We start from the raw sequence: 56173 nt of genomic DNA, 5'->3' as shown, positions 1-56173 counted from the left end.
GCTCGCCATCGGGGCGGCCGTCATCGCACTCGGCTATGTCGTACGCATCGTCGACAGCCGTCACTTGTGGGTGATCATCCTGGGGGCGGCCGTGGTGTCGACCGGCACGACCTTCGCGTACTCGGCTCTGCCCACCCTCATCCTGCGGGCGGTGCCCCGCACGCAGACCGCGTCCGCGAGCGGTGTGAACGTCCTGATGCGCACCATCGGCCAGAGCGTGTGCAGCGCGGCCGTCGTCGCCGTGCTCGTCCGGCACACCTCCGCCGTCGACGGGGTACGGGTGCCGACCCTGCCCGCTTACCAACTAGCCTTCGCGATGGCCGGAACCATCGCCCTTGTGGCCTGTGCCACGGCCCTCGCCATACCCTCGGACCCGGGCCCCGACAGCCCGGACCCGGCTGCCGGGCACCCCGGCCCCGCGCGGGGGACGGCCCCTGGAAGCCCTGGAAGGGAGAAGCTGACGCCATGACCACGCCGGCTTCCAGCTCACCCCTCGGACCCGATGCACCCGCCCGCCGCGACGCCGAAGCGACGAAAGCCGTCATCATCCGCGCAGCCCGCTACCTCCTGGCCCGGCACGCGCACGCCGACATCACGCTCAAGGCGGTGGCCGAACGTGCCGGTGTGAGCGCACCGTTGATCGTCAAGTACTTCGGCAACAAGGACGCGCTCTTCGCCCGCATCATGTCGTTCGAGGCCGACGCCGACGCGCTCCTCGACGCGCCCCTCGCCGAACTCGGCCGCCACATGGTCCACCACCTCCTGACCAGCCAGGCCGAGCACGGCGCCGATCCCATCGTGCGCATCGTCCTCGCCCCGCTCCACCGCGGGCAGGGCGACATCCTGCGCGCCAACTTCCGTACGCAGGTGGCAGATCGCCTCGGCCGACGCCTCGAAGGACCGGACGCGGGCGTGCGCGCCGAGCTGGCGGTGGGCACGCTGCTCGGCCTTGGCGTGATGTACGGCATCGCCCGCGGCCCCCACTTGCGCGGCACGCCGATCGATGAGATCACGGAGCGGTACGCGCCCACCGTGCAGGCGTTCCTCACGCCTCGGCATCTGGACGGAGAGGTCACGCATGAACGAGAAGAGTGAACGCCCCGAACTGGCACGCCGGCTGGGCATGGAGCCGCACCCCGAGGGCGGCTGGTTCGTCGAGACCTGGACCGCAGGGCAGTCCTTCACGCCCGTCGGCTACCCCGGTGCGCGGGCGGCGGCCACCGCCATCTACTTCCTGCTCTGTCCGGGCGAGGAGTCCCGCTGGCACGTGGTGCGCTCCGACGAGCTCTGGCTGTGGCACCGTGGCGGCCCCCTTGATCTGCAACTGGGAGGCGAGGGCGCGCTCCCCAAGGAGGGCGATGCGCCGATGCGCGTCGGCCCCGGCGTAGAGCACGGCGAGCGCCCGCAGATCCTGGTGCCCGGCGGTTTCTGGCAGGCTGCGCGCCCCGCCGGTGACGAACCGGTCCTGGTGAGTTGTGTCGTGTCACCCGGCTTCGACTACGCGGACTTCCGCCTCGCGGACTGACCGGGCGGAGTAGCGGGTCTTCGCCGCCCTCTTCCCCCGGTGCACGACCGCCACCGCCGCGAGCCCGACCGCAAGGCCCAACGCCGTCTGTACGCCGAAGGGTTCACCGAACATCAGGGCGCCCCACAGGGCGGTCACCGGCGCCATCAGGAACATGAGCGTGTTGACCTGGGTGACTCCGGAGCGCCGCAGGATCAGCCAGTAGAGGCCGTACCCGCCGAAGGTGGAGAGCGTCACGAGCCAGCTGATCGCCACCCAGAACGACGCCTCGGCGGGCGGGGTCGCGGCGCCCGCGCCCACCGCGAGTGCCGTGAAGATGACGGCGCTCGTCATGCAGTGGACGGTCATCGAGACGGCCGGGGCGACCGCGTCGGGGGAGCGCCGGTCCAGGAAGGTCGCGGCGACCAGCGAGAACATCCCGAGGAACGGCACAAGGTAGGCCCACCAGGGCGCGTCGGTGCCGCCCGTGGCGTCCGCCGCGGTCACGATGACGACGCCGGCCACGCCGAGCCCGAGGCCGAGCCACTGGGTGCGCGAGACGTACTGGCCGAGCAGCGGCCCGGCGAGCGCGCCCGCGACCAGGGGCTGCGTGCCGTCGATCAGGGCGGTCGTGCCGCTGGAGACACCGAGCTGGATCGCGTAGTACACGGTGAGCAGATAACCGCTCTGCGAAAGCGCCCCGACCGCCGCTTGCCGTAGCGCGTCACGGGCCGTGAGCCCGCGCCAGGACGACCGTGCCACGGTGAGCGCGACGACGGCGAGCACGAGGGCCAGCGGCAGGAACCGCCACATCAGGACGGTCACCGCGGAGGCGCTGCCCGCGCCCATTTTGGCCCCGATGAAGCCGGAGCTCCAGGTCAGTACGAACGCGACCGAAAGCAGGAAGTTCATGGGATTCCTCCGACGGCGTCTGTGTTGGCGGCGGGTGCCCTGCCAGTCAGCGACGGGCGCGGCAGTAGACCGATCTGTCTACTCTAGGGTCGAGTATACAGATCGGTCTACTATGGAGGCATGGCTGAACTGGTGAGTGAGATCGCGAAGGGCTCCGGCGGCGCCGGGAGCGTGCCGCGCAGGATTGTCATGACGCCGGGCGCACGCCGCGCCCTCGACGCCGCGAGCGCGCTGTTCTACGAGCGCGGCATCCATGCCGTCGGCGTGGACCTCATCGCCGCCGAGGCCGGGGTCACCAAGAAGACGCTGTACGACCGGTTCGGCTCGAAGGAGCAGATCGTCGTCGAGTACCTGGCGGCGCGCGACGAGCGCTGGCAGGCCTTCCTGGCCCCCTACGTCGAGACCGCGACCACCCCGCGGGCCCGGATCCTGGCCGTCTTCGACGCCTCGCGCGACTGGGCGGAAGCGAACGGCGGCAAGGGGTGCAGCATGATCAACGCGCATGCCGAGATCAGCGACCCCGCGCACCCCGCGTATCAGGTCATCACCGGCCAGAAGGCCTGGATGCTCGCCCTCTTCACCGGCCTCGCGCGCGACATCGCACCGCGGCGGGCGACGAAGCTCGGCAGGGCGCTCATGCTGCTGCACGAGGGCGCCCTGGTCGCGCACGGCCTGCGGATCTTCCCCGACGCGATCGGCCACGCGCGCGGCGAGGCGGCGGCGCTGCTGCGTGCGGACCTCGGCTGAGTCGTCGCTGAGCCGTCGTTGAGTCGCCCATGGGCCCCTGTTGGGGAGCCCTTTGCCGATGGCCGGAATGCGTCGTTCCGCGTTACGCGCTCATTGACCGTACGCAGTCGTCGGACACACGCTTGCCATATAGCTGCCAACTACACCTAGTTCGTCGGGTGGTAGCTCACAGGCAGCGCGAAGCAGGAGGTAGCGCATGTGTGGCATCACTGGCTGGGTCTCCTTCGACCGTGATCTGCGGACCGCGGCAGGCGCCTTGGACGCGATGACGGAGACGATGTCCTGCCGCGGTCCCGACGACCGCGGCACCTGGATCGAGGGCCCCGCCGGACTCGGGCACCGCAGGCTCGCCATCATCGATCTGCCCGGCGGGCGCCAGCCCATGACCGTGCGGACACCGCGCGGCACGGTCGCCCTCGTCTACTCGGGCGAGACCTACAACTTCACCGAGCTGCGCCGCGAACTGACCGGGCGCGGCCACCGGTTCACCACCGAATCCGACACCGAAGTCGTCCTGCGCGGCTACCTGGAGTGGGGCGAGGCGGTCGCCGAACGGCTCAACGGCATGTACGCGTTCGCGGTGTGGGACGGCCGGCACGACAGGCTCGTCATGATCCGCGACCGCATGGGCATCAAGCCCTTCTATTACTACGAGACCCCGGACGGCGTCCTTTTCGGCTCCGAGCCCAAGGCGATCCTCGCCAACCCGCTGGCCCGCGCCCGGGTGACCCTCGACGGTCTGCGGGAGCTGTCCGCGCTCGTCAAGACGCCGGGTCACGCCGTGTGGGACGGAATGCGCGAGGTCGAGCCCGGCACGGTCGTCACCGTCGACCGGAGCGGTCTGCGCCGCCATGTCTACTGGCAGTTGGAGACCCGTCCGCATCCCGACGGCCGCGAGGAGTCCATCGCCAGGGTGCGCGAGCTCCTGGAGGACATCGTGCGCCGCCAGCTCGTCTCCGACGTGCCGCGCTGCACCCTGCTCTCCGGCGGCCTCGACTCATCGGCGATGACCGCGCTCGCCGCCCGCCAACTGGCCAAGGCGGGCGAGAGCGTACGCAGCTTCGCCGTCGACTTCGCGGGCCAGAGCGAGAACTTCGTCGCCGACGAACTGCGCGGCACCCCGGACACGCCCTACGTGCACGACGTCGCCGAGGCATCCGGCACCGAACACCGCGACATCGTCCTCGACTCGCAGGCCCTCGCCGACCCCGAGGTCCGGGCCAGGATGATCGGCGCCCGCGACCTGCCCATGGGCTTCGGCGACATGGACGCCTCCCTCTATCTCCTCTTCAAGGCGATTCGTGAGCACTCGACGGTGGCGCTCTCGGGGGAGTCGGCGGACGAAGTCTTCGGCGGCTACCTGCAGTTCTTCGACGAAGGAGCCAGGAACGCCGACACCTTCCCCTGGCTCGTGCGGTTCGCCGAGCACTTCGGCGACGATGCCGGGGTCCTGCGCCCCGACCTGACCGCCGCGCTCGACCTGCCCGCGTACATCCAGGACGGTTACGACACGGCGGTCGCCGGAATCCGGCGTCTCGACGGGGAGAGCGACTTCGAGTTCCGGATGCGGAAGATCAGCCATCTGCACCTGACCCGGTTCGTACGCATCCTGCTCGACCGCAAGGACCGCGCGAGCATGGCGGTCGGCCTCGAGGTGCGGGTGCCGTTCTGCGACCACCGTCTTGTCGAGTACGTCTACAACGCCCCCTGGTCCCTGAAGTCCTTCGACGGCAGGGAGAAGAGCCTCCTGAGGGAGGCGACGGCGGATGTCCTGCCGCGGTCCGTGTACGACCGGGTGAAGAGCCCTTATCCCTCCACGCAGGACCCTCAGTACGCCATCGCTCTCCAAGGGCACGTCAAGGACCTGCTCACCGAGCCCGCGCACCCCGTGTTCGACCTCGTCGACCGGGACCGGGTGGCGCGGGCGGCACGGAGCGAGGCGCCGCGGATCACCCAGGCCTCCCGGCGCGGGCTCGAGCGCACCCTGGACCTCGCGCTCTGGCTCGAGATGTACAAGCCGGAGATCTCGCTGTCCTGAGGGTCACTGCCCTGAGCAGTTCCGGACGGTCGGCTGCGGTGGAACCCGTTCCTCGGGGGCGGGCTCCACCGCATTCGCGATGGTGTCGAGGAAGCGCTGGAGCGCGGGCGCGCCACCGGGGCCCAGGCTCCTGCGGATGGGCGGCATGGCGGTGGGGGCGGCGGTTCCGCGCCGGGTCGCGGTGGCGGGGGAGGGGAGTTCCGTGGCGTCGGAGGTCACGGCCCTGCGTATGAACTCATCGACCGGCAGCCCGAGATGGTCCGCGTTCCGCAGGACCGCTTCGTACTCGTCGGGCGTGAACAAGACCTGCACAGGCTTGGCACCGTCCATGAACGCATGATGACGCCCGGAGGTGAGTCGTGCGGTGCGCTTGGCATATTCGCGCTCGAAGGCGTGAAACGGAACGGACTGGACACGAGTGGTCGGAAAGGAAGGTAGGCCCCGACCGGACGGGGGAATCGCGATCGGGACCTACACACTGTTTAACGGTGAATCAATCGCTTAGGTTCCCAGGTCGGACGCCCTGGCGCTGTGAGCTGCATTACGTCACGTCGGCAGCAGCCGGGCCGCTCGCATCTGGAGGTAGCGCGTCTCGGGGATGTTCAGTGTGCGCGTGGCCGCCAATTGGTAGGCGGCGCGAGCGGCCTCCCGCTCGCCCGCCCGCTCCAGGAGATGCGCGCGCACGGCGTCGAGGCGGTGGTGGCCCGCCAGCCGGTCCTCGAGCGCGGCGACCTGGGCGAGCCCGGCCCGTGGCCCGTGCACCATGGCGACGGCCACGGCGCGGCCCAGCTCGGCCATGGGCTCGGGAGCGCGGCGCACGAGGATGTCGTACAGGGCGAGGATCTGCGGCCAGTCGGTGTCGTCCGCGCGCGGCGCCTCGTCGTGCAGCGCGGCGATCGCCGCCTGTAGCTGGTAGGCGCCCGCGGGGCCCTGGGACAGGGCCTCCTCGACCAGCGCGCAGCCCTCCTCGATCGCCCGCTGGTCCCACAGCGAGCGGTCCTGCTCGTCGAGCGGGACAAGCTCCTCGTGGGGCCCGGTCCGCGCCGCACTGCGTGCCTCCGTGAGCAGCATCAGCGCGAGCAGTCCGGTCACCGCGCCCTCATCGGGCAGCAGCCCGCGCACGGACCGGGTGAGCCGGATCGCCTCGCGTGCCAGGTCCGCGCGGTGCAGGGCGCGGCCGGAGGTCGCCGTGTAGCCCTCGTTGAAGATCAGGTAGAGCACCTGGAGCACCACCGCGAGCCGCTGATCGCGGTCCTCCGGGCTCGGCTGCCGGAAAGGCACCCCCTTCACCTTGGCCTTGGCCCGGCTGATCCGCTGCGCCATCGTCGCCTCGGGCACCAGATGCGCGCGGGCGATCTCGGTCGTGGTCAGACCGCCGACGGCACGCAGCGTCAGCGCGATCTGCGCGGCGGGGCTGAGCCCGGGGTGGCAGCAGAGGAAGAGCAGCGTCAGGGTGTCGTCGTCGGACGGCGCACGGCTCTCGCCCGGCGCGGGCGTCGTGAAGGCGTCCCGGGGTGTCAGCTGGGCGGCCTCCTCCTCGCGCCTGCGCCGCGCCTCGTCACTGCGCAGCTGATCCGTGAGCCGCCGCGCCGCGACCCTGATCAGCCAGCCGCGCGGGTTCTCCGGAACGCCCTGCTCGGGCCACTGCCGCGCCGCGGCGATCAGCGCCTCCTGCACGGAGTCCTCGGCCTCGCCGAAGTGCCCGTACCGGCGCACGAGCGCACCGAGGACCTGCGGCGCGTGCAGGCGCAGCAGGTCCTCGGTCGCGCCAGTGCTGTTCAGCACGCTGCGTCGGGGCCGCCCATGATGGGACGGATCACCACGGGGTAGCACGGTGCGCCTTCGGGGACCGGGCACTGCTGGATCCGGTTGGCGATCTCGGTCACCCGGTCCAGGCTCTCGCAGTCGAGCACCCAGTACCCGGCGAGCAGTTCCTTCGTCTCGCTGTAGGGACCGTCCGTGATCACCGGGCGGCCTTCCTTGTCCACGTCGACCAGGCGGGTCTGTGAGGGCTCGGCCAGACCCTGGCCGTCGACCATCTCGCCGGACTCGGCCAGATCGTTGTTGAGTGCGCCCATGAAGGCGAACATCGCCTGAAGGTCCTTCTCGCTCCAGGCCGGGCTGTGCGCGTTGGCCTTGCCGCTCTGCGCCTCGTAGTCCGCCTGCGTGCCCTGAACCATCACCAGATACTTCATGATGTCGCTCCTCCGCTGTGCGGTGGTCACCCCTTGTGGGCAACTCTCACAGGGGACGTCGGAGCGGACGACCCGTTCTCGACACTACGTCGGAAGATTCTTTCGCGCGGTTTCGCCGACCGGGACATTTCGGCGGGCACCGAACCGACGCGCGGCTACGGTCCGCACATGACGTACGCACATCGAGCCGCCACGTTCCGCGCCCTGCACCGCACCGGCGACCCCCTGCTGCTGCCCAACGCCTGGGATCACGCCTCTGCCGCCGCGCTCGCCCACGGTGGCTTCCCCGCGATCGGCACCACCAGCCTGGGTGTGGCGGCTGCCGCCGGGAAGCGGGACGCGACCGGCGACGCGCGGGAGGAGACCCTGCGTCTGGCCCGCGGACTCGCGCGGCTGCCCGCGCTGATCACCGTGGACATCGAGGGCGGCTTCAGCGAGCGGCCCGAGGAGGTCGCGGCGCTCGCGGCGGAGCTCGCGAGGGCGGGCGTCGTGGGTGTGAACATCGAGGACGGGCGCCCCGACGGGACGCTGACCGACACGGCCCGGCAGTGCGAGCTGATCCATGCGGTCAAGGAGACGGTCCCTGAGCTGTTCGTCAACGCGCGCACGGACACGTACTGGATGGGCGGAGGGGGAGTGGCGGAGACCGAACGCAGGGCTGCCGCGTATCGGCTGGCGGGCGCCGATGGTCTTTTCGTCCCCGCCTTGCAGGACGAGAAGGTCATCTCCGGGCTCGTCGCCGCGTTCGACGTGCCGCTCAACGTCCTCTTCGCCCCCGGTGGCGTGACGTACCGGCGTCTCGCGGAGCTCGGCGTGCGCCGGGTGAGCAGCGGATCCCTCCTCTTCCGTGCGGCCCTGCACGGGGCCGTCGAGGCGGCACGGGCCATCGCGCGGGGCGGCGCGGTGCCGGAGGGGCTGCCCTCGTACGCCGACGCAGCGGACCTCTGCGCGGCGTATGACGCGGAGGGGGCGTAGGGGGGGCGGACGAGCGCGCTACGAACGCATCCCGTCCGCGTCCAAGTCCACGCCTACCTGCTCCTCGTCTGGCCGATCCGCTCCGTCGAGCCGCTTCCCGCCGCCCCCGTTCCGCTTCTCGTCCCCATGGCCCGGCCACCATGCCGTGTGGCCGATCAGGGCCGTCAGTGCGGGCGTGAAGATCATCGCCATGACGAAGGCGGCGATGAGGATGCCGAAGGAGAGGGAGAAACCCATCTGGGAGAGGGTCGAGTTCCCCGCGAGCATCAGCGTCGCGAAGGTGCCGGCCAGGATGACGCCCGCCGAACCGATCGTCGGGCCGGAGTGGCGTACCGCCGTGCCCGCAGCGTCGTGCGGGGTGCGTCCCTCGCGGGCCTCCTCGCGCAGGCGCGACACCATCAGGATGTTGTAGTCCGTGCCGAGTGCGACCACGAACAGATACATGATCACGGGCAGCATGAACATCAACCCCGGCTGGCTGCCGATCTGTTGGAAGAGCAGCGAGGTCGCGCCCAGAGTCGCGCCGAAGCCGAGCGCCACGGACAGCATCAGGTACCACGGCGCCACCAGGCTCCGCAGGAGCAGGCCGAGGATGACCATGATGGCAAGGGCGGCCACCGGGAAGACCACCGAGTAGTCGCGGTCCACGGCCTTGTTGATGTCGACGTACACCGCCGTCGTCCCGCCGACGAGTGCTTCGGTGCCGGTCGGGGCGTCCTCGTGGGCGATCGGGCGCAGCCGGTCCTTCACGGTCGCGAGGGCCTGATCGGAGGCGGGCGGATCCGAGAGGATTACCGAGTACGAGGCTGTCGTACGGTCCGTGCTCAGGCGGGGTGCCGAGACCTCGCCCACGCCCTCGACGCCGTCCAGTTGTCCCCGGAAGGCCGCTGTCCGTGCCGCGGGCAGCGGTGTGTCGTCCTTCGATGTGAGGTAGACGAAGGTCGGGTCGGTGGTGCCCGCGGGGAAGCCCTTCTGGAGGTCGTCCAGGGCGACCATCGACTCCTTGTCCTTGGGCAGCGAGGAGCCCGCCAGGTCGAAGTTGGCCTTGTAGCCGAGGGCGCCGAGCGTGAGCGCACCCATGAACAGCGCGGACACCAGGGCCCAGACGGCGGGCTTGCGGGCGATGGCGGCGCCAAGACGCGCGAACCCGGTGCCCTGCGGCTCCCGCTGCCACGACTTCGACGGCCAGAAGACCTTCGTACCGAGCAGCGAGACGACGGCGGGGACCAGCGTGAGCCCGGCGAGCAGGGTCACGAAGACGGCGATCGCGAGGGCGGGGCCCATCGACCGCAACATGCCGAGCGAGGACAGTGTCAGGGCGGCGAACGCGACGATGACGGCGCCCGCCGCCGAGGTGATCGCCTCGCCGACCCGTTCGACGGCATGGACCATGCCGCCCTTGGGATCCTCGCCCGCCCGCAGTGCCTCTCGATAGCGGAAGAGCAGGAAAAGGATGTAGTCCGTGCCGACGCCGAACAGGACGACGGTGAGCAGCTGTTGGATCGAGGAGTCGGCCTTCATGTCGAAGGCCTTGTTGGCGGAGGCGATCAGGCCCGTCGCCATGGGGGAGATCAGGCCGATGAGGACCACGGGAAGCAGCGCGATGATCGGGCTCCGGAAGATCACCAGGAGCAGCACGATGATGATCACGATCGTGCCGACGCCTACGAGCAGGCCCGCCCGCGCCGACGCGTCGCTCTCGTCGAGCGCCTGAGCCGCGGAGCCGGTGATCCCGGCGGACAGGTCCGTGCTCTTCAGCTGGGGCTTGAGATCGGACCGCAGGTCCTTGACCGCGTCCTGTTGTGCGGTGTCCTCGGGGTTGGTGATCTTCGGCATGGCGACGACCGACGTCTGCACGAGCTTGTTCGGCGAGACCGCGCCCGGGACCACCGCCTGCACCTCGGGGATCTTCTTGGCCCGCAGATCCTTGGAGATGCGGGCGACGTCCGCGGAGTCGGCCGCCGTCAGCTTCCCGCCGTCGGAGCGCCGGAAGACGATGATGGCGCCGACGTTCTGCTGCTTGGGGAAGTCCGCCTCCTGGACGTCCGCCGCGCGGATGGATTCGTAGTGATCCGGCAGGAAGCTCGCCTCGTCGCTGCTCGAGGTGAGTTTTGGCGCCAGGGAGATCACGGCACCGGCCGCCACCACCCAGGCCAGGATGATCCACCACGGGCGACGGACCACGAATCGGCCCAGGCCAGAGAACATCGGCTACTGCCTCTCGCTAGCCCCCGAGGCGTAACAGCGCGTTCTGACCAAGGATCTTCTGGACCGGGCGGCCCCGCCACTTGAGGCGAACGGCTGAAGCGACGGGGCCGGCCCGTGGTGGCGTGCGGGGTGCCCGCGTGCCGTCAGAAGTTGATCATGTGTCCGGCCAGGCCGTGCACCGCTTCCTTGACGGCCTCGCCGAGCGTCGGGTGCGCGTGCACATTGCGCGCGACCTCGTGCACGGTGAGGTCCCACTGCTGGGCGAGGGTCAGCTCGGGAAGGAGCTCGGTGACGTCCGGGCCGATCAGGTGGGCGCCGATGATCTCGCCGTACTTCGCGTCGCTGATGACCTTGACGAAGCCGACGGTGTCGCCGAGGCCGTGCGCCTTGCCGTTCGCCATGAACGGGAACTTGGCGACCTTGACGTCGAAGCCCTTCTCCCTGGCCTGCGCCTCCGTCCAGCCGAAGCTGGCGATCTGCGGCTGGGAGTAGGTGGCGCGCGGGATCATCGGGTAGTCGAGTTCCATCGTCTCGGCGCCGGAGAGGGTCTCGGCGGCCACGACGCCCATGGCTTCGGCGGTGTGCGCGAGCATCAGCTTCGCGGTGACGTCGCCGATGGCGTAGATGTGCGGCACGTTCGTACGGCTGCGGCCGTCGATGTCGATGGCGCCGCGCTCGGTCAGTGCGACGCCCGTCGCCTCCAGGCCGTAGCCGGTGACGTTCGGCGCGAAGCCGATGGCCTGGAGGACCTTGTCCGCTTCCAGGATCTGCTGCTTGCCGTCCTTGCCCGTGACGGTGACGCGGACCTGCTCGCCCGACTCGTCGATCGACTCGACGCGGGTCGAGGTCAGCACGTCGATGCCGAGCTTGCGGTACTGCTTGGCCAGCTCCGCCGAGACGTCCGCGTCCTCGAGCGGCGCGACGCGGTCGAGGAACTCGACGATCGTGACCTTCACGCCGTAGTTGTGCAGGACGTACGCGAACTCGATGCCGATGGCGCCCGCGCCCGCGATGACGATGGACCGCGGCACGCTGTCGGCGAGGATCTGCTCCTCGTACGTCACCACGCGCTCGGTGCGCTCCGTGCCGGGCAGCAGCTTCGGCGTGGCACCGGTGGCGATGATGCAGTTCTCGAACGTGAGCGTGTCCGTGGTGCCGTCCGGCTTGGCGACCTGGAGCGTGTTCGCGTCGAGGAACGTGCCCCGGCCGTCGAACTCCGTGATCTTGTTCTTCTTCATCAGGAAGTGGACGCCCTTGACGCGGCCGTCCGCGACCGTGCGGCTGCGGTTGAACGCCTCGCCGTAGTCGAAGGACACCTTCCCGTCGACCTTGATGCCGTACGTCTTCTGCTCGTGCGTGAACAGATGGGCGAGCTCGGCATTGCGCAGCAGCGCCTTGGTCGGGATACAGCCGACGTTCAGGCAGACACCTCCCCAGTACTTCTCCTCGACGACCGCTACCCGCTTGCCCAGCTGGGCCGCGCGGATGGCGGCCACATAGCCGCCGGGTCCTGCTCCGAGCACGACGACGTCGAAGCGGTCTTCCATGGGGAGGTCCTCTCTGGTGGTACGTATCTGGTGGTACGTGACTCGCGCACGTCCGATCATGCGCCATCCGGGCACCTCGCGGGCGGGCGGGTGTCCGATGTCATGCCGCCCGTGCCGGGCCATTTCCTCAACCGCCCCTGTGGGCACACCCGTTGATGATCGGTACCAGGTTCACCCGGCCGAGGGCCACGGGATAGTGTCGCCGCGACGGAGCAGATACCGATGTCCCTCTGGGAGAGGTGGAGAACGCACTGTGGCCGGTGGCAAGCAGTCAGACATGACGTCCATACCCTTCGACGTGCCGACATCGGCACGCGCCTATGGCTGGATGCTCGGCGGCAAGGACAACTACGCGGTCGACCGCGACTTCCTGCTGCGGACGCTGCCGGACTTCCCCGAGTGCGTGGACATCGCCCGCCAGAACCGCGAGTTCCTGTTCCGCGTGGTGCGCCATCTGACCGAGGCGGGCATCCGCCAGTTCATCGACATGGGCTGCGGTCTGCCGACCGACGACAACGTCCACCAGGTCGCACGGCGCTTCGCACCGGACACCCGTGTCGTCTACGTGGACATCGACCCGATCGTCCTCGCGCACGGCCGGGCGCTGCTCGCCGACGACTCCACCACCACCGTCATCAACGGCGACATGCGCGACCAGGACGCCGTACTCGGCCACTCCGACGTGACCCGCCTCATCGACTTCGACGAGCCGGTCGCAGTGCTCTTCCTGTCGGTGGTGCACCACCTCACCGACGCCGACGACCCCCGCCGTGTGCTGCGCACGGTCATCGACCGGGCGGCGCCGGGCAGCTACCTCGGTCTCTCGCAGGTCGTCGCCGACGACCCGGCCCGCGGTGCCGCGATGAGCGCGCACATCTCCGGCGGCGGCGTCCCCTGGCAGACCCGCACCCCGGCCGAACTCGACGCCCTTCTGGACGGTCTCGAGCCGGTCGAGCCCGGCCTGGTGAACCTGGTGGACTGGCGCCCCGACGCCGACCAGCCCCCGCTCGCCCCGGTCCACGAGGACCTGGCCCCCTACCTGGGCGCCACCGAGCAGAGCAAGGGGATCTACGAGTACGGGGGTTTGCTCCGCAAGGCGTAGCCGTACACAATGGCGTGCATGATCCAGCACCTGACCGCCGCCGCACGGACCTTCGGGGTCCCGTGGCGGCGCGGGTGCGAGCGATCGGGTCGCTAGCTGTCCGGGGACTCCCTCTCCGTACCGCCACCCGCTCGCTGACAACTGAAGGATCACCATGGCTGTGGTTTCCCCTGCCGTCTCTCCCACCTCTCCCACCCTCCGCGACGCCCGCGTGCCTGCCGACGGCATGTACGAAGGGCGCCGCACCCTGCGCCGCCTGCCCGAGGGCTGGGACGAGCGCCCGTACGAACTGATCGACGTCGTCCCCCAGGGCCGCCTCATCGGCGCCGAGATCCGAGGGGTCGATCTCGCCGCGCCGCTTGCCCCCGCACTGCGCGAAGAGCTCAACCGCGCCCTCCTGGAGTGGAAGGTGCTCTTCTTCCGTGGCGCCGGGATCACCTCCGAGCAGCAGCGTGCCTTCGCTCTCAACTGGGGCGAGCTCGAGACCAACCCGCTGCTCGCGCGCGGTTCGGCCGACGACGTCGTCCGGTTCGACAAGGGCGGCAGCGCGACACCGACGTACGAGAACGTCTGGCACGCCGACGTCACCTTCCGCGAACGCCCCGCGCTCGGCGCCGTCCTGCAACTGCGCGAGGTGCCTCCGGTGGGCGGCGATACGATGTGGGCGGACATGGCGGCGGCGTACGACAACCTCCCCGATGACGTGAAGGCGCGCATCGAGGGGGCCCAGGCGATGCACGACTTCATCCCCGGCTTCATCCGCTTCTACGGGCCCGAGAAGCTGATCCCCCTCCAGGAACAGTTCCCGCCGGTCACTCATCCCGTGGTGCGCAGGCACCCGGAGACCGGGCGGCGGATGCTCTTCGTGAACACCTCCTTCACCACGCACATCGTGGGCATGGAGCGGGCGGAGAGCGACCGGCTGCTGAGCTATCTGGTACGGCAGGCGCAGATTCCGGAGTACCAGGTGCGGTTCCACTGGGAGGCGGGCGACATCGCCTTCTGGGACAACCGTGCCACCCAGCACTACGCGGTCGACGACTACGCCCCGCACCGTCGCGTGGCCGAACGCGTCGCGATAGCGGGCGACCGCCCGTACTGACCCATGTCCTTGGAAGGAACCTGATGGCAGCCGCAGCGCGCTTCCCGTTGACGCCCGAGCCGATCCACGTCCCCGACGCCGTGCTCGACGATCTCAAGGCGCGGCTGCGGCTCACCAGGTGGCCCGACGACGTGGGCAACGACGACGGGTACTACGGCGTCCGCCGCGGCTACCTCCAGGAACTCGCCGACCACTGGCTGCACCACTACGACTGGCGCAAGGCGGAATCCGCCATCAACGCCTACGAGCACTACCGGGTGAGTGTCGACGGCGTGCCCGTGCACTTCATGCGCAGGCCCGGCGTCGGCCCCGCCCCGACACCGCTCATCCTCACGCACGGCTGGCCCTGGACGTTCTGGCACTGGTCCAAGGTCGTCGACCAGCTCGCCGACCCGGCGGCCTTCGGCGGTGACCCGGCCGACGCGTTCGACGTGATCGTCCCCTCCCTGCCGGGCTTCGGCTTCTCCACGCCGCTGCCGGACCATCCCGACATGAACTTCTGGAAGGTCGCCGACCTCTGGCACACCTTGATGACCGGAACACTCGGCCACGAGAAGTACGCCGCCGCGGGCTGCGACGTCGGCGCGCTCGTCACCGGCCAGCTCGGTCACAAGTACGCCGACGAACTGCACGGCATCCACATCGGCTCCGGGCTCAAGCTCGACTTCTTCACCGGCGACCGGGCCTGGGACCTCAGCGGCGGACGGCCCTTCCCCGAGGGCCTGCCCGAGCCCGCCCACCGTCAGCTCATCTCCCTGGAGCGGCGTTTCGCCGCCCACCTGGCCGTGCACGTCCTCGGCCCGAGCACCCTCTCCTACGGTCTCAGCGACTCACCGGTCGGCCTGCTCGCCTGGATCCTGGAGCGCTGGGACAAGTGGAGCGACAACAACGGCGATGTGGAGAGCGTTTTCTCCAAGGACGACCTCCTCACCCACGCCATGATCTTCTGGGTGAACAACGCCATCGGAACATCGGTCCGCTACTACGCCAACGCCAACCGCTACCCGTGGACTCCCTCCCACGACCGCCGACCGGTCATCGAGGCTCCCACCGGCATCACCTTCGTCGGCCACGAGAACCCGCCCGGCGTCACCACCACCGAGCAGCGGGTCCAGAGCTGGCTCGCCGGAGCTTCCGCCGACTGGTATCAGCACGTCAACCTCACCGCGCACGAGAGCGGCGGCCACTTCATTCCGTGGGAGATCCCCGGGGGCTGGGTGGACGACCTGCGGCGCACGTTCCGCGGCCGACGCTGAGGCTTCGTCGCCCTCGTCGCTCTCCTTCGCTCAACGCCCGAGCACCCGCTGCCACTTGACCTCGCCGTCCTGCCACTCGTCCGTGGGCGCGAGGCCCGCGGCGGTGGCGACGGCGGCCGATGCCCGGTGGTCCGGGTGGACATGGGCGATGACGCCGCGCACGGCCGGCTGCGCCGTCAGCCAGCCGACGAGGCCGCGGGCCGCCTCCACGGCGATGCCCCGCCCCTGCCAGGGAGTGCCCACCACCCAGGCGATCTCCGCGACCAGCAGGCCGCTGCCGTCGTCGGCGGGGCCGACGGTCGCCTGCACCGTCCCGGCCAGGCGGCCCTCTTCCCGGCCGCTCTCTTCCTGGCCGCTCTCTTCGCGCAGCCGCAGCACCCAGTTGCACCAGGAGACCGCCGGATCGGGGGACCCGGCGGTTATCCGACGGTAGCGGGCACGCAGGGCCTGCCGATCGTCGGGAGAGCCGCCGATGAATTCGTGCAGGTCCGGATCGGCGAGCACGTCCGCCATCTCGTCGGCATGTTCGACCCGCAGGGGTACGAGGATCAGCCGGGCGGTGCTGATCTCCTGGGCGTCGATCGTGGCCATGGACGGCTCCATCAATTCCTTCAATTTCATGGACTGCGCCTTGGACGACGCTCGGGGCGTCGTCCAAGGCGCAGTCGTGGATGTCGATGCCTCATCTGACCGCTCCGGGTGAGGCATCGTCCACCCATTTACCCCTCCCACAGGGGTGGTCAGAAGGAGAGGGCGGCGCCTTCCGAAAGGCTCGCTCGCATCTCACAGCTGTTGCCGAAGGTCGCGGACCACGCGACTCGTCTGCCCTGCCACACCCCGTCGGCGGTGACCACGACGGGCTTCCACTCCTTGGTGCACGCCATGTCGGACGCCGAGCCGACCAGCTGGGCGAACTCGCCGTCGACGGCGTTCAGTTCGCTGCACGCGGCCGCCGCCGACGGGTGGCTTCCCGACGCCTTGGGCATACAGGTCAAGGTCACGGCGCGTTCCATGGTCGCGGTGGCCGCCTCCGTGCCCTGCCCGACGGCGAGGACCAACGACGAGGGCGCGTAGAGAGCGGCAGGGGCGGCCGCGGGCTGCGCCTGCGCCGTGCCGGAGGTGCCGGACATCACGCAGGCGGCCACGACGGCGGTGGCGCCCACCGTCTTGAGGAAGAAGCGCACGTCAGTTCTCCTTTGATGCGGGGGGTGTTCCTGGTTGCGGACAGGAGTCTTGCCGGTGCGGAGAGTGAGCGCCACATTCATGGTCGATTTCCGGTTGTCTATGTTCGCTCAGTGGTCACCGAAAGGCTGTTCGGGCAGCTCAGGGCGGGCGGGGGAGCCGCGCGAAAGGCGTCCGGCATGTGGACCGGAGGCGTTGGTGCAAGTAAGAACAACCGCCTGACCTGCTGCGACAGTTGATTCTATTTTCTACCGGAATCCAGGGTCGACCGGAAAGCATCGGTGCTAAGCGTGATCGCCGGCTCCAGTGGTGACAGAGATCCTCTGTGTGGCCCCCTTCGTGCCGCTGAGATCGCCGAACGTCAGCTTCAGGGATGCCCCCGTGACCGCCGAGGTGACCGTGGCGGGCTTGGCCGTCACGGCGGAGACGGCGCGGTTCCAGGTGAGCGTCAGGGAAGTCTGCGCGCGCATCGGGTCACTGACGCAGATGACCGCGGTGCCGTCACTCTTCTCGCTGATCTGCACGGAACAGGGAGCACTCGCGGTGAGCTTGCCCACCGTGCCGCCGAACCAGAAGTTGGCGCCCGTGAAGCCGAGCGACGGTACGGAAACCCCTTGCTGGCTGTCGGAGTTGGCGAGGATCTGAAGCCATCCGGTGTCCGCCGACCGGGCCGCCGTCTGTGCCGCGCTCGCGCCCGGCATCAGGAGATAGGCGTACGTCCCGTTCGTCGGGGCGGTGCCATGGTCGACGTACATCGTGAGGTACTTGCGGGCGATGGCGGTCGTGGCGCCGCCCTTGTTGATGTCGCTCCACTTGCCGGTGCGCTCCTCGCGCAGTGCCTTCACCGTCGCGCCGCCGGGGAAGACATAGCCTCCGTGGCCCCCGATGTGCGCCCACTTGGCGTCGGGGAGCGTCGCCGACCAGGGTGCGGTGGTCGGTTTGGCGGCGCCGTCCACCTGGAAGGGGGATGTTCCCGTGGGGCCGAGATTGCGGTTCTCGACGGTCGACTCGACGGCCGTGCCGTCCGTGCAGACGATGCCCGCGCCCAGGCAGGCGATCGCGTCATCGAGGCAGAACCAGGACTTCTTCGCGCGCAGGGTGCTCTGCAACCCCTTCAAGTACTGCCCGATGGAGGCCCGTTGGCCGTCGCTCGCGCCGCCCACCCACTTCACATCCGGCTTGGACGCGCCCCAGTCACCGCCCGCGGCGTCCGCCAGCACCTTGCGCGAGGCCGTGATGCCGGGCAGCCGGTACGGATCGACCGTGGGCCAGAAGGCGTCGCTGTACTGCCCGTTGGCGTAGGTGTCGCCCCACCAGTAGAGCATTCCGGAGCCGGTGTGCCAGCCGCGCAGGTTCTCGCCGTTGCCCGTCTCGTAGTACGTGATGCGCGGGTCCGCCATGCTGATCGACGCCGCCCAGCCGGGGCGGCGGTGCGTGGCACGGGCCATGTTGGTGAAGAGCCGGTGGCCTGTCGGCTCGGCGATCCCGCCGACCGATGCATCGTCCTCGACGCCCTTCAAGCGGGCGAGACTTGTCAGGCCGAGAGAGGGGTCACTCAGTGGCGGGCTGTAGTAGTCACGGCGCATCCAGCCTTTTACCAGGCCGCGCCAGCGCGCGTTCTCCGCCGTGCTCGCGCCCTGGCCGAGCAGCACGATGGCGGACATGATCGGGTGGCCGCGCAGATGGTCGTCGGCCTGGATCTTCTTGGCGTCGGACGTGGACAGACCGCGGCTGATGGCGCGGCCCGCGACGCCGTCCATGGCGAGGCCGTTGTAGAGGAAGGGCGCCCACGACTTCTCCACGGCGTCGAAGATGATCTGCTTCTTGGTATCCGTGACCTCCCAACTCGAGCCGCGCAGCAGGGAGAAGAGCATACCGAGGCCGCCGAGCATCACCGATCCGTACGACCCCGTATAGGGCACGGTGGTGTGCTGGATGAACGAGCCGTCGGTGTAGAGCCCGTCGCCGGTCGTCACATACGGGAAGACGGGGGAGAGGGCGTCCCTGGCCAGCGCGATCTTCGCCGGGCTGCCGCCGACGACCCCGCGCAGCGCGAGCACGCGGCACAGGTCGACGCGGTTCGCGCCGGTGCTCGTCCCGGTGTAACTGCCCACGGCCGAGTCGGGCACGAAGTGGTCGACGGCCTTGCAGAAGCTGGCCACTTGGGTCGCCGACAGGTGGTCGTACATCAGGACGCAGACGTCGAGGAGGTTCTGCGGGGCGCCTATCTGCCAGCTGTACCAGTTGCCGAATCGTGCCTGGTTCTCGTTGTAGACCTGTGTGCAGAGGTGGTCGAGGCCGGTCAGGATGGCGGCTTTGAGCCCCGCGTCGCCGGTGAGTCCTGTGCCCTCCTGGCGGTAGGCCTGGGCAAGGGTGTTGAGCCTGCTGTAGCTGGTCACCACGTTCGCCGAGTATCCGTACGACTCCTGGTCGGTGTCCGGATCGGGGTCCGCGTACGAGATGTCGGGCCACAGGGAGCCCGTGGCGGGAGTCATGGTGCCGCGCAACTCCCGGGCCGTGGCACCGAGGTCGGCGAGGCGGCTCTTGAAGGGCTCGGTCGTGGGGGTGAAGCCCTCACCGAGGATCAGGGTGCGCCACTTGGTGCGCAGGGCGTCGTACTCGTCGGCGGCAGCTGCCGCCTCTGCCGTCTCGTCGGAGAGCAGCAGCCCCGAAGCGGTCAGGGCGAGCGCGGTGCCGCCTGTGGTGAGCAGGAAGGCGCGGCGGGACCAAGGAGAGTGCATGGGGTCTCCGATGGTGGGGGGAGGAGTGGCGGAAGGGGCACGCGGGGTTCGCGTGGAGGGCAAGCGCTTTCTAGCATGGGTCTAGGCCACTGCTCAATGGGTCCGGCACAGCGCTGTAGCGTCAGGGGTATGGACGATCACGCAGTGGTGGATGTGGGCGACGTACGCCTGGCCTATCGGACCTGGGGCGACTCGTACGGCGCGCCCGTCGTGCTGCTGCACGGGCTCGGCGGTTCCTCGGGGACCTGGGAGCAGGTAGGGGAGCTGCTCGGGCAGGAGTGGCGGGTGTACGCGCTCGATCTGCGCGGGCACGGCGAGAGCGACTGGCCGGACGAGTACTCGGTCGAGCTGATGAGGGATGACGTGCTCGGCTTCCTCGACGAGCTCGGCATCGACCGTGTCGGCATCGTGGGCCACTCCATGGGCGGAGTCGTGGCGTACCTGCTCGCCGAGGAGCACCCGGACCGCGTCGAGCGCCTCGTCCTGGAGGAGACCCCGCCGCCCTACCCGCGCGAGCTGGTCGAGGTTCCGCGTCCCGAAGGCGCCATCGACTTCGACTGGCCCGTGTCCCCCGCCGTACGTGCCCAGATCTTCGACCCCGATCCGGAGTGGGCCGAGCGGCTCGGCGAGATCGTCGCGCCGACCCTGATCATCGCGGGCGGCCAGGACAGCACCATGCCGCAGGAGCGCATTCCCGACATGGCCGACGCGATCCCTGACTCGCGGCAGATCACGATCCCGGTCGGGCACGACGTGCACGAGCGGAGTGCGCAGCAGTTCGCGGAACAGGTCAGCGAGTTCTTCACCAGCTGAGGGGATGGCGGCCGTCGGGCCGCGAAGGTGCGGGGCGTGGTCCGCGACCACGCCCCGCACTGCGTGTTTCGAGGGCTACGCCGGCCGGGGCCGTGACTGGTAGAGACGGGTGTAGTAGCGGCCGTCCGACTCCAGACCCGTGGGGTCGTCACCGGCCTTGACGACCAGTTCCACGGCGGTGCGCTGCTCGTCGAGGTCGCTGAAGAGCCGTTGCGGATAGGTTCGTTCGGGATCGGTCCCGGTGGCGAGACCATGAGCGTCCAGGCTGCCGAGGATGTCCTGGTAGGGCACCGTACGCAACACGAACGCGCTCACCCATACTGGGAGGTGCGTCGCGTCGAGGAGTGCTTTGAAGGTGTGGTGGGTGATGTAGCCGATGCCTCCGGTGACGGTGATCAGACCGACGCGCCCAACGGCCCGGCGCAGCTCGTTGCTGGGCGGGTGGCGCTCCAAGTTCTCCGCATAGGCCTCGTCGAGCAACCCCACCTCCAAGGCGTAGCGGGTGGCGTTCTCGGCCGTGTCGAGGCCGATGACCGGGACCGCGTCCGAGCGCCGCCGCGAGGCGTAGAACTCCTTGTCGTGCTCGATGAGTTCGCCCCTTGTCAGGGCGCCGGTCTCCTCGCTGGTGTAGTGCGCGTACAGATCGTCGAGCGTGAGGTCGTGGTTGAGCAGTGCCGCGTTGATCCCGTAGGAGCAGCAGAGGTCGAGAACCGTGACGGGGAGGTCGGTGCCACGTACCGCCGACCGTTGCGCGAGCGTATCCCGGAAGACGTCCTGAGCCTGATGCGGTATCTCGTAGCGCAGGGGCGAAAGCGTACGGAAGTAGCTGCGGGGGTCAGGCTGGTCGTAGATGTCGTCGAACCGGGTCTTGCCTGCTGCGGTGGTGGAACGGGCACCAGTCATGGGGCATGCCTCCTCGTGCTGAGTGGCGGCTCTGGGGTCGCGATACGTCTACCCGACCCTTGGCTCAACCCGATAGACCTCCTGGCGGATACCGGCCACGACGGCGCACGCGACTCCCTGGTGCGCCCCCGGTTCCCGCCCTGTGCACGCTGGTCAAAGCCCGATCATCCGCTGCTTGCCAAGGACGCCTCCGAAGCTGGTTCAGGCCCGAACGGCTGGGATCACGCCTATGCCGCGGCCGGTCGTCCGGGCTTCCGCTCCACCGCCGGAGTCGCTGGGGCGGACGGGGCGGGTGGAATGGCCTGTGCCTGCTGAGCCCGTTCCAGGAAGCGCAGTAGTTCCACGGGGAAGGGCAGGACGAGGGTGGAGTTCTTCTCGGCGGCGACCGCCACCACGGTCTGGAGCAGCCGCAGTTGGAGGGCGGCCGGTTCGTCCGCCATCTCGTGTGCCGCCTGGGCGAGCTTCTTGGAAGCCTGCAGCTCGGCGTCCGCGTTGATCACGCGGGCCCGCCGCTCACGGTCGGCCTCGGCCTGCCGGGCCATCGACCGTTTCATCGTCTCCGGCAGCGATACGTCCTTGATCTCGACGCGGTCGATCTGTACGCCCCAGCCCATCGCGGGGGAGTCGATCATCAGCTCAAGGCCCTGGTTGAGCTTCTCGCGATTGGAGAGCAGGTCGTCGAGATCACTCTTGCCGATGATCGAGCGCAGCGACGTCTGAGCCATCTGCGAGACCGCGAAACGGTAGTCCTCCACCTTGATCACGGCTTCGGCGGCATCGACCACCTTGAAGTAGATGACCGCGTCGACGCGGACCGTGACGTTGTCCCGGGTGATGCCGTCCTGCGCCGGGACCGGCATAGTCACGATCTGCATGTTCACCTTGTACAGCCGGTCCACACCGGGGACGACCATGGTGAACCCCGGCTCACGGACGTGCTCCCGCAGCCGGCCGAGGCGGAACACCACGCCCCGCTCGTACTGCTTGACCACTCTGGCCGCCGTCACCACGTACACAAATCCTGCGGACGCGACCGCGGCTCCTGCTGTGAGCAGCTCTACGACCATGACGACCCCCAATCTTCCGAGTCATCCCGTCACTACCAAGATATGCCCAGGTTTGTCCATGGTCGAGCCCTTGCCGTACCGCCGCTGACTAGGGTGGGGCCGGTGTTCACCTCCCAGGGACCCACGCTCCGCGAGCTGGCCGTGCAAGCCCTTTCCTCCATCGAGGACGGCTATGACCTCCTTGCCCCGAAGTTCGACCACACCCCTTTCCGTACGCCGCACCGGATGCTGCACGCCGTGGCGGACACGCTGAGTGACCTGGGGCCGTTCGATGCGGGCCTCGATGTCTGCTGCGGCACCGGGGCGGGCGTCGGGGCGCTCCTTCCGCTGTGCGGGGAGCGGGTCACCGGTGTCGACTTCAGCGCCGGAATGCTGGCCGAGGCCAAGGCGGCCGTGGTCGGTGAAGACGGCGGGCCCGCCGTGGAATGGGTGCGGGCCGACGCACTCGCCCTGCCCTTCACCGGGGCGTTCGACGTGGCGGTGAGCCTCGGCGCGTTCGGGCACTTCCTGCCCGCCGAGCGCCCACGGCTGTTCGCGGAGATCTACGAGGCACTGCGCCCCGGCGGGATCTTCGCCTTCCCCATCGGCGCGCCGCAGCCCCTGACCTCGCCGCTGTACTGGGCGCTGCTCGGCTTCGACGGGGTGATGCGGGTGCGGAACCTGCTCCGGCAGCCGTCGTTCGTCATGTACTACCGCACCTTCCCACTGGGTGACGTGCGGCGGGATCTGCTCCGGGCCGGGTTCACGATGCGGCTGCGCCCGCTGGAGGAGTTCGGCCGCCGGGCCGACGGCAGCCCCAACTGGTGCCTCGTCGAGGCCCGGAAGGTCTGAGCTCGGAGGCGGTGAACAACCGCGAGGGTTCCGCGAACTCGATGTCGGTGACCACGAGAACTTCATCCTCAACCTCGCGGGTGGATAGACCGCTGCCGGACCGCTGTTGACCACTGCGGATCGGAAGCCCTAGGTTCGGTGAACGTGCGTTCACCAGCGCTTTCCGTACCACGGGGGTATCAGGAATGGTCCGTGCACCACACTCTTGGCAGGACTCTGTCCGGGCTGACCTGCCCCAGGACGCGGGCCTGTACGTCGAGCTCGCGCTCGATACCGCGGAACAGGAGAGGATCCGTGCCGCCGCACCGGGACCGGTCTGGTTCGCGGAGCCCGGCTCCGGCTCCGAATCGGGGGACGAATCCAGCTCCGCGGACGACGCCCGCGCCTTCGCCGACTCGCACATCGCCCTGGGCAACCCCAAGGCGCAATGGCTGGAGAAGGCGCCGCACCTGCGCTGGCTGCAGCTCGCATCCGTCGGAATCGACAGCTACGTAGGCCTCGACTGGCCGGTCCTCGGGCAGCGCCTCACCGTCACCAACCTCGGCGGGCTCTTCGCCGACCCCGTGGCCGAGACCTGCCTCGCGGGCATCCTCGCGCTCTACCGAGGCGTCGACGTCCTTGCCGGGCTCCGCGTCGGGGAGACCTGGTCGAAACTCGACGTACGGCCCGGACTGCGGCTCCTCGGCGGCGCCGACGTACTCATCCTCGGCAGCGGCTCCATCGCCCGGCGCCTCGCCGAACTCCTCACGCCCTTCGGCTGCTCCGTCGCACACTTCTCCCGTGGCGGCGGCGACATCCGCACCCGAGAGGAACTCGACGCCAGGCTGCCCGAGTTCGACATCGTGGTGGGGCTGCTGCCGGGCACGGACGAGACCGACGACCTCTTCGACGAGCGGCGCATCGCCCTGCTGTGCCCCGGCGCGGTCTTCGTGAACGCCGGTCGCGGCACACTGGTGGACGAGGGCGCCCTGGTCGCCGCCCTCGCCTCCGGCCGGCTCGGCGGGGCGGTCCTCGATGTCACCCGCGAGGAGCCGCTGCCCGCCGGGCACCCCCTGTGGAACTGCCCGAACGTGATCCTCACCCAGCACACCGCGGGCGGGTCACGCGCCGAGAACGAACGGATCCTCGACCTGTTCACGGACAACTGGCGGCGGCTCGCCGACGGAGAGCCGCCGCGCAACGTGGTGCGGTGGTCCCAGGGGTACTGAAGCGTGTTGCAGAAGGCCGTGTTCGGGAGCGCCCCCATAGTGATCGCGGTGCCTTGCGCCATGGTCCACACCTTCCAGCGAGCAAGATCAGGAGCCCAGCCATGTCTTCCGCCGCCCACAAGGGCCGCTGCAGGCAGTGGCTTCCCCCGGCGGCGACTTGCCCTGGAGATCCTTCTCCGCTCCGCCGAGTTTGCAAAGGCGCGTATGGAGGCGCTCGGCGTGCGTACGCGCCCGCCGGAGACCCTCCACGGCTCCCGCAGGAGGCGCTCAAGACGCCCCGCGCAACGCAGCGCTCTCTCCTCACAGCCCACACGCTGGCTCGCCGGTCGCACTCTTGCCCCGACTGCAAGGCAGTCGACGTCCAGGTGCGGGTCATACCGGTGGGCGCCCTGAGGGCAAATGCACCGGCACTTCCTCGACGGCACGGTCACTGGCTCCAGCAGGAACGCCCCGACGAGATCAGCAGGCTGCTCGTCGACTGACTGGGCACACTGGACACCTGCCCGATCGCCACGCTGTACCCGTACCCGCGCTGCCCCGGACGGCCCGCCGCCTGCCCGAGCCAGCCCAACGCCAACGCCACGCCCACTCCAACAAGCTCCGACCGAAGGGACAACGGCCACCGGCCGCGCCATGACCCTCACCCGACCGAAGATCACGGACGAGCACCGCCGCGCCCTGCTCGTCACCCGCCACCTGCTGACCCCGGCCAGCCGCGCCACGTCCCCCGAACAGGTCGCGGACGCCCTTCTGGCCCTGCACGCCACCGACCCGGCCAGCGTCTACCTGTCGGTGGCCGCCCGAATGGCGACCCCCTCGACAGCGGACCTGGAGCGCGCCCTGTACGAGGACCACACACTGGTGCGAATGCTCTGTATGCGCCGCACGATGTTCGTCGTCCCCCGCGCTCTCGCGCCGGTCGTCGACGCTTCGACGGCCCGTACGGTGGCGGCCCGCGAGCGCAAGAACCTCTTCAAGGTCTTGAACGAACAACTCGGCTACGACGAACGCTGGTTCACCACCACCGAGCAGGACGTGCTCACCGCCCTGACCGATCTCGGCGAGGCAACCGCCGCTCAACTGGCCGACGCCGTCCCTGCCTTGAAGGCGCGTATCGTCATGGCAGCGGGCAAGCCCTATGAGGCGAAGCCCCGCATCACCAGCCGTTTCCTAGGCGTGATGGCAGCCGAGAGCCGCATCCGCCGCGGCCGCCCTCTCGGCACCTGGGCGTCCTCCCAGTACCGCTGGACGGTCGCCGAACCCCACCCCGAACTGCCCACCGACGAAGCCAAGGCCCAACTCGCCGCCCGCTACCTCACTGCCTTCGGCCCCGCGACCACCGAGGACGTGAAGTGGTGGACGGGCTGGACCCTCACCGACACCCGCAAGGCCCTGGCCCGCACCGTCACCGTCGAGGTCGACCTCGACGAAGGCCCTGGCCACGCCCTGCCCGAGCACCTGGATGCGCCCCCTGCCGCAGAGCCGTCGGCCGCCCTGCTGCCGGCCCTCGACCCGACCCCCATGGGCTGGCGCGGGCGCGACTGGTACCTCGCCCCCGCCCACGTACCCGAACTCTTCGACACGTACGGCAACATCGGCCCCACGATCTGGTGGGACGGCCGCATCATCGGCGGCTGGGCCCAGCGCCCCGACGGCGAGATCGTCACCGAGCTGCTGGCCGCCAAGAGCCTCGGTCGCGATGCCCACAAGGCCATCGCTTCGGAGGCGACCCGCCTGGCCGCCTTCTTCGGAAACATCCGCACCCGCCCCAGCTTCCGCACCCCGCTCGAACGGCGCCTCTCGGCATAGCGCCATTGGGAGACATCCTGGAGTGGTCTCGACCGTCGGCCGCTCCAGTCCCGAGCGGTGTCACCGCGGCGATGTGCGACTGCCTCGGGCGCTCAGTACGCGGATCGGCCCGATCAGCGCCCGGAACACGGGCCGCACCACCCGGCCGGGAAGCCGGCGGTGACGTTCCTCCTGCCAGACCCTCGCCCTGCGGTGCGCCGCGATGGGCGACCAGCGGTCGGGATCCGGGGGCGCCGACGTGTGGAATTCGATGCGGCAGAGGTGCTTCGTACTGATGAAGCCGTACTGGCTGGGGCTGACAAGACGTACCGGGGCGCCATGGTCGCTGTCGAGCGGTCGTCCGTCGAGTCGGTCGGCGATGAGAACGTCGTCGGCCAAGGCGTCCTCGAGCAGCACGATCGACCGGAAGCCGTCGAGGCCTTCGAAGACGACATGGCTGATCGACGCGTCCGGCGCAAGCCGCGGTTGGATCCGCAAACGGTAAAGGGTCTCGAACGCGACTCCTTCCCACCGCAGCCCGGTCGCCGACCATCCGGCGACACAGTGGAAGTCGGCTCCGAGCTCGTGGCGTGGCAGCTTCGCGAGGTCGGCCACGGAGAGGGCGACGCCCTCGATCAGAACACCACCGGCACCACCGACTCCACCGATCTCGATCACCGGGTCGGCGGGGACGGGCGGAGGCGGGTGATGGAGATGCGTGCCGAAGCGAGGGAATCCGTCGAGGGCACGTTGGCCTGGGGGAAGTGTCATGTAGATCCTCCATGGGATAGGGCCGTGCAGCCATCCGGCCCTTGCCTCGTGCAGCTGGGGCCGACGCTTCGTACGCTAGGACCTCCACCGCAGGGGAGATTCAAGGGGCTGGGATGCACGTCACTTGGTCGATCGGGGAACTTGCCGCGCGTACGGGGCTTTCGGTGAAGGCCATCCGCTACTACACCGACATCGGCCTGCTGCCGACGGCCCCGCGCAGCCGGGGCGGCCATCGCCGATACCCGACGCAGGCGCTGGAACAGCTGGAGCTGGTACGGCAGTTGCGTGCGCTGGACGTGCCGATCGCGGACATCACCGAGGTCGCGACCGGCGGGCACCGTCTCGGCGAACTGGTGGCCGAGCAGTTGGAGCGTACGCAGACGCGGTTGGCGGAACTGCGTTGGCGAGAGGCGGCGTTGCAGGCGCTGGAGGAGAGCTCAGGGACTGAGCGGCTGCGTCGGCTGCGCGTGCTGGCCAGGGTCAAGTGCCGAACGCGGGCCACCGCGGACTTCGCCCGGGTGTGGGAGCGCGCCCTCCCCGCGAGCCTGCCGGCCCGTCTGGTCGATGCCGTCACCGAACAGGCCGTCCCCGAGCCGCCGCGCGACCCCACACCCCGAGCCGTCCTGGCCTACGCCGAACTCCATTCCCTCGTAGCGGAGCCCGCGTTCTCGGCCTACTGGGCCGCGCGCCATATCCGGGACAAGGCATCGATGTACGCGGCGCTCATCGACGCCTCGACCGCCGCCGTACCCACCGTCGCCGCCGGGTACGCACCACACAGGTGCGAGGCGCTTGACGCACTCTGCCGCGCCTGCGCCCGTGCCTACGAGACGGATGACACCTCCGAATTCCGCGCGTTCATGGCCACGGACGTGCAGACGGTCGTTCCGCTGTTACGTCGCTACTGGCAGCATCTGGACGCCATCACCGCCGCCCCTGGGCCGCCGAGCCTGGGGAGGACGCACTGCTGGCTCGTGGAGGGGGTTGTCGCGGAGTACGGCGTGGTGCGCTGAACCGGCCACTCGCCCGCCTCCGGCTGGCGATGCCGAGGGTGGAAAACGGGGTTCGGTCCAGATAGGTCAAGCCGCCGGTCCCACAGGGGTAAGCCCTCGCGCCGACAGCTGCAGTGAGGTCGGCCAGCCGTTGGGATCGGCCGGGCCGCGCCGGCAAGCGGCTGGACCTGAGAACGGTGCCCTTCCAGCCTCGGCGGGTACCTCGCCGCACGGGCGGTCGCCTTCGAGCACCGCATCGCCGCATGTGTTCTGCACGACGGCGTGTACGACGTCCACACCATGTTCGAGGCGCTCGCGAGGACCGCGGCCGAAACGCCCGGCGGCCTGGACGCCATGATGGCGGAGAGCGTGTCGGTGCGCTGGGCGGCCCGCAACGGCCTGTGGACCTTCGGGGTTTCCGACGCCGACGGACTCTTCAAGGCGGTCGAGGACTACACCATGGAGGGACTCGCGGAGCGGATCACCTGCCCGATGCTCGTTCTGGAAGCGGAAAGCGACCAGTTCTTCGCCGGTCAGCCGCAGCGCATCTTCGACGCGCTGACCTGCCCGAAGGAACTGATCGCCTTCCCCGAGGCGGAGGGCGGCGGCGAACATTGCCACGAAGGCGCGGTCGCCCTGTGGCACCAGCGCACCTTCGACTGGCCGGGCACCACGTTCGCCATGTGAGCGATCCGGTGGTTGCCTAGCTGGCGAGGCTGTTGAGGATCTGGTCGGCGGTTTCGTGCCACACCTACGGGCGGGGGGCTGGTGATCCAGTCCTTGATCCAGGCGCGGATGTCGCGTTCGGGTGCCGGGACGGAGCGGTGGACGCTGCGTGGTTCCCGCGCGGAGGTAATCGTGCTGCGGTGCTCGGGCACCCCGGGCATCATCGGCAGCACGGGCTGGGACCGGTCCAGCGCCTGGATCTGCGACTTCTCGTCCACGCACAGCTGCTTCAACCGTCTCAAGCAGTGGCGCGGCATCGCGACCCGCTACGACAAGACCGCCGAGTCCTACCAGGCAGCAGTCACCCTCAGAGAAAGTGGAAGCCCGGCCTCGGGTGCATCAGGAAATCATGGTGCGAGATGTTCCACGCGTACGCACCCGCCATCGCGAACACCACCCGGTCGCCCGCCCGCAGCTCCGTCACCGGAACCCGCCGGGACAGGACGTCCTTCGGGGTGCACAACTGCCCCGCGAACGTCACCCGGTCCTGCCGCGCCTCGGACCGAGGCCAGGGGTGCGGCCAGGGCTCGCGTGCCGGGAGCACCGTGCAGGGTTGGTCGTGGCCCTTGGCGGCGGGGGTGCGCAGATGGTGGGTGCCGCCGCGGACCACCGCGAACTCCTCGCCGTGGCTCCGTTTCACGTCCAGGACCTCGGTGGCGTACCAGCCGCAGTAGGCGGTAAGGGCTCGACCCGGCTCGATGCGGAGCGTCAACTCGGGGTGCGCCGCGCAGAGTTGGGTGAGGCCGTCGCCGTACCCGGCCCAGTCGAAGCGTGTGCCGGGTTCGGCGTAGTCCACGCTCATTCCGCCGCCCACGTTGACCTCCGTGAAGCGGATGCCGTGCCGCCGGGCCAGCGCCTGCGACCAGGTCACGACGGACTCGGCCACCGCGAGCTGCGCGGGCGCGTCGAGCCCGCTCGCCAAATGGGCGTGCACGCCCAGGAGCCGAAGCTGCGGAAGGCTGCCGTCGGTGAACAGGGCTACGGCGGCGTCCGCGTCGGCAGGGTCGAGTCCGAAAGGAGTCGGACGTCCGCCCATCGTGAGTGAACTCCCGGCCAGGGAATCGGCGTTGAGGGGGAGATTGAACCGGAGCAGCACGCCGACGCGCGTGTACGGCACGATGCGGGCGGCGAGAGCGGCCAGCATCCGCAGCTCGTACGCGCTCTCCACATGGAAGCGCTCCACGCCGAGTTCGAGCGCCGCCGCGATCTCGTCCGGCGTCTTGCCGGGGCCGCCGAAGGCCAGCGGGCGCCCCGCCACCGCCTTGGCGACATGGGCGAGTTCACCGCCGGACGAGACTTCGTAGCCGTCGACGTGCGGGCCGAGCGCGGCCAGGATCTCCGGCTCGGGGTTGGCCTTGGCGGCGTAGTAGAGCTCGACCTGCCGGGGGAGCGCGTCCCGCACGGCGGCGGCATGCGCGTTCAGCGCCGAGAGGTCGTACAGATAGGCGGGCAACTCATCGGCGGTGAGGCCGAGGGCGCAGTCACGTACGGCGAAGGTGGGGTCGGTCATCCGGCGGCGCTCCATGGTGTGTCGGTGCGGGAGCCCAGGTCCCGGACATGCTCGGCGAGCGGAAAGGGGGAGGTGAGGCGGACATAGCCCGCGTCACGGTCGGCCTTGCGCTCCCAGCGGGTGAGCAGATTGGCCTTGGCGGGCAGCGGTACGCCGGCCAGGAGGGCGCTGAGCCGGGGCGGGCAGCCGTGGGTGTCGGCGAACTCCTGCACGGTGGCGCGGACCTGGGACCAGAGCGCGGGCTCCGTGTCCGGGTGCAGATCGGCGAGGGCGGCGAGCATCTCGGCGACGTGGTTGACCAGGAGGCAGTAGACGACGCGGTCCCAGCCGCGTTGCGCGTCGTACGTCATCGGGTCCGCGACCTCGGGCGGGAGCGCCGCCAGGGTCGCGGCGTGGAGTTCGGGGATGAGCTTCGTGCCCTCCAGGTCGCGGAAGAGCACCTGGGCGGGCATACCGTCGCCGTCGACGCAGACGAGGACGTTCTGCAGATGCGGTTCGAGCACCAGGCCGTGGTCGAAGTAGGCGGCGAGCACGGGCGGCAGCAGGAGCCGCAGATAGGTTCGCCACCACGAGAGTGTCCGCTGCGGTCCCGCGCCCTCAAGGAGCCGTGAGATGTGGCCGGGCCCTGTCGGATACTCGTCCGCTACGGCCGCGGCAAGGAGCGGTGTCGTGCCCGGGAGGAGCCGTCCGGCCAGGCCTTCGCGGACGATGACGCCGAAGCCCTCCAGGAGGGTGAGATCGGGGCGCCCGTCCGGGCCTTCGACGGCCAGGCTGCGGTAGGCGGGCTCGCGGAGTACGGCACTGCCGGGGAAGCGGGCGGCGAGGTCGTCCAGGGCGCCTTCGAGTACGCGGGTGAGCGCTACGGCCCCCGAAAGTTCGTAACTGGCGTTCTTGCGAAGGCAGTTGGTGATGCGGATGTTCAGGCTGAACTTCAGGAAAGTGTCACCGGCGTACAGCGTGCGTACGGATGCGGTGGCCGCGAAGGGGGAGCCGCCGGGGCCCAGGTCGATGATGTCCTCGCGGTCCAGGGCGGCGCGAAGCCCCGGATGCTCCCGCAGCAGGTCGTACTGCCAGGGGTGCACGGGAAGCAGCCGGTAGCCGTCCGGCACGGCTCCGAGGCGGTCGAGCGGGGCCGTGGCGCCGGGCCGCGCCGACTCTTCGGCGATGAGGTGATCCCGTACGGCGAGATGGCGAAGGGGGAAGACTGCCGCGGTCTCGGGGGCGTACGCGGACCAGTCGGCAAGATCGCCGCCGCGTGCCTTGGGCGTGGGGTGGAAACGGTGGCCGAACAGCAGGGACTGCTCGGAGGCGAGGTAGTCCGCCTGCCACTTCGGAGCGGTGGCGGTGGCGGCGGGCGCCGGGCGGTCGGCGGCGATCGCGGCGCTGACGCCTTCGTGGCTCGAGGCGATCTGCTCGAGGAACTCCTCATTGCTCACGCCCGTGCGCAAGGAGAGCTCGGCGCGGGTGTACTCGGCGAGGTGTGGCCAGTCGACCTCCACCCAGCCGCCGTCCCGCTGCTCGGTCACCGGGCCGGTGAAGCGGTGGGCGCCGAGCAGGGAGGTGCGGCGCAGTGCCACACGCAGCAGGACACCGCGCCGAGGCAGCCGCAGCAGCAGTTTGCCGTCGACGACGGCGGTCTGGTGCTCAGGGCCCGAGACCTCGCGAAGCAGGCAGTTGAGGAGGGTGTGCGTCACGGCCTGGTCGGCGCTCGGCAGGCCGGTGGGCGCGGTTCCGGCGACAGGAGCACCGGAGAAGGGGGTGGCGGGCGTCACGGACGGGGCGGGGAACGTGCCGGTCGGCAAGGACATCAACGGCTCCAGCGGATGCGGGGCGAGCGGCGGAACAAGGCGGGAAGAGCGGCGGCGGCCAGCGCGAACAGTGCGATCGCGGTGCCGGTCAGGAGGGGCGCGGGCGGGCCGAAGAGGGCGTTGCCCGCCGCCGCGGCGAGTCCGGCGGCGACCGCGCCCCCTTTGGACACGAGCTCCAGGGAGCCGAACATCCCGCCGGGTGAGCGGCCTCTGGCACAGTCGGCGGCCAGCACGGACAGGCTGACGAGGCCGAGGGTGAGGCCCGCGCCGAGCAGCAGTCGTACGCCGGTGAAGGCGGCGAGCGAATCGGCGGCGCCGTGCCCGGCGAGACCGAGCGCGACCAGTGCGAACCCGGCGGCGATCCCCGGCATGGGGCGACGCTCGACGACCCGGTGCACCCGCATGGCGAAGAGCAGATAGCAGAGGTGCGGCAGGGCGAACAGCGCGCCGGAGACGACCGGGGAGACGCCGGGTATTCGGTCCTCGATCAGCGAGATGAGGTAGGGGAAGGAGATGACGGTGGAGAAGACGAAGGCGAACTCGAAGGCGTAGAGAGCTTTGAGGGGGGTGAGCGGGAGCGGGACGGCGGTGTCCGGCGCGTGAGCTACGGAGCCCCTGGGAGGTGTCGGTGCCGGTTCCGGGAGCGCGGCGAGCATGGCGGCCGCGGCCAGCGGGAGTACGGCGAGCAGCGCGTACTGGCGGTGCGGCGAGATCCACGGCGTCAGCGAGCCGACGGCGATCGGCGCGAAGACGAGTGCCGCCCGCGCGGCGCCCTGCATCACGGTCAGAGCCCTGGAGAGGCCCGAGCCGGTGAGCGCGGCGGCGAGATAGCCGTTGGACGCGGCGAACGTGCCGCCGAGGATGCCTTGCAGGACAAGCGCCGCGGCGAAAGCGCCGAGGGAGTCGGCCCATCCGGCGAGCAAGAAGGAGACGGCGAGGCCGAGTTGGGCCCGCAGGAGCAGCCGTTTTCGGCCGAATCGGTCGGCGGCGCGGCCCCACAGGGGAGCGCCGAGCGCGCCGAAGACGGTCGGGACGACGTACAGGAGCCCCGCCCAGCGGGCGGTCGCGTCGCCGAGCCCCGGGAGGATCTCGGTGAGATACGGGGGCAGTCCGAGCGCGGCGAACGATGCCACGAAGTAGCAGGCGGCGACGGCATGGACCTGGCGCCGCCCGAATTCGGCACCCATGGCCGGGCCGCCCTCCGAGAGTGCCTGGGCCTGGGCCTGGGTCGATGATGCGGTGGTCATCAAGAAGTACCCGTCAGCCGAAGGTAGTTGGGCCCGGTCGTGTAGTGCTTGTTGATGTCGGCCGCCCCGGAGCGCTCCTTGGAGAGCAGGGTGCCCGCGGTGACCATCGCCTTGACGGGCAGCTCCGCCGCGTCCAGGACGTGCGCCTTCAGGAGAGCGCCCGGCTCGCCGGGGCCCGCGCCGATCCGTTCGACCGCTTCGGCGAGCCGCTCGCGTACCAGCCGGAGCAGCCGCTCCAGCGGGGCGCGGCCGTGCCGGGCGAGGCCGAAGGCGTAGGAACCGGCGCAGAGGTGGAGAGTGATGGTGGTGAACAGGTCGAGCACCGGCCGGTCACCGTCGGTGAAGATTCGCGCGTCGTCGAACTCGCCAGGATCCGGCGCCTGTTGACCCATGGCATCGCGCAGCCTGGCGTGGTTGACGCGGGGCCCGTCGTTGTCCTTGAACAGCAGCCGCAGACGGGTACGACGGCCGGCGACATCGTCGCCGTCCGGGCGGTCGTCAAGGACCAGCGAGATGTTCTGCTGGTGGGACTCCAGGGCGATCCCGTACGCGAAGAGGGTGGTCTGCCAGTCGAAGAGGAGGGTGAGCGTGGCGTCCAGCAGGTCGAGGGGGTCGCCGTCGTAGAAGCGGTCGGCGAGACGGTCGATGAGCAGCCGGTCACCACCGGGTGCCGGGCACAGGAGCGCGGCCATCGGTACGACGACGGCGCCGTCGAGGCCCGCCGGGTAGCGGCGGAGCAGCACGGCGAGGAGTTCGTGCCCGGCGTGGGCGAAGTGTGTCTCGTCCGCGTGCAGGACGACGCCCTGGAACCGGGGCTCGCGGGCGACGACTGCCTCGATCAGACGCTGGCCCGCGGCGCCGTCGACCAGGGTGCCCGGCTTGATGGTGCGCCGGTTCCGCAATCCCAAAGTGGCGGTGGCCAGGGGGAGTTTGAGGTGCCGCGCCGGGTCGGAGGAGAGGGCGACGGTGCGCATCGAGAGGGTGGGTACGACGTCGGGCCCCGGCTCGTCGAGGAGCTGGGCCCGCCCGTCGAGCCCGGCCTCGCGCAGGGCGCCTCGCAGGGGGTCACCCACGGTCAAGGGGTGTACGGGGAGGAGGAGATGGGTGCCTTCGAGCTCGGGCATACCCGCGGAGAGGGGGGAGAGCCAGGCGTCGGTGCTGCCGCCGACGGTGACGGCATCGCAGGGGAGGGCGAGCCGCCGCAGCGGGAATCGTGGGTGGAACTCGGGTGCGTAGTCCCGTAGTTGACGGACCGAGAGTCCGGAGCGTCCGCGCGATGTCGGGTAGACGGGGTGATCCGCCCGCGCGGCGAGCGTGTCGTAGGCGATCCCGCCCGCGAGGCCGGTCCAGGCGGCGGGGTCACTGCCGTACCGCAGGGAGAGCAGGGCGTTCATCTCGCCGCGCGTCTCGACGTGCAGCCGCAGGGCGGTGAGCGCCTGCCCGCACTCCTCGGCGAAGGCGTCGAACCCACCGCGGTCGACGGGGGCGGCGAGGTCGCGCAGAACGGCCAGGATGCCGCCCGCGTCGGTGAGTTCGGCTCCGCCGGGCTCTTGAAGGAGGAGAGGGAGCCGGGCGGCGTACATCCCTTGGTATCCGTCCTCGCGGACAGGCATCAGCAGGGCGCCTCCGCCAGGTCCACGCGGGGGCAACCGCAACCACAGCCCGTCGGGCCGCCGGACAGGCTCACTTCGGGTGCGCCACCCCACCACGTCCTCGCGCAGCAGTGCGCTCAGTACGCGCGACAGGAGCTCTGCCTCGGTTCCGGCGGGCGTCTCGGCAGGTGGCGGGGTCACGTTCGGGTACAGCGTCACGGCGTGATCTCCCAGCGCTCGGCGGCGAGGAAGCCGGTCACGGCCCGGTCGACCGCTGCCTGGTCCGTTCCGGTGGCGCGCACCACGCCGAGGAAGTCGCGGTTGGTGCCGTGCAGTTCGCGCCGCGTGCCGACCTCGCGAAGGGGGCGGTACGTCAATCGCACACCGTCCACCGTCGTCACGTCGGACGCGCTCGGTGCGGCCGTCAGCGTTCCCGCACTCCTCGCGTACGGGTAGTCGAGCAGGGCCCGGCCATCAGTGCGCGCGCCGAGATCCTCGGGCAGTGGCTCGCCCAGATGCGTACGGAGGATGTGCTCGAAGAGTGGGATGCCGAGCAGCTGCGCGAGGAGCAGGTCGCACTGGTCGCCTATGGCACGGTAGTTGACCTCTATGAGCCGTGCGCGGCCCTCGTGTACCACGAACTCCGTATGACAGGCCCCGAACCCGACGCCCAGCACGTCCAGTTGGGCGAGCACCTGCGTGACCACCGGCACGGGATGGGCCGGAACGAACGTCAGCCGCTCCTCGATGAAATGGGGCGGCGGCGACACCTCCGTACGGAAGCCGCCGAGGACGTGCCGGACCCGGCCGTCGCCGAGTGTCTCCACCGTGCACAACTCCCCGGCGAGATACTCCTCTACGACCAGCGCCGCCCCCGGATGCCGGGCCTGGATCTCCGCGCACCGCCGCACCAGCTGTCCCGGTCCTTCGACCAGCACCACGTCCTCGCTCGCCACCCCCTCACGCGGCTTGACCACGCACGGGAACGGCACGTCGAGGGAGGCGAGCCAGGCCGGATCCGTGCCCGCGGACAGCTCCGTCGACCAGACCGCGTCGGCCCCCGCAGCCGCGAGATGGCGCCGCATCTGCGCCTTGTCCTTGGTGCGCAGGGCTACCCGCCAGTCCTTGCCGGGCAGCCCGAAGTAGTCGGCGGCCAGGGCTGCCTGGGTCTGCAGATGGTCGCTGTTGGTGAAGATCCCGTCCGGGGAGTGATGGGTCGAGATGCGGCTGATGACAGCGCGGAAATCACGTACGTCGCATTCAAGGATCTCCGGGTCCGCTGAACCCTCTCCGCCTTCTCCGTCCGAACGGCCACGTCGATGAGAATCCGGCTGATCCGTGAGGAGGGTGACGTCGAGGCCGAGCCCGCGCGCGGCGGGCAGAAAGCCTTCGGTGACCGAGTCGGTGGGGTTGCGGGCAAGGACGTACAGCCGCATGGGCGAGTCCACTTCCGGGTGCGAACGGAGGTGCGGGTGGGGGGAGTCGAGGGAGCTGGGCGGGCCCCTGGCAGAAGAGGAGCCCGCCCCCGGGAAACGCCTACTTCGCCGGAAGCTCCACGTCCGTCGCCTTCGCCACGTCCTCGAGGACGTGCTCCGCGGCCTGGACGCCGATGCCCGACATCCACGTCTCGTCCGGCACGGTGAAGACCTTGTCCTTCTTGACGGCCGTCAGGTCCTTCCAGACCGGGTTGGACGTGACGTCCTTCTGCTGGGTCTTGTCCGGTGCGTCGGCGACGGTCACGAAGATCAGGTCGGCGTCGGCCTTGTCGATCTGCTCAGGGCTGACGTCCAGCATCGTCTTCTCGGGGTCGGACGAGTTCTGCGACGCCGGGCGCTTGAGGCCGATGTCGTCGAGGACGATGCCGCTGTAGGCGGACTTCTGGTAGAGCCGGGTCGGGCCCGCGATGAAGCGGACGACCGAGGCAGACGGCATCTTCCCGTCGTACTTCGCCTTGATGGAATCGCCGAGTGCCTTGGCTCGCGTCTCGTAGTTCTTGAGCGCGGTGTCGGCCTGGCTCTCCATGCCGAGGGCCTTGGCGTGGACCTTCAGGTTCTCCTTCCAGGGGGAACCCGTGGTCTCGGTGAAGACGGTCGGGGCGATGCCCTTGAGCTTGTCGTAGACCTTCTCGTGCCGGACCTTGGAGGACAGGATCAGATCGGGCTTGAGGGAGGCGATCAGCTCCAGGTTCGGCTCCTCCATCGGGCCGACGTCCTTCGCCCCGCCGATCTTGCCCTTGAGATACGAGGGGAAGCCGCCCGCGGTCTTGAAGTGCGGCGATACCGCGCCGACCGGTTTGATGCCGAGCAGCGTGACGTCGTCCAGCTCGCCGGTGTCGAGGACGACGACCTTCTGCGGCCTGTCGGGGATCTCGGTGCTGCCCATGGCGTGCTTGACCGTGCGCGGGAAACCGCTGTCGGATGCCGAGCCCGCGTTGCCCTTGTCGTCGCCCTCGGAGTCGCCGCACGCGGTGAGCGCGCCGGTGCCGAGCACGACGGTGAGCAGGACGGCACTGAGCCTGCGCGGGAGATTTCTGGTGGTCATGAGGGTCGGTTTCCCTTGCTGTGAGCGGAGGTTGGGGCGGGACAGACGTGGTGGGGGCAGGGGGGAGCGGAGCAATCAGGCGGGGACGGCCGGAGTGTCCTTGGTGGTGCGGGCGGTGCGGGCGGTCCGGCCCTTCGGTACGACCAGCGGGGTGCCCGTCTCCGGGTCGGGGATGACCCGGCAGTCGACGTCGAACACGTCCTTGACGAGTTCCGCGTCGAGGACGTCGGCGGGCGCCCCGGCCGCGGCGAGCTGCCCGTCCTTGAGGACGACCAGATGGTCGGCGTACCGCGCCGCCTGCCCGAGGTCGTGCAGCACCATCACCACGGTGCGGCCCGCGTCGGTGTGCAGATCGGCGACCAGATCGAGTACGTCGAGCTGGTGCCGCAGATCGAGGAAGGTGGTCGGCTCGTCGAGGAGCAGCAGTTCGGTGTCCTGGGCGAGGGCGAGGGCGATCCAGGCGCGCTGGCGCTGACCGCCGGAGAGCCGGTCCACGCTGTGCTCGCGCAGCTCGAACGTGCCGGTGCGCTCCAGTGCTTCGTCCACTGCCACCTGGTCCGCCTTGGACCAGGGGCTGAGGAAGGTCTGGTGGGGGTAGCGGCCCAGGCGTACGAGGGCTTCGACGGTGATGGCCTCGGGCGTCACCGGCTGCTGCGGCAGGAGGCCCATCCGCCGGGCGAGGGTCCGTGCCGACATCCGGTGAATGTCCGCGCCGTCCAGGGCGACACTGCCTCCGGCGGGTACGAGCAGTCGCGTCAGGCCGCGGAGCAGGGTGGACTTGCCGCAGGCGTTCGGGCCGACGATGGCGGTGACGGCGCCGCCCGGGAGCGTCACGTCGAGGCCGCCGACGACGACCTTGTCGCCGTACCGCAAGTCGAGCCCGTGTGTGGAGAGTTGGTTGCCGGGGGGTGTCTGTGTGGACGTCTGGGCAGGGCTCATACGGCGCTCCGGTTGACGGGACTGCTCTGTCGGATCATCAGCACGAGGAGCCAGGGGGCGCCGAGCGTCGCGGTGACCACCCCGACCGGAAGCCCCGGCACCGGAAGGATGTGCTGCACCACCAGGTCGGCGGCGAGCAGCAGCACCGCCCCGGCCAGGCCGGTGAGGGCGAGCGTGCCCGGCGTCGGCGGGCCCGTCACGAACCGCACCAGATGCGGTACGGCCAGCGCCACGAACGCGACGGGCCCGGTGAGTGCGGCCGCCAGCGACGCCAACACGACTGCGGTGACGAGGAGTTGGAGCCGCGCGGCCGACGCGTTCAGGCCGAGACCGCCCGCCGACTCGTCGCCCAGGTCGAGCACGGCGAGCCGCCGCTGCAACCCGAACGCGGCCACCAGGGCGAGCGCCACCGCTCCTCCCGCGGCCCCCACCTCCGTCCACGTCCGCCCGTACAGCGATCCGGTGGTCCACTGCAGCGCGGAGCCCGCGAGTTCGGCGGGGAAGCGTACGACCATGAGGTTCACGGCGGCGGCGAGCCCCGCCTGCACGGCGAGCCCCACCAGGACGAGCCGTGTCACGGTAAGACCCGAGCGCCAGCCGAACACCCCGAGCAGCAGCGCGGCCAGGAGGCCGCCGCCCAGGGCGGCCAGCGGAATCAGCGTCTGCGACGCGCCCGTGGCAAGGAGCACGACGGCACCGAAGGAGGCGCCGCCCGTCACGCCCATCACGTCGGGCGAGGCCAGCGGATTGCGGAACACCCGCTGCAGCAGCGAGCCCGCGACGCCGAGTCCGACTCCGGCGATGATCGCCGCGGTCATCCTGGGCGCCCGGAAGTCCTGCACCACCATCACGTCCCCCGGATCGCCGAGCCCGACAAGGCCGCGCAGTGCGACGGATGCGGAGAGCGGCAGCTGCCCGGTCGTCAGGGCGAGCGTGACGAGTACGAAGAGGACGGCGAGGCCGCAGCAGGCGAGCAGCGCCAGGCGCCGCAGCTGCCGGGCCCGCGCTCCGCTCGGCGTCGCCTTGAGTTCACGTACGGCGAAGACGGTCATCGCGCCACCTTCCGTGCGAGGACAGCGAGGAGCGGCGCGCCGAGGAAGGCGCTGACGATGCCGACCTCCAGTTCGGAGGGGCGGACGACGACACGGCCGAGCACATCGGCGGCCAGGAGCAGCAGCGGCCCGGCGATCAGGCAGCCCGGCACGAGCAGCCGGTGGTCGGAGCCGACGGCGAGCCGCACCAGGTGCGGGGCGGCGAGCCCGATGAAGGCGACGGGCCCGGCCACCGCGACCGCCGAGCCCGCGAGCAGCACCACGGCGATCCCGCCGACCACCCGGATCCTGGCCACCGGCACCCCGAGCGCCTGCGCCGAATCGTCGCCCAGCGCAAGGGCGTTGAGGGCCGGCGAGATCGCGATGGCGAGGACCAGGCCGATGACGAGCGTGGGCAGGACCGGCCAGAGTACGTCGAGCGTGCGCCCCGACAGTGACCCGGCCAGCCAGAACCTGGCCTCGTCCAGGGTGCGTTCGCTGGCCAGCATCACGGCCTGGGTCCAGGAGAGCAGCACCATCTGGAGCACGACGCCGCCGAGCGCGAGCCGCACCGGATCGAGGTCACCCGCGCGCCGGGCCAGCATCAGGGCCAGCATCCCGGCCGCCGCGGCCCCGAGGAAGGCGAACCACACGTACTCGACGGGCCGCGTGAGATGCAGTGCGTAGATGGCGACGACGACCGCGAACCCGGCGCCCGCGTTGATGCCGAGGGTGGTCGGCGAGGCGAGCGGGTTGCGGGTGATGCCCTGGGCGACGGCTCCGGCCACGCCGAGCGCGGCGCCCACGGCGAGCGCGACGAAAGTGCGCGGCAGACGCAGGCCGGTGACCACGATGGCATCCCGGCCATGGGCGTCGCCGAAGAGGGCGTCGGCCACTGTGGAGAGCGGCACCGGTCGTGACCCGAGGGCCAGGCTCAGCGCGGCGCACAGCACCAACGCGGCGAGTCCGGCGAGGAGCAGAGGGATCCGCCGTGCGGTGAGGCTGCCTGGTGAGGCGGCCCGATCGATCTTGGACACGAGGGCTGAGTTTAGGTTAGGTATACCTAAGGCTGTCAACTCGCTGTGAGGGGCGGATCACTCGCGATGGCGAGGTGTCGCGGCGCGCCGCGACCGATGAGGCAAGTTGAAGAGAAATAAGGTAAGCCTTACTTAGCTTGCGGTGGGCGGCTCCACGGAGACGGCTCCACGGAGACGGCTCCGCTGGTGAGCGCCCACCTGCCCTGCCCGCCCTGCCCTCCAAGGAGTATCGAGTGCCGTTGACCGTGGCCCCGGTGATGGCGTCCACCGCCACTGCCCTGAGCCCCGCCACCCTGCTCGCCGACACCTACGAGCGGCTCGTCGCGCACTGCGAGACGCTCGCCGTCACGGTCGCGAAACCCGACTCGACGGTCGGCCAAGGGTGGGTCACAGGCGCTGAACTGACGACACGTCCGGACGCTCTTGAGGCCTTCGTCGCCGCGGAGGCCGCACGCATCCGTGCCGGTCACGATCACACTCCGCGGCCGGACGTCGCGGCGTCCCGCGCGCTGCACGGCTACCTCTGGTCCGTCTCGCTGCTGATGAGCGGCGCCTGGTATCTGGAGCGGCGCGTGCCGCGGATCCGCCCCGAGGACGTGCGCGTCCAGCTCGCGACCGGACGCTTCGAGATCGTCCCCGGCTCCTTCGCCTGCTTCCCCGACGACCCGGCGGCCGGGCTGCCGGGCGCGCGGGTCCTTCCCGGCGAGGAGTCGCTCCGCGGCGAACTGCTCGCCGCCGTCGTCGCGCACATGCGGCCGCTGCTCACCGCGATCGGACCTCGACTCCGGCGGGGCCAACGGGCCTTGTGGGGCATGGCCGGTGACGATCTCGTCTCCGGGATCTGGTACCTGGGCCGCATGTTCGACCGGGAGGACGAGGCGCTGCGGTCGGTGGACGATCTGCTTCCGGGCCCCGTCGAGCCCTTCCCCGGCGGCGCCGCCTTCCGCCACCTGACGACCCGTGACGGCGAGCGGCACCCGACCCGCACCCGCCTCGGCTGCTGCCTCTACTACACGATCCGTCCCGCCGACGCGTGCGGCACCTGCCCCCGCGTCTGCGACGGGGAGCGGCTGCGCAGGCTTGAGGCGGACCTCACCACGAACACGTGACGCGACTGGGATCATCGGCGTGGGGGGTGCATTCAGCCCGCACGCCGACGACAGGAGACGCCCATGTCCTCCCGGTCCACGACTGAGCCCTTCGAGGTCCCCGTCATCGACATCACGCCGTACGTCGACGGTGGCACGGAGGCCCAACGTGCCCGCGTGGCACGCGAGATCGACGACGCCTGCACCCGCGTCGGCTTCGTTCAGATCCTCGGCCACGGCGTTCCCGAGGGGACGGTGGACAGCCTTACCGCCGCCGTGGACGGCTTCTTCGGACTGCCCCTGGAGGCGAAGAAGAGCTACCGAGTGACCGGGGCGAACCGCGGTTACAGTCCGCCCAAGAGTGAATCCCTCAGCCTGAGCCTCGGTGTGGAGTCCGCCGGTCGCATGAACGACTTCTTCGAAGCGTTCAACGTCGGCACCGAAGCCCGTACGTTCCCCGGACTCGGCCTCTCCGAGGACGACTACGGGCTCAACGTGTGGCCCGCACAGATCGACGGCTTCGAACCGGCCGTGCTGAGTTACTTCGCCGAGGCCGGCCGGGTGGCACGCACTCTGACCCGGATCTTCGCGGACGCCCTGGGGGAGCGGTCCGACTTCTTCGATCTGCTGACCGACCACTCCATCGACGTACTGCGCATGAACAACTATGCCCTGCCGGAGGGCACGGTCACCCTGGACGGCGACCTGAACGGGATGGGGGAGCACACCGACTTCGGCCTGGTCACCGTGTTGTGGGCGGACCAGGTCGCCGGTCTCCAAGTGCTCGGCACCGACGGACTCTGGCACGACGTCGCGCCCGTCGACGGCGCGCTCCTGGTCAACCTCGGCGACCTCACCGCCCGGCTCACCAACGACCGCTGGATGTCGACACTGCACCGGGTGAAGCCGCCGATCGTCGACGGCGGCATCGTCCGGCGCCGCTCCGTCGCCTACTTCCACGACGGCAACGTCGACGCGGTCATCTCCACGCTGCCGAGCCACCTCGACGCCGACGGTGAACTCGCCTACGAGCCCATCCTCGTCCGGGACCACATCAAGGCGAAGCTGGCGGGATCCCGGCAGGGCAAGGCGAACGTGGCGGCCGTCCGGGAGGCGGCGCGGGTGCGTGCGGCAGCGGGGCGTGAGGGCAGCGGCCCCGCTGCCGACTCCGTCACGCCTGGTCGCTGGAAGGGCGGATCGCCTCCAGGGCCTCGGTGATGTTCGCTTCGGCGGCCGCCTTGTCGATGCCGAGCCCGACGAGCGTGCCCGTACCGTTCTCCGCCTCCAGGAGTGAGAGCAGCATGTGCTCGGTCCCGATGTAGTTGTGACCGAGCCGGAGCGCTTCCCGGTAGGTGAGCTCCAGGACCTTCTTTGCCCCGGCGTCGTACGGGATGAGGTCGGGCACGTCGCCGACCGCGGGCGGCAGTGCTTCGGTGACGCTCTCGCGGATGGAATCCAGTGAACTCCCTTGCGCCACAAGGGCCGTAGCGGCGAGCGCGTCCGGCTCGGTCAGGAGGGCGAGCGTCAGATGGCCGGGGCCGATCTCGTCGTTGCCCGCCGCGCGGGCCTCCTCCTGCGCGGCCATGACCACGTTCTTCGCCCGGGGGGTGAAGCGGCTGAAGCCCTGCCGGGGATCGAGGTCCGACATCTCGCCGGGGTCCTTGGGCACGAACCGCTTCTGGGCCGCCTGCCGGGTGACCCCCATGCTCCTGCCGATGTCCGTCCAGGAGGCTCCCGAACGCCGGGCCTGGTCCACGAAGTGACCGATCAGATGGTCGGCGACATCGCCGAGGTGATCGGCGGCGATCACGGCGTCGGAGAGCTGGTCGAGGGCCTCGGGGTGGCCCTTCTTGATGGCGTCGATCAGGTCGTCGAGCCGGATGGGATGCGTGGGCTCTGTCATGTGTCAACGGTAGGTTGACAGTGGAGAGGGTGTCAACCCCGAGTTGACACATACCTGCGTGAGTACATGCAGGCAGGCAAGCGCGCACGCACGCACGTGCGCACGCACTCCGCTCCGCATCTACTCCGCCCAAGGGGAGTTCTGGATCACCTCGACGAAGTCGCCGCGCTCGTAACCGGGGATGAAGTGCTCGAGGACGTCCGCCTTCACGTTTCCAAAGGTGGTCTCCGGCTTGGCGGCGATGCCTTCGGTGAACGCCTCCAGGATGCGGCGCTTGAATTCGGGGCGGGGGTGCAGCGCCGTGACCTCGGCGCGGTCGGCTGCGGTCAGATCGTCGTAGCCGATGCCCAGGACGTCGTACTCCACACCGGCGGTGACCAGCGAGACCTCCGGCTCCATGAACTCTGGGATGCCCGGCGTGGTGTGCAGGGCGATCGCGGTCCACACCCGGCGCACGCTGTCCTCGGGGACGCCATGGCCGCGCAGGAAACCGCGTGCCTCGTCGGCACTGTCCACCTCGAAGCGGCGGCCGCTGTCCCGGAACCGTTCGCCCAGGCCCAGATCGTGGAACATCGCGCCGATGTAGAGCAGTTCCGGATCGAAGCTCAGCCCGCGCCGCCCGCCCTGAAGGCTGCCGAACCAGAAGACGCGGCGGGAGTGGTGGTAGATCAGCTCGCCGACGGTGTCCCGCACCAGCTCGGTGGCCGCGGTGGCCAGCTTGGTGTCCGGCACGGAGACTCCGGCGGCGGAGGCGGCGGAGGGGGCGGAGGAGGAGGCGTGTGTGGTCATGGCGTGACTCCTGTCATGGATGGTTATAGGTGGTCATAGGCGGGGTCATGGGTGGGGTCATGGGTGGGGCAGCTCCGGATCCGGGGCCCCTGCTGGCTCACTGGCTCACTGGCTCGCTGGGACCCAGCCTGCTCGACGTGACGTCTGCACGGCCATGTCCTTCTGGACAGGTACCCCACACATCTGGACACGCCGTGCCGCTACTGTGGCCCTGTGCCCGAGCAACCGGACGGACCCCGACCCCACCGCGTCCACGTCCTCGCCTTCGACGGAGTGCGCCTCCTCGACGTCGCGGCTCCCCTGGAGGTCTTCGCCACCGCGGCCCGCTACACCGGTGGCCGCTATACCGTGCGGGTCTGCACCCCGGACGGGCGGGACGCCACGACCTCCACCGGACTGCGGATCGCGGCCGATCTGCCGGCGGCCGATGTCATGGGGCACACGGACACCCTCGTCGTTCCCGGTCATGCCGAGCTCGTCACGTTCGCCGAGCGGCCCGACCTCGTCGAGCTGGTGGCCCAACTGGCAGGCGGGGCAGGGCGGGTGGCCGCGGTGTGTACCGGGGCCTTCGCCCTCGCCGCGGCCGGTCTGCTGCGCGGGCGCAGGGCGACGACGCACTGGGAACACGCGGCGAAGCTGGCCAGGCTCCACCCCGACACCACCGTCACGGCGGACGCCATCTACGTCCAGGACGGTCCCGTCCTCACCTCGGCCGGGGTCACCGCCGGCATCGACGTGTGCCTGGCCCTCGTGGAGCAGGACCACGGCCCTGACATCGCCCGGCGGGTCGCCCGCGACCTCGTGGTCTTCCTGCAGCGGCCCGGTGGGCAGTCCCAGTTCTCCGCGGCCTCGCGCACCCCGGCGACCGGTCACCCCGTCCTGCGCCCGCTCCTCGACGCCATCGTCGCCGACCCGGCGGCCGACCACCGTCTGGCGAACCTGGCAGGGCGGGCCGCCGTGAGCCCCCGGCATCTGACCCGGCTCTTCACGCGGCAGATCGGGGCCACCCCGGCCGCGTACGTGGAGACCATCAGGCTCGAAGCCGCCCGGATGCTCCTCGAACGCGGTGCGAGTGTCACCGACGCGGCCGAGCGCAGCGGCCTGGGCAGTGACGAGACGCTGCGCCGGGTCTTCGCCCGGCACCTGGGGACGACACCTTCCGCGTACGCCGCCCGCTTCCGTACGACACGGACCGAGGCGAACGACCTGGACCGGTCAGGTGTCTGACGGCTTATCAGAATCTGGAAGCGGGCCGGAGGGGACGGACCGGAGGTTCAGGAGACCGTCGATCTCCCGCTCCCCGTAACCGAGTTCGGCGAGTATGTCGCGGCTGTGCTGGCCGAGGGTGGGCGGCGCGGAGCGCACCAGGGGGCGCTCGCCGCGGAAGGTGACGGGGAACGCGACCTGTCGGAGCGGGCCCACGTCCGGGTGGTCGACCTTCTGGACCATGCCGAGTGCCTCGGTCTGCGGGCAGTCGTACACCTCGTCGAGCGTGCGGATGGCGGCGACGGGAACGCCGTGCGGTTTCAGCAGGTCGCACCAGTGGGAGACCGTCTCGTCGACGAGGACGGACTCCAGCTTGGCGTTGAGGGCCCTGCGGTGGGCGACGCGGTCGCGGTTGGTCGCGAAGCGCGGATCGTCGGCCCACTCGGGGTGCCCGAGCGCCTCGGCGAGACGGCGGAAGAGACCGTCGTTGCCGACCGCGATGACGAAGTGGCCGTCGGCGGCGGGGTACGCCTGGTAGGGGACGAGGCTGGGGTGGCCCGAGCCGAGCCGGGCGGGGCGCTCGCCGGTGGCGAAGTAGCCGGTCGCCCAGTTGATATGCAGGGCGAGCTGGGACTCGTACAGGGACGTCGTGACGTACTGGCCGCGCCCGGTGTGCTCCCGCTCCACGAGGGCGGAGGTGACGCCGATGAGACCGAAGAGGGCCGCGCCGAGGTCGCCCATCGCGTAACCCGCCTTGACCGGAGGGCCGTCGGCTTCGCCGGTCAGGGACATGAGACCTGCCGAGGCCTGGGCCACCATGTCGTAGCCCGGCTCGTCGCGCAGCGGACCCGAGTCGCCGAACGCGGATATGTGCAGGATGACCAGGCTCGGGTAGCGCTCACTCAGTTCCCGGTAGTCGAAGAGGCGGGCGAGCGAGCTGCCGGGGCGGAAGTTCTCGACCATGATGTCGGCGTCGGCCAGCATCCGGTGGACGGCCTCCTGGCCCGCCTCCGACTTGAGGTCGAGGGTCACCGATCGCTTGTTGCGGTTGGCGGCCAAGTAGTAGGTGGCGTCGGGGCCGTTGAAGGGCGGGCCCCAGGTGCGGGTGGGGTCGCCGCCATTGGGGTGTTCCACCTTGAGTACGTCGGCGCCGAGATCGGCGAGCGACATGGTGACGTAGGGACCCGCGAGGATCTTCGAGAGGTCGACGACCTTCATGCCCGCGAGAGGGGCGGGGGTCTGCTCAGGCACGGGCGTACTCCTGGATGTCGGCGAGCGGGACCTGTCGGAGAGGTGTCTCAGCTCCATGGCGGATGACCATGTCATGGAGTGGGGTCGCTGCCGCCGTCGGGTGGGCGTCGGCGATGGGGCCTGGTCAGGGTGCGGTCACTGACGCCGGTCGCGGTGCCGAGCTGCGCCAGGGTCCGATGCTCCGCCGGGTTGTCGCGGAGGATGGCGCACACCGCGACGAGCCGCGGGTCGCGGGCACGTGGACCGGCTGCTGCGTCGAGTGGCGCAGCCAGTCGAGCAGGACGGCTCAACGCGGGCCACCGCTACGGCACTTCGGGCATCGGATGCGCGAGGCTGAACTTCAGCTGCGCACCAAGGTCCTCTCCGTCGACCGGGCCCCCTCCGCCCACCGCACCGCAGGCCCCATCGCGAGCCCCGCCGCGAGGAAGATGCCGCCGAGGAGCAGCCATCCCGGCGCGCCCCACACCACGAGGAGAGAGGTGAGGAGGAGCGGGCCCAGCGTACGGGCGACGGGGACGCCGGTGCCGAAGAAGCCCTGGTACTGGCCCACTTGGTGCGCCGGAGCCAGGTCGAAGCTGATCTGCCACGAGCCGGCGGACTGCTGCATCTCCGCGATGACCTGGAGCACCGCCCCCACCACAAGGACCGCCACCGTCACCCACACCGGAAGCGCCGCGGCCGAGAAGGCGAAGACCGTGCACGAGGCGAGCATGATGAGGCTGGAGTGCCGTACCGCACGTGTGGCCGTGCGCGGGCTATCGACGTCACGGGCCATGCGTACCTGAAAGGCCATCACCGCCAGGGTGTTGAGCACGAACAGCGCGGAGACCAGCCAGCTCGGCGCGTTCGTCCGGTCCACCACCCACAGCGGAATCGCGAGGCTGAGCAGCGGCATCCGCAGCAGCAGAACCGCGTTGAGCGCGGAGACGACGGCGTACGGACGGTCGCGGAGCACCGCGAGGCGTGGCTCTCCCTTCCCGCGGGCCAGGGTCCGCGGCACCGAGGGCAGGCGCAGGAGCAGAAGGGCGCAGAGGAGGAAGCTGACCGCGTTCAGCGCGAAGACCGCGAGGTACGCCCCCCGTGTGTCGTACCGCAGGGCGAGACCGCCGAGCGCGGCGCCCACGGCGAGCCCGGCGTTGAGCGTCGACTGGAGGTGGGCCAGTACGCCCGTACGCGCCGATGGCGTCACCAGACCGGCGAGCAGTGCCTGGCGTGCCGCGGCGAGCCCGCACTGGGCGACGGCGTACAGGCAGGCGGCCAGGAGGAACGGAACGAAGGAGCGGATGAACAGGAAGGAGGCGACCGATGCGCTGGTGGCCAGGGCGAGCAGTACGGCCGTGCCGCGCGGCCCCTTCCGGTCGGCGAGCGCGCCCAGCGGAACGCCCGTCACGGAACCGATGGCCCAGGCGACCGTGAGCGCGAGCCCGATCTGCGTGGGGGAGAGGCCGACGACGCGCGTGAAGTAGAGAGCCGAGGTCACGTAGTAGGCGCCGTCGCCGAGCGAATTGCTCAGCTGGGCGACGGCGAGTACGCGCGGCGGTCCGGACGGCGGCAGGATCTGTATCGGCACAACGCTCCCGAGGTCAGTGGCCGTTGGGCCGATTCGTCGCTGATGAGACGACGCTAGCCAGTCAAGTGGACCGGCCTGTAGACCATTGGTGGCTCAGAAGCATGGGCCAATTCTGATGCGCGCGGAGCGGGGAGGGCGCCGCGTCAGCCGGGGCGCCGCACCATGAACACGTCGACCGGGTCCTCGTCCTCCACGGCGAACCCATGGCGCTCGTAAAGGCGTCGGGCCGCACTGCCTTGCAGGACGTTCAGTCGTACGAGGTCGCCCGCCGCGTCGGTCCGGTCGAGCAGCGTCCGCAGGACGGCGGAGCCAAGGCCGCGGCCCTGGAGGGCCGGGTCGAGGTAGAAGTGCTCGAGCCACACCCCGTCATCGGCAGGACGCAGGGCGACACAGCCCGCGAAGGCCCCGTCGGCGACGATGACCGAGGTGTCGCCCGGCGAGAAGGCGTCCCGCAGCCTCTGCCGTACCCGATGCTCGTCGAACCGGCCGAGCCGCTCCAGGTCCGGGCGCATCACCCTCGCGCGCAGCTCGACGATCACCTCGACATCGGCGGGCTCCGCGGCCCGCAGTGCCCAGAACAGCTCCCCATCAGGAGCGGGTGCCGCTTCGTGCGGCTGTTCTACCTGCGTGTTCATGACGGGATTATGCCTGGGCCCCGGTCAGGCGCCGACGTAGGCCGCCAGATGCTGACCGGTGAGGGTGGAGCGGTCGGCGACGAGATCGGCGGGTGTGCCCTCGAAGACGATCCGGCCGCCGTCGTGGCCTGCGCCAGGACCGAGGTCGATGATCCAGTCGGCATGCGCCATGACCGCCTGGTGGTGCTCGACGACGATGACCGACTTGCCGGAGTCGACGAGCCGGTCGAGCAGCCCGAGCAACTGCTCGACATCGGCGAGATGCAGTCCCGCGGTCGGTTCGTCGAGCACGAGGACGGGCTGGTCGCCGCCCTTCTCCGCCATGTGGGTGGCCAGTTTGAGCCGCTGCCGCTCGCCGCCGGACAGCGTGGTGAGCGGCTGCCCGAGACTGAGATAGCCGAGCCCGACGTCGTCGAGCCGGACGAGGATGCGGTGCGCGGCCGGGATGTGTGCATCGCCCGAGCCGAAGAACTCCTCGGCCTCGGCCACCGACATCGCGAGCACCTCGCTGATGTCGCGTCCGCCGAGGTGGTACTCGAGCACCGACGCGTCGAACCGCTTGCCCTCGCAGTCCTCGCAGGGAGTGGCGACGCCGGCCATCATCCCCAGGTCGGTGTAGATGACGCCCGCGCCGTTGCAAGTGGGGCAGGCACCCTCGGAGTTGGCGCTGAACAGCGCGGGCTTCACGCCGTTGACCTTCGCGAACGCCTTGCGGATCGGTTCGAGCAGTCCGGTGTACGTCGCCGGGTTGCTCCGCCGCGAGCCCTTGATCGCGCCTTGATCGACCGACACCACCTCCTCACCGGCGGGGACGGACCCGTGCACGAGCGAGCTCTTGCCGGAGCCCGCGACACCGGTGACGACGGTGAGCACCCCGAGCGGGATGTCGACGTCGACGTCACGCAGGTTGTGCGTCGTCGCGCCGCGGATCTCCAGTGTGCCGGTGGGCTTGCGCACCGTCTCCTTGACGGCGGCCCGGTCGTCGAAATGGCGGCCGGTGATGGTGTCGGCGGCCCGCAGTCCCTCGACGGTGCCCTCGAAGCAGACGGTGCCGCCCGCGGTGCCCGCACCGGGGCCGAGGTCGACGACGTGGTCGGCGATCACGATCGTCTCCGGCTTGTGCTCCACGACGAGCACCGTGTTGCCCTTGTCCCGCAGCCGGAGCAGCAGGTCGTTCATCCGCTGGATGTCATGGGGGTGCAGGCCGATGGTGGGCTCGTCGAAGACATAGGTGACGTCGGTGAGCGAGGAGCCGAGATGGCGGATCATCTTGACGCGTTGGGCCTCGCCGCCCGAGAGCGTGCCCGCGGGCCGGTCGAGCGAGAGATAGCCGAGGCCGATGTTCACGAACGAATCGAGGGTCTGCTGCAGCGCGGCGAGCAGCGGTGCGACCGACGGTTCCTTGAGGCCGCGGACCCATTCGGCCAGGTCCCTGATCTCCATCGCGCAGGCGTCGGCGATGCTGATCCGCTTGATCTTCGAGGACCTGGCGCCCTCGCTGAGCCGGGTGCCCTCGCACTCGGGGCACGCGGCGAAGGCGACCGCCCGCTCCACGAAGGCTCTGATGTGCGGCTGCAGCGCCTCCTTGTCCTTGGCGAGGAACGACTTCTGGATCTTGGGGATCAGCCCCTCATAGGTGAGGTTGACGCCGTTGACCTTGACCTTGACCGGCTCCCCGTAGAGGAAGTCCCGCAGTTCCTTCTTGGTGTACTTGCGGATCGGCTTGTCCGGGTCGACGAAGCCGGACTGGGCATAGACCTGCACGGTCCACTGGCTGTCCGACTTCCAGCCGGGGATGGTGAACGCGCCCTCCGCGAGCGACTTGGAGTCGTCGTAGAGCTGGGTCAGGTCGATGTCGGAGACCGAGCCCCGTCCCTCGCAGCGCGTACACATGCCGCCCGTGCGGTTGAAGGTCGCCTTCACGGTCTTGGTCTTCGCGGCACCGCGTTCGACGGTGATGCCACCGCTCGCCCGGACGGATGCGGTGTTGAAGGAGAACGCGCTGGGCGGGCCGATGTGCGGCGTGCCGAGCCGGCTGAAGAGGATGCGCAGCATCGCGTTGGCGTCGGTGGCGGTGCCGACCGTGGAGCGTGGGTCGCCGCCCATCCGCTGCTGGTCGACGGCGATCGCGGTCGTGAGGCCGTCGAGTACGTCGACTTCGGGCCGGGCCAGGGTCGGCATGAACCCCTGCACGAAGGCGCTGTACGTCTCGTTGATCAGCCGCTGCGACTCCGCGGCGATCGTGTCGAACACCAGTGAGCTCTTGCCCGAGCCCGAGACGCCGGTGAACACCGTGAGGCGGCGCTTCGGGATCTCGATGCTGACGTCCTTGAGGTTGTTCACGCGCGCGCCGTGCACGCGGATCAGATCATGGCTGTCCGCATCGTGCAGCGCGGGCGACTGCGAGTCCGTCGTCTTGGCCCTGCTCATCGCGTCTCCATCTGTCGGGCGTGACCGCCTGTGCGGCCAACCAAGTCCATGGCGGTCACGCTAGCCGCGGCCGTGTGCCCGCGCTTCTCGATTCCTGATCGATCTGATCACGTCGGAAGAGACCCGCGAGGCGGCCGGGCGATTGTCCCGCTTCTGTCACGGTGCGCCGCGGTCTGACGACCGGCTGCCCACCGTGTCCCTCCGCCTGCTAAAAATACGGGCGGCACAGGGGCCGGACCGACCTGTGTGAACGCATCGCATCATCGCGACAGGGCGGCCCACGAGGGTCGCAGGGGGAGAGGCATAACAAAATGAACCGCACGCGCACGACCGCCGCAGTCCTGGCCACGGCAGGGGCCATCACCGCCGCTCAGCTCGGCTTCGCCGGGTCCGCATCCGCGGTGGACGCGCCGAAGGCGCCCAAGGCGTCGGCCGCCGGAACGCAGAGCGCGGGCTGCCCGATCGACATCGTCTACACCTCGCGGTTCTACATCGGTGCGGGCGGCTGGGTGAAGGGGGACGGCCTTTACTTCGGTCTCAAGAACAAGAGCACCAAGAGCTTCAAGAAGGTCACCTTCACCGTCACCAACGTCAAGAACGTCCGCTTCGGCTCGGCGAAGGCGAAGGGCGGCAAGGTCAGCCACAAGACCACGAAGACCGTCTCCGTCTACGACAAGAGCCTCAAGGGCAAGGCCAGCCTCGGGGTCAGGGTCAAGACGCGCTTGCTGAACACCAGGTCGTACAAGGTGAAGTTCGCCGTGCACGGCTCCGGCTGGAACTGCGCGGTCAACCAGGGCACATGGGGCGCCTGATCGCAGGGCGGCCCATGCTTTCGGGGTCTTGATCTGGCAGGGCAGCCGGTCGACGACGGTACGTCGACCGGCTGCCCTGCCAGAATGCTGTTTGAATCTGAATCAGAAAGACCTCTGGAGCGGCGAAGTGGACGATGTGGCGCAGGCACGGCTCGGCGCGGGGAAGTACCTGCTCGTGACCAGCTACCGAAAGAACGGCACTCCCGTCCCGAGCCCCGTCTGGGTCGTCGAGGACGGTGCCGCGCTCGGCATCTGGACGGTCTCGGACTCCTGGAAGGTCAAGCGGATCCGCAATTGCGCCGACGTCCTGATCGGCCCCTGCGATGTCCGGGGCAACCCGACGGGCGACCAGATTCCCGCCACCGCCGAGATCTGCGACGCCGCGACGACCGCCCGCTACCGCACCCTCATCGCGCGCAAGTACGGTCTGGTCGGCCGCCTCACCCTGCTCGGCAGCAAGCTCCGGCGCGGCGCGAGCGGGACGGTCGGGATCCGGATCTCGCAGGATGGGTGACCACTGCGCATGACGCGGACCGAGTGACCGCCGCGCGTCACGTCATGCTCAGCTCCGTGGCGATCTCGTCCCGGAACGCGCCGACCATCTCCCGCGCCTGCGGCAGCCCGATGCGCGCGAAGTCCCCTTCGAGCTCGGCGAGTTCGGTCAGCGTCTCGTCCCTCTCACGCCCGAGCCGGGCGCGCGATTTGACCAGGCCGAGCCGGGAAAGCGCCACGCCACGCGGCTCCCGCATGGCGCTGAACTCCTCCAGGGAGATGGTGTACATCTCGCGGGCCGCGTCGTAACTCCCGTCCCGGTAGAGGACATTGCCGCGCATCTTGTGGTTGTACGCGAGCGCGCTCGCCAGATCCATGGCGCGGCAGATGACCTCCGCCTCCGAGAGCAGCGCGAGCGCCCGCTCCGCGTCGCCGCGCAGCGACAGGACATCGGCCACCCCACGCAGCGACCAGGCACGCCCCCGCGCGTCCTGGGCCTCGGCCGAGATCCGGACGCACTCGGTGAAGAGCTCGAGGGCCTCGGCGTAGTCGCCGGTGTTCCGCCGCATCTGGGCGATGCCGGACATCGCCCACACTATGTGCCGCGCCTCCCCGTGCGCCCGGCCTTGTTCCAGCAGCTGCTCGTGGAGGGCTGCCACCGCCGCGTAGTCCCCCTGGATGCGGCCCGTCTCCGCGAGCCCGGCCAGCGCGTAACCGTGTACGAGCCGCTCGCCGCTGCCGTCGGCGAGATCGACCCCCCAGGTGAGCAGCCGCCGGGCCAGCCGCAGCTCCCCGCACTGCCGGGCGAGTGTGCCGCCGCTCCACAGCGCCCACGCCATGGCGCCCGCGTCCCCCGCGGTGCGTGCGCTGCGGTAGCTCTGCCGCCAGGCGGCGCGTGCGTCGTCCACCTGGCCGAGCCGCCGGTTGGCCTCGGCCAGGGCGAGTGCGGCGCGCGCCCTCTCCAGGGCGGTGTCCGCCTGGGAGAGGGCGCTGCCCGCCGCCGTGAGCACCTCCTCGTAGGAGGAGTTCACCCCGAGTGCCGAGCCCAACTCGCCCTGGTATTCGGGCGCGAATGCCTTGCCGTGCATAGATCCATGACCTTTCGATCAACTCCGTACGCCGGTCTCCGTACGTTGATCAAAAAGCTACGAGCAAGGTGGGGTGCGGCGAGTCCCTCCGCGTATGGGTCCTGCCGTACGACTCCAGGGCTACGGGCGGGGCCATGGTCATCATCGGGACGTACGGGGAGGGTGGGGTAGCCCGGCGTCAGCTGCCGGGCCGCGCCGGAGGAGCGGTGGCCGTGGCCGCCTGGAGTGCCGTGATGCACGTGGCGATCGACTGCTGCAGCTCCTCGAGGCGCCGCAGCATGTCGTCCTCGTAGATGTCGTCGACGTCGGCGGCGTCGTCGAACGTCAGCTCCTCGAAGACCTTCGTCGCCTTCTGCAGGCTGCTGTAGAACTTCGCGCGGCGCTCCTGCACCCGCAGTTTCGGATCGCTCTGGACGGTCTGGGCGACCAGGTCCTTCACCGTGTCGTACGCCTCACGCGCCCACTCGCCGGAGTCCTCGCCGTCGTCGAGCTCGTCGATGAGGGACAGATGCCGCTCGGCCTCCTCCTTCAGCTCGGCGGGCGCGTCGATCAGCTGGCCCGCCGGAGTCTTGACCTGCCCCTTGTCGACGATCTGGCGTACGTAGTCGACGCGGTCGCCCGCCTTCGCCTCGGCCGCCACCGCCTTCTTGAGGTCGTCAGCCCGGACGATGTCGCGGACCAGCTCGGTGCGCAGCGCCGGGTCGTCGTCGAGCCGGTCCATCAGGGCGCGCCGCGCGGCCTCGGCGGTGCCGGGGTCGGCGAGGATCGCGGCCCGCAGCGCGGTGGGGTTCTCCGCGACCTCCAGGGCCTTGGTGGGGCGGATGCCCTCGGCCTCGGCGGCCTCCGTGATCGCGTTGCCGCGGGGCGAGAGGGCGCTGGAGCGCGCCGCGTAGTACGTCAACCAGGCATCGGAGTCCGGAAGTTCGATGTCCACGCCGGGCGTGAGCGCCTCGAAGTGGGGTACAAGGCCGTCGTCGGCAGCCTTGTCCCAAGCCTTGTAGTAGCGCATGACGCGCTCGGCCGAGCAGCCGGCAAGCTCACTGAACTCCTTCGCCGAGACCTTCGGCGTCTCGTCGGCGCCCTGCCCGCCGGGTCGCACGCTGCGCGCGACCTTCAGGGCGAAGGTCCAGCCGCCGGTCCGCGCGTAGACGCCGAACGCACGGGCGTCCTGGGCCACCGGGTCGGGCTTTTCCGACGACGGGACTGCTTCAGACGGCGCGATGGCAAGGGTCACGAAGGTTCTCCTGGATGGTGATGACAAGTATCTGAGGGCTGACTGGACACCTTATCTCTCCTATTGGGGTGTTATGAGGGCGAGTTGGTGTGGGGGGAACAGGTGTCCAGAACTGCGGAGGCAAAGCCTCCGGTGATCGGGGTCGCGATGTGGGGTCTACACACGCTCACCACATCTCCTACCCGAGGATGACCGAGCGTGCACGGCACTACAGCGTCCGTGGGCCGATAGTCCGGCTCTGAGTCTGACTTCCGGCGCGGTCAGAGCCTGGACTATTGAGAGGAAACCTGCTGACCGCCCTGACGTGCGCTGATCGTGCCGCGGGGGGTGTCACCCTGCCTGCCAAAACCGACAGGAGTCCCTTCGCCGTGGCTACGTTCCTCTACAAACTGGGCCGCCTCGCCTTCCGGCGACGCCGCTATGTGGCACTGATGTGGGTGGTGCTGCTGGCCGGCGTCGGCTTCGCGTCGTCGGCGGCACCCGCACCGCCCGAAGACTCCTTCTCCATGCCGGGGACGGAGTCGCAGAAGGCCTTCGACCTCCTCGACGAGAAGTTCCCCGCGGCCAGCGCCGAGGGCGCCACCGCCCGAGTCGTCATCCGCGCCCCTGAAGGCAAGAAGCTGACCGAGTCCGGCCCCAAGGCCGACGTCGAGAAGCTGGTCAAGACCCTGGGCACAGGCCCGCAGGTCTCCGAGGTCGCCGACCCCTTCAAGGCCGACGCCGTCAGCAAGGACGGCACCACGGCGTACGCGTCCGTCACGTACAAGGTCAACGCCCAAGAGCTCACCGACAAGGCGCGCGACGCGCTGACCAAGACCACGGACGACGCCCGTAAGACGGGCTACACCATCGAGACCGGCGGCGACGCCGTCATGGCCGAGCAGGAGATGGGCGGCTCCGCCGAACTCATCGGCATCGCGGTCTCCGCGGTCGTCCTGATCATCACCTTCGGCTCGATGGTCGCCGCGGGAATGCCGCTCCTCACCGCCATCATCGGTGTGGGCATCGGCGTCTCGGGCATCGCGGCACTCGGCAGCGTCCTCGACCTCTCCGCCACCACCTCGACGCTGGCGATGATGATCGGCCTGGCGGTCGGCATCGACTACGCCCTCTTCATCGTCTCCCGCTTCCGAGCGGAGATCGCCGACGGCCGCGAACCGGAGGACGCGGCGGGCCGCGCCACCGGCACCGCCGGATCCGCCGTGGTGTTCGCCGGACTCACCGTCATCGTCGCGCTCTCCGGCCTGGCGATCGTCAACATCCCGATCCTCACCAAGATGGGCCTCGCCGCGGCGGGCACCGTCGCGATCGCCGTACTGATCGCGCTGACCATGATCCCCGCGCTGCTCGGCTTCGCGGGCA

The 56173-nt window shown here is 70.0% G+C and carries 51 protein-coding genes and 1 pseudogene (2 of these 52 only partly in view); 21 read left to right on the top strand and 31 right to left on the bottom strand.

The window, feature by feature from the left end:
* The 3 genes in view from ACGFSB_RS32760 to ACGFSB_RS32750 are tightly spaced (each overlapping or abutting the next) and all read left to right on the top strand, a layout consistent with a single transcriptional unit that may run on beyond the window.
* Nucleotides 1-469: the final stretch of an MFS transporter gene (locus tag ACGFSB_RS32760; RefSeq protein WP_393406828.1), read on the top strand. It extends 1028 nt beyond the left edge of the window; the window shows 469 of its 1497 coding nt (coding positions 1029-1497); its start codon lies beyond the left edge, outside the window; the stop codon is at nucleotides 467-469.
* Complete coding sequence (locus ACGFSB_RS32755; RefSeq protein WP_393406826.1) at nucleotides 466-1095, top strand: TetR family transcriptional regulator; 630 nt, start codon at nucleotides 466-468, stop codon at nucleotides 1093-1095. Before ACGFSB_RS32760 ends, ACGFSB_RS32755 begins: the two co-directional genes overlap by 4 nt.
* Nucleotides 1079-1525, top strand: coding sequence for a cupin domain-containing protein (locus ACGFSB_RS32750; protein WP_393406823.1), 447 nt, complete (start codon nucleotides 1079-1081; stop codon nucleotides 1523-1525). The genes ACGFSB_RS32755 and ACGFSB_RS32750 overlap by 17 nt, the downstream gene beginning before the upstream one ends.
* Here the strand turns inward: ACGFSB_RS32750 and ACGFSB_RS32745 are convergent.
* Complete coding sequence (locus tag ACGFSB_RS32745) at nucleotides 1484-2416, bottom strand: DMT family transporter (RefSeq protein ID WP_393406821.1); 933 nt, start codon at nucleotides 2414-2416, stop codon at nucleotides 1484-1486. The two genes, ACGFSB_RS32750 and ACGFSB_RS32745, sit on opposite strands and share 42 nt — an antisense overlap.
* 189 nt (nucleotides 2417-2605) lie before the next feature.
* Here ACGFSB_RS32745 and ACGFSB_RS32740 point away from each other — a divergent pair, with 189 nt between their 5' ends.
* A complete protein-coding gene (locus tag ACGFSB_RS32740) occupies nucleotides 2606-3163 on the top strand; it encodes a TetR/AcrR family transcriptional regulator (protein WP_393407000.1) in 558 nt (185 codons plus the stop codon).
* A 196-nt stretch (nucleotides 3164-3359) separates the two neighbouring features.
* Nucleotides 3360-5201 carry an asparagine synthase (glutamine-hydrolyzing) gene (asnB, locus tag ACGFSB_RS32735; RefSeq protein WP_393406818.1) on the top strand — a complete coding sequence of 614 codons (1842 nt, stop codon included), beginning with the start codon at nucleotides 3360-3362 and terminating at the stop codon, nucleotides 5199-5201.
* A 3-nt stretch (nucleotides 5202-5204) separates the two neighbouring features.
* On the opposite strand, the gene ACGFSB_RS32730 is transcribed toward asnB, so the two are convergent.
* The 3 genes from ACGFSB_RS32730 to ACGFSB_RS32720 all read right to left on the bottom strand — a co-directional run bounded on the left by ACGFSB_RS32730 (nucleotide 5205) and on the right by ACGFSB_RS32720 (nucleotide 7396).
* Nucleotides 5205-5531, bottom strand: coding sequence for a hypothetical protein (locus ACGFSB_RS32730; RefSeq protein WP_393406816.1), 327 nt, complete (start codon nucleotides 5529-5531; stop codon nucleotides 5205-5207).
* A gap of 216 nt (nucleotides 5532-5747) precedes the next feature.
* Nucleotides 5748-6986, bottom strand: coding sequence for an RNA polymerase sigma factor (locus ACGFSB_RS32725; RefSeq protein WP_393406814.1), 1239 nt, complete (start codon nucleotides 6984-6986; stop codon nucleotides 5748-5750).
* Complete coding sequence (locus ACGFSB_RS32720; protein ID WP_393406812.1) at nucleotides 6980-7396, bottom strand: YciI family protein; 417 nt, start codon at nucleotides 7394-7396, stop codon at nucleotides 6980-6982. Before ACGFSB_RS32720 ends, ACGFSB_RS32725 begins: the two co-directional genes overlap by 7 nt.
* A gap of 168 nt (nucleotides 7397-7564) precedes the next feature.
* Between ACGFSB_RS32720 and ACGFSB_RS32715 the strand changes: the two genes are divergently transcribed.
* Complete coding sequence (locus ACGFSB_RS32715) at nucleotides 7565-8371, top strand: isocitrate lyase/phosphoenolpyruvate mutase family protein (protein WP_393406810.1); 807 nt, start codon at nucleotides 7565-7567, stop codon at nucleotides 8369-8371.
* An 18-nt stretch (nucleotides 8372-8389) separates the two neighbouring features.
* On the opposite strand, the gene ACGFSB_RS32710 is transcribed toward ACGFSB_RS32715, so the two are convergent.
* A complete protein-coding gene (locus ACGFSB_RS32710; RefSeq protein ID WP_393406807.1) occupies nucleotides 8390-10579 on the bottom strand; it encodes an MMPL family transporter in 2190 nt (729 codons plus the stop codon).
* Between the two features lie 143 nt (nucleotides 10580-10722).
* Nucleotides 10723-12126: a dihydrolipoyl dehydrogenase gene (gene lpdA, locus ACGFSB_RS32705; RefSeq protein WP_393406804.1), complete on the bottom strand. Its 1404-nt coding sequence runs from the start codon at nucleotides 12124-12126 to the stop codon at nucleotides 10723-10725.
* Between the two features lie 277 nt (nucleotides 12127-12403).
* Between lpdA and ACGFSB_RS32700 the strand changes: the two genes are divergently transcribed.
* The 3 genes from ACGFSB_RS32700 (at nucleotide 12404) to ACGFSB_RS32690 (ending at nucleotide 15586) form a co-directional block, all read left to right on the top strand.
* On the top strand, nucleotides 12404-13228 hold the full coding sequence (locus tag ACGFSB_RS32700) for an SAM-dependent methyltransferase (protein WP_393406802.1): 825 nt from the start codon (nucleotides 12404-12406) through the stop codon (nucleotides 13226-13228).
* Nucleotides 13229-13454: 226 nt separating this feature from the next.
* Nucleotides 13455-14330, top strand: coding sequence for a TauD/TfdA dioxygenase family protein (locus ACGFSB_RS32695; protein ID WP_393406998.1), 876 nt, complete (start codon nucleotides 13455-13457; stop codon nucleotides 14328-14330).
* A gap of 23 nt (nucleotides 14331-14353) precedes the next feature.
* Nucleotides 14354-15586, top strand: coding sequence for an epoxide hydrolase family protein (locus tag ACGFSB_RS32690; protein ID WP_393406799.1), 1233 nt, complete (start codon nucleotides 14354-14356; stop codon nucleotides 15584-15586).
* 30 nt (nucleotides 15587-15616) lie between these two features.
* Here the strand turns inward: ACGFSB_RS32690 and ACGFSB_RS32685 are convergent, their stop codons facing one another.
* From ACGFSB_RS32685 to ACGFSB_RS32675, 3 genes are all read right to left on the bottom strand, one after another.
* Complete coding sequence (locus ACGFSB_RS32685; RefSeq protein ID WP_393406796.1) at nucleotides 15617-16177, bottom strand: GNAT family N-acetyltransferase; 561 nt, start codon at nucleotides 16175-16177, stop codon at nucleotides 15617-15619.
* 149 nt (nucleotides 16178-16326) lie between these two features.
* On the bottom strand, nucleotides 16327-16770 hold the full coding sequence (locus tag ACGFSB_RS32680; RefSeq protein ID WP_393406794.1) for a subtilase-type protease inhibitor: 444 nt from the start codon (nucleotides 16768-16770) through the stop codon (nucleotides 16327-16329).
* 282 nt (nucleotides 16771-17052) lie between these two features.
* Nucleotides 17053-19509 (bottom strand): polysaccharide lyase 8 family protein, encoded by a 2457-nt coding sequence (locus tag ACGFSB_RS32675; RefSeq protein ID WP_393406792.1) that lies wholly within the window; start codon nucleotides 19507-19509, stop codon nucleotides 17053-17055.
* Nucleotides 19510-19638: 129 nt separating this feature from the next.
* On the opposite strand from ACGFSB_RS32675, the gene ACGFSB_RS32670 reads away from it, so the two are divergent.
* A complete protein-coding gene (locus ACGFSB_RS32670) occupies nucleotides 19639-20322 on the top strand; it encodes an alpha/beta fold hydrolase (protein WP_393406790.1) in 684 nt (227 codons plus the stop codon).
* Between the two features lie 75 nt (nucleotides 20323-20397).
* Here ACGFSB_RS32670 and ACGFSB_RS32665 read toward each other — a convergent pair whose 3' ends face one another.
* Together ACGFSB_RS32665 and ACGFSB_RS32660 are read right to left on the bottom strand one after the other, a co-directional pair.
* Nucleotides 20398-21225 carry a hypothetical protein gene (locus ACGFSB_RS32665; protein WP_393406787.1) on the bottom strand — a complete coding sequence of 276 codons (828 nt, stop codon included), beginning with the start codon at nucleotides 21223-21225 and terminating at the stop codon, nucleotides 20398-20400.
* Nucleotides 21226-21452: 227 nt separating this feature from the next.
* Nucleotides 21453-22292 carry a slipin family protein gene (locus ACGFSB_RS32660; protein WP_393406784.1) on the bottom strand — a complete coding sequence of 280 codons (840 nt, stop codon included), beginning with the start codon at nucleotides 22290-22292 and terminating at the stop codon, nucleotides 21453-21455.
* A 102-nt stretch (nucleotides 22293-22394) separates the two neighbouring features.
* Here ACGFSB_RS32660 and ACGFSB_RS32655 point away from each other — a divergent pair, with 102 nt between their 5' ends.
* Together ACGFSB_RS32655 and ACGFSB_RS32650 are read left to right on the top strand one after the other, a co-directional pair.
* A complete protein-coding gene (locus ACGFSB_RS32655; RefSeq protein WP_393406782.1) occupies nucleotides 22395-23123 on the top strand; it encodes a class I SAM-dependent methyltransferase in 729 nt (242 codons plus the stop codon).
* A 185-nt stretch (nucleotides 23124-23308) separates the two neighbouring features.
* Nucleotides 23309-24331, top strand: coding sequence for a D-2-hydroxyacid dehydrogenase (locus ACGFSB_RS32650; protein WP_393406780.1), 1023 nt, complete (start codon nucleotides 23309-23311; stop codon nucleotides 24329-24331).
* Between the two features lie 427 nt (nucleotides 24332-24758).
* On the opposite strand, the gene ACGFSB_RS32645 is transcribed toward ACGFSB_RS32650, so the two are convergent.
* Nucleotides 24759-24914, bottom strand: coding sequence for a hypothetical protein (locus tag ACGFSB_RS32645; protein ID WP_393406777.1), 156 nt, complete (start codon nucleotides 24912-24914; stop codon nucleotides 24759-24761).
* 50 nt (nucleotides 24915-24964) lie between these two features.
* Between ACGFSB_RS32645 and ACGFSB_RS32640 the strand changes: the two genes are divergently transcribed.
* Nucleotides 24965-26140 (top strand): winged helix DNA-binding domain-containing protein, encoded by a 1176-nt coding sequence (locus ACGFSB_RS32640; RefSeq protein WP_393406774.1) that lies wholly within the window; start codon nucleotides 24965-24967, stop codon nucleotides 26138-26140.
* Nucleotides 26141-26200: 60 nt separating this feature from the next.
* On the opposite strand, the gene ACGFSB_RS32635 is transcribed toward ACGFSB_RS32640, so the two are convergent.
* Nucleotides 26201-26890, bottom strand: a complete 690-nt coding sequence (locus ACGFSB_RS32635) for a molybdopterin-dependent oxidoreductase (protein ID WP_393406772.1) — start codon at nucleotides 26888-26890, stop codon at nucleotides 26201-26203.
* A 113-nt stretch (nucleotides 26891-27003) separates the two neighbouring features.
* Between ACGFSB_RS32635 and ACGFSB_RS32630 the strand changes: the two genes are divergently transcribed.
* A complete protein-coding gene (locus ACGFSB_RS32630) occupies nucleotides 27004-27903 on the top strand; it encodes a MerR family DNA-binding transcriptional regulator (RefSeq protein ID WP_393406768.1) in 900 nt (299 codons plus the stop codon).
* 261 nt (nucleotides 27904-28164) lie between these two features.
* On the top strand, nucleotides 28165-28569 hold the full coding sequence (locus ACGFSB_RS32625; protein ID WP_393407004.1) for a hypothetical protein: 405 nt from the start codon (nucleotides 28165-28167) through the stop codon (nucleotides 28567-28569).
* Nucleotides 28570-28716: 147 nt separating this feature from the next.
* Here the strand turns inward: ACGFSB_RS32625 and ACGFSB_RS32620 are convergent.
* The 10 genes and pseudogenes from ACGFSB_RS32620 to ACGFSB_RS32575 all read right to left on the bottom strand — a co-directional run.
* Nucleotides 28717-28832, bottom strand: a pseudogene (locus ACGFSB_RS32620) (IS630 family transposase); the annotation flags it as partial.
* 83 nt (nucleotides 28833-28915) lie between these two features.
* Nucleotides 28916-30118: a type III PLP-dependent enzyme gene (locus ACGFSB_RS32615; RefSeq protein ID WP_393406766.1), complete on the bottom strand. Its 1203-nt coding sequence runs from the start codon at nucleotides 30116-30118 to the stop codon at nucleotides 28916-28918.
* The gene (locus ACGFSB_RS32610; protein WP_393406764.1) at nucleotides 30115-31926 is read right to left on the bottom strand and encodes an IucA/IucC family protein; all 1812 of its coding nucleotides are present in this window, start codon (nucleotides 31924-31926) and stop codon (nucleotides 30115-30117) included. The genes ACGFSB_RS32615 and ACGFSB_RS32610 overlap by 4 nt, the downstream gene beginning before the upstream one ends.
* A complete protein-coding gene (locus ACGFSB_RS32605) occupies nucleotides 31926-33113 on the bottom strand; it encodes an MFS transporter (RefSeq protein ID WP_393406996.1) in 1188 nt (395 codons plus the stop codon). The genes ACGFSB_RS32610 and ACGFSB_RS32605 overlap by 1 nt, the downstream gene beginning before the upstream one ends.
* Nucleotides 33114-33172: 59 nt before the next feature.
* Nucleotides 33173-34984, bottom strand: a complete 1812-nt coding sequence (locus tag ACGFSB_RS32600; protein ID WP_393406761.1) for an IucA/IucC family protein — start codon at nucleotides 34982-34984, stop codon at nucleotides 33173-33175.
* A complete protein-coding gene (locus ACGFSB_RS32595) occupies nucleotides 34981-36201 on the bottom strand; it encodes an acetyl-CoA carboxylase biotin carboxylase subunit family protein (protein WP_393406759.1) in 1221 nt (406 codons plus the stop codon). The genes ACGFSB_RS32600 and ACGFSB_RS32595 overlap by 4 nt, the downstream gene beginning before the upstream one ends.
* 100 nt (nucleotides 36202-36301) lie before the next feature.
* Nucleotides 36302-37306 (bottom strand): ABC transporter substrate-binding protein, encoded by a 1005-nt coding sequence (locus ACGFSB_RS32590; RefSeq protein ID WP_393406757.1) that lies wholly within the window; start codon nucleotides 37304-37306, stop codon nucleotides 36302-36304.
* A 75-nt stretch (nucleotides 37307-37381) separates the two neighbouring features.
* A complete protein-coding gene (locus ACGFSB_RS32585; protein ID WP_393406755.1) occupies nucleotides 37382-38245 on the bottom strand; it encodes an ABC transporter ATP-binding protein in 864 nt (287 codons plus the stop codon).
* Nucleotides 38242-39297: a FecCD family ABC transporter permease gene (locus ACGFSB_RS32580; RefSeq protein WP_393406753.1), complete on the bottom strand. Its 1056-nt coding sequence runs from the start codon at nucleotides 39295-39297 to the stop codon at nucleotides 38242-38244. The genes ACGFSB_RS32585 and ACGFSB_RS32580 overlap by 4 nt, the downstream gene beginning before the upstream one ends.
* Nucleotides 39294-40313 carry a FecCD family ABC transporter permease gene (locus ACGFSB_RS32575; RefSeq protein WP_393406750.1) on the bottom strand — a complete coding sequence of 340 codons (1020 nt, stop codon included), beginning with the start codon at nucleotides 40311-40313 and terminating at the stop codon, nucleotides 39294-39296. The genes ACGFSB_RS32580 and ACGFSB_RS32575 overlap by 4 nt, the downstream gene beginning before the upstream one ends.
* A gap of 239 nt (nucleotides 40314-40552) precedes the next feature.
* Between ACGFSB_RS32575 and ACGFSB_RS32570 the strand changes: the two genes are divergently transcribed.
* Entirely contained in the window at nucleotides 40553-41422 is an 870-nt protein-coding gene (locus ACGFSB_RS32570) for a (2Fe-2S)-binding protein (RefSeq protein WP_393406993.1), read from the top strand.
* Between the two features lie 63 nt (nucleotides 41423-41485).
* The gene (locus ACGFSB_RS32565; RefSeq protein WP_393406748.1) at nucleotides 41486-42619 is read left to right on the top strand and encodes an isopenicillin N synthase family dioxygenase; all 1134 of its coding nucleotides are present in this window, start codon (nucleotides 41486-41488) and stop codon (nucleotides 42617-42619) included.
* Here the strand turns inward: ACGFSB_RS32565 and ACGFSB_RS32560 are convergent.
* Both ACGFSB_RS32560 and ACGFSB_RS32555 read right to left on the bottom strand, forming a co-directional pair.
* On the bottom strand, nucleotides 42573-43304 hold the full coding sequence (locus ACGFSB_RS32560) for a Clp protease N-terminal domain-containing protein (protein ID WP_393406746.1): 732 nt from the start codon (nucleotides 43302-43304) through the stop codon (nucleotides 42573-42575). The genes ACGFSB_RS32565 and ACGFSB_RS32560 overlap by 47 nt on opposite strands.
* Before the next feature lie 120 nt (nucleotides 43305-43424).
* Nucleotides 43425-44093 (bottom strand): HD domain-containing protein, encoded by a 669-nt coding sequence (locus ACGFSB_RS32555; protein ID WP_393406744.1) that lies wholly within the window; start codon nucleotides 44091-44093, stop codon nucleotides 43425-43427.
* A 213-nt stretch (nucleotides 44094-44306) separates the two neighbouring features.
* Here ACGFSB_RS32555 and ACGFSB_RS32550 point away from each other — a divergent pair, with 213 nt between their 5' ends.
* A complete protein-coding gene (locus tag ACGFSB_RS32550; RefSeq protein ID WP_393406742.1) occupies nucleotides 44307-45320 on the top strand; it encodes a GlxA family transcriptional regulator in 1014 nt (337 codons plus the stop codon).
* Here ACGFSB_RS32550 and ACGFSB_RS32545 read toward each other — a convergent pair.
* From ACGFSB_RS32545 to ACGFSB_RS32530, 4 genes are all read right to left on the bottom strand, one after another.
* Nucleotides 45309-46550: a CaiB/BaiF CoA transferase family protein gene (locus ACGFSB_RS32545; protein WP_393406739.1), complete on the bottom strand. Its 1242-nt coding sequence runs from the start codon at nucleotides 46548-46550 to the stop codon at nucleotides 45309-45311. The two genes, ACGFSB_RS32550 and ACGFSB_RS32545, sit on opposite strands and share 12 nt — an antisense overlap.
* Before the next feature lie 340 nt (nucleotides 46551-46890).
* Entirely contained in the window at nucleotides 46891-48120 is a 1230-nt protein-coding gene (locus tag ACGFSB_RS32540) for an MFS transporter (RefSeq protein WP_393406736.1), read from the bottom strand.
* Between the two features lie 143 nt (nucleotides 48121-48263).
* Nucleotides 48264-48755 carry a GNAT family N-acetyltransferase gene (locus tag ACGFSB_RS32535; protein ID WP_393406733.1) on the bottom strand — a complete coding sequence of 164 codons (492 nt, stop codon included), beginning with the start codon at nucleotides 48753-48755 and terminating at the stop codon, nucleotides 48264-48266.
* Between the two features lie 24 nt (nucleotides 48756-48779).
* Nucleotides 48780-51185, bottom strand: a complete 2406-nt coding sequence (locus tag ACGFSB_RS32530; RefSeq protein WP_393406730.1) for an excinuclease ABC subunit UvrA — start codon at nucleotides 51183-51185, stop codon at nucleotides 48780-48782.
* Between the two features lie 311 nt (nucleotides 51186-51496).
* On the opposite strand from ACGFSB_RS32530, the gene ACGFSB_RS32525 reads away from it, so the two are divergent.
* Together ACGFSB_RS32525 and ACGFSB_RS32520 are read left to right on the top strand one after the other, a co-directional pair.
* Nucleotides 51497-51997 carry a hypothetical protein gene (locus ACGFSB_RS32525; protein ID WP_393406726.1) on the top strand — a complete coding sequence of 167 codons (501 nt, stop codon included), beginning with the start codon at nucleotides 51497-51499 and terminating at the stop codon, nucleotides 51995-51997.
* A gap of 127 nt (nucleotides 51998-52124) precedes the next feature.
* Nucleotides 52125-52511 carry a PPOX class F420-dependent oxidoreductase gene (locus ACGFSB_RS32520; protein WP_393406724.1) on the top strand — a complete coding sequence of 129 codons (387 nt, stop codon included), beginning with the start codon at nucleotides 52125-52127 and terminating at the stop codon, nucleotides 52509-52511.
* 37 nt (nucleotides 52512-52548) lie between these two features.
* Here the strand turns inward: ACGFSB_RS32520 and ACGFSB_RS32515 are convergent, their stop codons facing one another.
* Together ACGFSB_RS32515 and ACGFSB_RS32510 are read right to left on the bottom strand one after the other, a co-directional pair.
* Nucleotides 52549-53577: a tetratricopeptide repeat protein gene (locus ACGFSB_RS32515; RefSeq protein ID WP_393406722.1), complete on the bottom strand. Its 1029-nt coding sequence runs from the start codon at nucleotides 53575-53577 to the stop codon at nucleotides 52549-52551.
* Between the two features lie 178 nt (nucleotides 53578-53755).
* Entirely contained in the window at nucleotides 53756-54811 is a 1056-nt protein-coding gene (locus ACGFSB_RS32510) for a hypothetical protein (protein WP_393406720.1), read from the bottom strand.
* A gap of 368 nt (nucleotides 54812-55179) precedes the next feature.
* On the opposite strand from ACGFSB_RS32510, the gene ACGFSB_RS32505 reads away from it, so the two are divergent.
* Nucleotides 55180-56173 carry the beginning of an MMPL family transporter gene (locus ACGFSB_RS32505; protein WP_393406717.1) on the top strand. 1250 nt of this gene lie beyond the right edge of the window, so the window shows 994 of its 2244 coding nt (coding positions 1-994); the start codon lies at nucleotides 55180-55182; its stop codon lies off the right edge, out of view.

This window comes from Streptomyces sp. NPDC048441, assembly GCF_043200235.1.
Taxonomy (GTDB): Bacteria; Actinomycetota; Actinomycetes; order Streptomycetales; family Streptomycetaceae; genus Streptomyces.
Note: the sequence above shows the minus strand (reverse complement) of the source record. Positions and strands in the feature narration are given on the sequence as shown.

Coding starts and splice junctions, on each gene's coding strand:
- ACGFSB_RS32530 (WP_393406730.1), bottom strand. CDS start 51,185: ATGAGCAGGGCCAAGACGACGGACTCGCAGTCGCCCGCGCTGCACGAT.
- ACGFSB_RS32525 (WP_393406726.1), top strand. CDS start 51,497: ATGAACCGCACGCGCACGACCGCCGCAGTCCTGGCCACGGCAGGGGCC.
- ACGFSB_RS32515 (WP_393406722.1), bottom strand. CDS start 53,577: ATGCACGGCAAGGCATTCGCGCCCGAATACCAGGGCGAGTTGGGCTCG.
- ACGFSB_RS32690 (WP_393406799.1), top strand. CDS start 14,354: ATGGCAGCCGCAGCGCGCTTCCCGTTGACGCCCGAGCCGATCCACGTC.
- ACGFSB_RS32580 (WP_393406753.1), bottom strand. CDS start 39,297: ATGACCGTCTTCGCCGTACGTGAACTCAAGGCGACGCCGAGCGGAGCG.
- ACGFSB_RS32675 (WP_393406792.1), bottom strand. CDS start 19,509: ATGCACTCTCCTTGGTCCCGCCGCGCCTTCCTGCTCACCACAGGCGGC.
- ACGFSB_RS32640 (WP_393406774.1), top strand. CDS start 24,965: ATGACCCTCACCCGACCGAAGATCACGGACGAGCACCGCCGCGCCCTG.
- ACGFSB_RS32560 (WP_393406746.1), bottom strand. CDS start 43,304: ATGACAGAGCCCACGCATCCCATCCGGCTCGACGACCTGATCGACGCC.
- ACGFSB_RS32660 (WP_393406784.1), bottom strand. CDS start 22,292: ATGGTCGTAGAGCTGCTCACAGCAGGAGCCGCGGTCGCGTCCGCAGGA.
- ACGFSB_RS32565 (WP_393406748.1), top strand. CDS start 41,486: ATGTCCTCCCGGTCCACGACTGAGCCCTTCGAGGTCCCCGTCATCGAC.
- ACGFSB_RS32755 (WP_393406826.1), top strand. CDS start 466: ATGACCACGCCGGCTTCCAGCTCACCCCTCGGACCCGATGCACCCGCC.
- ACGFSB_RS32665 (WP_393406787.1), bottom strand. CDS start 21,225: ATGACTGGTGCCCGTTCCACCACCGCAGCAGGCAAGACCCGGTTCGAC.
- ACGFSB_RS32685 (WP_393406796.1), bottom strand. CDS start 16,177: ATGGCCACGATCGACGCCCAGGAGATCAGCACCGCCCGGCTGATCCTC.
- ACGFSB_RS32590 (WP_393406757.1), bottom strand. CDS start 37,306: ATGACCACCAGAAATCTCCCGCGCAGGCTCAGTGCCGTCCTGCTCACC.
- ACGFSB_RS32555 (WP_393406744.1), bottom strand. CDS start 44,093: ATGACCACACACGCCTCCTCCTCCGCCCCCTCCGCCGCCTCCGCCGCC.
- lpdA (WP_393406804.1), bottom strand. CDS start 12,126: ATGGAAGACCGCTTCGACGTCGTCGTGCTCGGAGCAGGACCCGGCGGC.
- ACGFSB_RS32700 (WP_393406802.1), top strand. CDS start 12,404: ATGACGTCCATACCCTTCGACGTGCCGACATCGGCACGCGCCTATGGC.
- ACGFSB_RS32720 (WP_393406812.1), bottom strand. CDS start 7,396: ATGAAGTATCTGGTGATGGTTCAGGGCACGCAGGCGGACTACGAGGCG.
- ACGFSB_RS32710 (WP_393406807.1), bottom strand. CDS start 10,579: ATGTTCTCTGGCCTGGGCCGATTCGTGGTCCGTCGCCCGTGGTGGATC.
- ACGFSB_RS32635 (WP_393406772.1), bottom strand. CDS start 26,890: ATGACACTTCCCCCAGGCCAACGTGCCCTCGACGGATTCCCTCGCTTC.
- ACGFSB_RS32595 (WP_393406759.1), bottom strand. CDS start 36,201: ATGCGGCTGTACGTCCTTGCCCGCAACCCCACCGACTCGGTCACCGAA.
- ACGFSB_RS32740 (WP_393407000.1), top strand. CDS start 2,606: ATGACGCCGGGCGCACGCCGCGCCCTCGACGCCGCGAGCGCGCTGTTC.
- ACGFSB_RS32670 (WP_393406790.1), top strand. CDS start 19,639: ATGGACGATCACGCAGTGGTGGATGTGGGCGACGTACGCCTGGCCTAT.
- ACGFSB_RS32695 (WP_393406998.1), top strand. CDS start 13,455: ATGTACGAAGGGCGCCGCACCCTGCGCCGCCTGCCCGAGGGCTGGGAC.
- ACGFSB_RS32610 (WP_393406764.1), bottom strand. CDS start 31,926: ATGTCCTTGCCGACCGGCACGTTCCCCGCCCCGTCCGTGACGCCCGCC.
- ACGFSB_RS32715 (WP_393406810.1), top strand. CDS start 7,565: ATGACGTACGCACATCGAGCCGCCACGTTCCGCGCCCTGCACCGCACC.
- ACGFSB_RS32745 (WP_393406821.1), bottom strand. CDS start 2,416: ATGAACTTCCTGCTTTCGGTCGCGTTCGTACTGACCTGGAGCTCCGGC.
- ACGFSB_RS32650 (WP_393406780.1), top strand. CDS start 23,309: ATGGTCCGTGCACCACACTCTTGGCAGGACTCTGTCCGGGCTGACCTG.
- ACGFSB_RS32750 (WP_393406823.1), top strand. CDS start 1,079: ATGAACGAGAAGAGTGAACGCCCCGAACTGGCACGCCGGCTGGGCATG.
- asnB (WP_393406818.1), top strand. CDS start 3,360: ATGTGTGGCATCACTGGCTGGGTCTCCTTCGACCGTGATCTGCGGACC.
- ACGFSB_RS32535 (WP_393406733.1), bottom strand. CDS start 48,755: ATGAACACGCAGGTAGAACAGCCGCACGAAGCGGCACCCGCTCCTGAT.
- ACGFSB_RS32615 (WP_393406766.1), bottom strand. CDS start 30,118: ATGACCGACCCCACCTTCGCCGTACGTGACTGCGCCCTCGGCCTCACC.
- ACGFSB_RS32585 (WP_393406755.1), bottom strand. CDS start 38,245: ATGAGCCCTGCCCAGACGTCCACACAGACACCCCCCGGCAACCAACTC.
- ACGFSB_RS32630 (WP_393406768.1), top strand. CDS start 27,004: ATGCACGTCACTTGGTCGATCGGGGAACTTGCCGCGCGTACGGGGCTT.
- ACGFSB_RS32730 (WP_393406816.1), bottom strand. CDS start 5,531: ATGGACGGTGCCAAGCCTGTGCAGGTCTTGTTCACGCCCGACGAGTAC.
- ACGFSB_RS32605 (WP_393406996.1), bottom strand. CDS start 33,113: ATGGGTGCCGAATTCGGGCGGCGCCAGGTCCATGCCGTCGCCGCCTGC.